This is a genomic window from Alteromonas sp. G4i13, from assembly GCF_054960505.1.
The window spans coordinates 57,672-115,342 of the sequence record NZ_JBHNYX010000005.1 but is presented as its reverse complement, the minus strand read 5'-3'; the positions used below and the strand labels follow the sequence as shown (position 1 = coordinate 115,342).

The following is a 57,671-nucleotide window of genomic DNA, read 5'->3' as shown; positions in this document are numbered from 1 at the left end:
TGTGCTGCTGAATAGGACCGCCCGTATTTTCAAAGAAGACGTCTATTTTATTTGGTGTTAGTTCGGCTAACTTTTCTTCTAAATTGTCGGTTTTGTAGTTTATAGCGCCATCAAACCCAAGCTCGTTAACAATCCAATCGGCTTTGTCTTCGCTTCCTACTACGCCAATTACACGCAGCCCGTCTGCTTTAGCAAGCTGACCTACAATTGAGCCTACAGAACCTGCTGCACCCGTAACAATAAGTGTCTCACCTTCTTTGGGCTGGCCAAAATTATATAAACCTGTTGTGGCCGTTAGGCCTGGTAGTGCAAAAACACAAAGGGCCATTTCCTCAGTAATGCCAGGCTGAAGTTTGTTAAAACCAGAACCGTCACTGAGCACATATTCACTCCAGCCAGTCATTCCCATAACTTTGTCGCCTACCGAAAAATTAGGGTTGTTAGACTCAACCACTTCGCCCACACCGCTTGAGCGCATTACATCGCCAAGCTCCACAGGTGGAATATAACTCTCTCTGTCTTCACTCATCCAACCTAACATCGCAGGGTCTAAAGACATGTGAGTTTGCTTTATCAAAATTTGACCGTCTTTAGGCGTGGGAATTTCGAGCTCTTTGCTTTCAAATAAATGTGGCCCAATTTTTCTGTCATGGGGGCGATTAACGAGTGTAATTGCTTTGTATGTTGACATGGTGTCCTCCTGTTACAAGCACAAATGGTCGACGTCTTATCGAATGTAAAAGCGCATCGCTAAACACGGTTACATCTGCGCTGTTTAAAATAGGGTGGGGGTTATAGACATAAACACAACCTATAACACAGCTTGTTTATAAATTTGAGTGAAACCTTTTTGCATTTCCAATAGGTGTTAGTGATAGTTAATTAAAATGGCGTTAACAAGATTGAGATCTTTTGTTAACTTCGTTTTATCAAAGTTGTTTATAAATGCGTCGAAGTTGTAGCTATAATTGTAAAAAATGCGATAAAAGTGCGTAAATGGCGTTTACTTGCATTGAACAAAAGTACTCAGATCCGTAGAATGCCCGATGCAATTTTCCCCTTTTACAATGAGTATCTTATGAAGCAACAGTTTTCTTTACGTGCCTCAGTTTGCTTAGCGCTTGCTACCTTAGCCTCTTCTTCTGCGCTGGCAGCTGGTTTCCAAGTTAATGAACACAGTGCAAACGGTCTAGGCCGTGCCATGGCTGGTCAAGCAGCTAAGCCAGAGAATGCCTCCATTTTAGCAACTAACCCTGCAGCGATTGGTGTATTTAAAGAAGCTGAGTTCAGTGCATCAGTAAGCTTTATCGATCCGAACGTAGATATCGATGGTGATGTTAGCTATGCGTTAGGCGAAGCCCCAGTTGGCCAACCTATGCCAGCAGCAGAAGACAACATTGCAGATACTGCTTTTGTTCCAGGATTCTTTTATGTAAGCCCAATTAATGAAAAGCTATCTGCTGGTGTAGGTGTATTCACAACCTACGGTCTTCGTTCAGATTACTCTGATGATTTTGGTGCGCTGCATTTTGCTGACACAGCTGAAGTAAAAACGGTAACCCTAAACCCTGCTGTATCTTATAAAGTAAATAAGCAGCTTATGGTAGGTTTTGGTTTAAACATCACTTACGCTGAAGCTGAAATTGGTTCTGGTGTATCAAACACGCTAGCGGGCACTGTTGCAGGCCTAGCACCAACAGCAGAAGCATTAGGTATTACATTGCCTACGCTTACTCCTGGCAATTCACTGTTTAGCATGGAAGGTGACGATTGGGGCTATGGTTGGAACGCCGGTATTTTCTGGCAACCAACTGATATGACTAATGTTGCGCTTTCATACCGTGCAGAAACGAAACTAGAACTAGAAGGCGCGGTATCTTCAGAGACGCCAGTGTTTCCTATCAACTTAAACCAGCCTGGTAGTCTAGATTTGAACCTTGCTGCGATTACAGAGCTAGCGATTGATCAAAAAATTGACAATCAGTGGTCTGTACAAGCAAGTGTTACTTTCACTGACTGGAGTACGTTTGAGAAGCTTGAAGCTAACCTAGAAGACGGCATCGATTTCCTAATTAAAGAAGAGAATTTCGACGACTCATGGCGTGCAGCGCTTGGTGTAACTTACATCCTAAACGATGAAATTACCCTTCGTGCTGGCTATGCTTATGATGATGGTGTGGTATCGGTAGAAAATCGCTCACTAAGTATCCCAGATACAGACCGTCATTGGTTCTCTGGTGGTATGACTTACACGGTTAGCGAAGATACATCAATAGACGTGGCTTACGTATTCATTGATGGCCGTGAAGCGAATATCGACAAAGATAGAACGATTCTAAGCAATGTTCTTCCTGGTACTGACTTTACCACTAACTTCTCTGGTACACAGTCAGCTACTGCGCACATTCTAAGTGTTCAAATGAACACTCGCTTCTAATTTCAAAGAAGCCAAGTCAAATAAGAAAGGCAGCGTATTTACGCTGCCTTTTTGGTAATGACCTTTGCACACTGGTATAACGTCGCATTTTTTATGTGCGATGGGGTTCTTGTGCGCTGTTTAACGACTAAATTTGCGCAAATAAATCTTGAAGACATGTAATTGCTGCGCCGATTTTTGCAGGCATTAGCTCCCTTTTCGGTGTAACCGCATAAACCGTATAATCTGGTAACTCCCAGTCAGTGAAGAGCTGCTTCATTTCACCAGACTTTAATAGATGTCTCACTTCTGGTTCGGGAAGAACCGCATAGCCAACACTATCTTGAGTAAGTTTAATCAATGTCTGCATTGAGTTGACATCAATGCGTTGTGTATCCAATTCATACTCGCCTTCGCTTTCGTGCTTCATGACGTATTCTTCAATATGTCTGTGAGCAATGTATGTATGCGCGTTAAGCGCTTCAGGCGAAGTCAGAGTTTCGTTTGCAAGTGGATGGTCTGCAGAGACACATAAAATGCGCTTCCAGGTCGCGAGTACCAAACTGCTGAAATTTGTATCTGAGACTGGGGCGAAGCAAAGAACAAGATCGGCACTGGAAGCGATAATGTCTTTAGGCTCGTCAGTTACGGTTAAAGAAATAGTTATTTTAGGAAATTCTTCACAAAGCTTTTTCAGTGGCTCGCTTAACAGTCCTCCGCCAAAACCCTCCGGCGCGATGATGTTTATTTTACCTGTGGGATCATCCTGCAGACTTTCAATTTTTTGCTGGGCAAGTTCTGCGGTTTGCAGCATTTGCTTACTGGTTTCGTAATAGACGCGCCCTGCTTCCGTTAGGCTCAAGCTTCGGGTATTTCGGTTAAAAAGGCTAAGGCCGATATCGTGTTCTAGCTTTCTTAACTGCTGACTAATAGCAGAGACAGTCATGTGCAGCTCTCTAGCAGCTACACTCATGCTACCGCTATCTGTTACTGCAACAAAAACCTGAAGAGAGCGAAGTAATTTAGTATTCATGGCGCTTAGTTAATCCTTTTTATTGGCCGCAGTATCTTGACTGTTCATTTGTAGCAAATTAACGACGGAAATAGTCGAATTCTACCGTATTTTAACGTTGATGAACGCTTTTGAAGCAGGTCTTTACGCAATGCTTACATTGGAAAGTTATGCATTCTCTTCGCATTTGTAGCCAAAAGTAATTTTGGAGCTCACCTTGTTTTAAAGATGTTTTCTTTATGTTTTTAAATGGTAAATTATTGAAATCCAGCGTTTCTTTGCCCGATTAAAGTGCTAGTTTAACTATTCACTAACTATGCAGCTGAGAATCGCGAATGAAACAGTTTACTTTGATGATTATTGTTCTGCTCTCCACCTCGTGGATGGGCGGTTGTACTTCTACTAAAACGTCCGATGGCGCTTCATACGGGCCCGCCGCGTTCTCACAGCCTGCGTTTACTGCTGTTACCGTAGCCTACGCACCCGAAATGCAGGGTATCCTTAATCGTATTGAGCAAGATCCCAATGCATCCATTCACACAACCACAACCATCAAAGGCGTTACGTATCGCATAGGTACCTATCACGACGAGCCAATATTAATATTCGCTACGGGAATGAGCATTGCAAACGCTGCTATGACTATGCAGATGGCGTTGGATTACTTTCCGGTTAAGCAAGTGGTTTACATGGGGATTGCGGGAGCGGTTAACCCAAAATGGCAACCGGGTGACGTCATTGTTCCGGCGCGTTGGTACTACCATGATGAGAGTGTGTACACCAATGAAGATCCGAATGCTCCGGGGGAATACATACTGCCTGAATATTATGCAAGGTTCATTGAAGAGCAAGATGAACGCCGCGCTAAAGATCCTCACACACCAAAATATAAGCCCTTTCACTTCATTCATCCTGACGAAGTGCTTATTGTGAAAGAGGGGATGGATAAACCACAAGATACCGCCTATTTCAGCGCGACACCGCGTCTTTTAACTGCGGCGAAACAAGCTATGAGCACTATGCCAACGCAGCGCGTGCTTGGTGAGCGGGATGCCGAGCTCTTTGTAGGCGGAAATGGTATTACCGGGTCTGTCTTTATGGATAACCGCGAGTATCGAAAGTGGACAAGAGACGTGTTCAATGCCGAAGTAACTGAGATGGAGTCAGCCGCAATAGGTCAAGTATGTACCGTTAACGACGTTGACTGGATTATTGTTCGAGCTATTAGTGATTTGGCTGGCGGTCAAGAAGGCGTTAACGTAGAGAACAAGTACGACCAAGAAGTGTCGCGAATTGGCGCTAACGTTCTGTTTTCTGTATTAGATACACTCGCTGAGGACGAGTAGTCGATAGTATGGCAAACATTGAGGCAACGTTGCTTCTTTGCATATGAATGTTAGTTTCAAAACTAAGCCAATCGCGACACCCTAAAAATAAGTAGGCGGATAGAGAAGGTAAACATTACGCTCTATCCGCCTTTTTGGTGTGTCGCTGATGGGATCAATTGAACGCCAGCGAGCAAGCCGTTGTCGATACGTGGTTAGCGGATGGTTCTGACCATATTTATGGTATTTGTCGCAAGTTTTACTTCAACCAGAAAAACAATGAGCGCACTGATTAGAAACATCATAGCCAGTATGAATAGTACGATGACTGGTGTTTTTAAATCGACAACCCATAGAGACCCAGAAAACAGCGCCATAATGACGGTACACACCATCAGTCCAGCGGCGACACACAGCCCTATCGCCCAGTTAATCACTTTTACTCTGCGCCATAGCACCTTAATTTCTTTTTTTGAGCGATCGACAATATGCGGGTCTGATAGAGTATGAATCTGTCTTTCCGCCACCCTCACCCTGTCTGATATTCGGCCCAGCCGAGACGACATAACATTGAGGAAGCCCGCAATACCGGTAAGTAAAAATACGGGGGCAACAGCGAATTCGATAAGCTGTGAAAGACTAGGAATAAGTGTGTCCAATGGTTCCTCCAGCGAACAAAGTTTGGTGTTCTTACTTCAGGCAAAGAGTGATTAACCCATTGCTGCAATCTACTAACGTACTGCCAGTCTATATGCGTTAGATACACGTAAATTAGTATTAATGTATAAAACTAAGACTTGTGTTGTGACAGTTAAGTCTGCGAACTGCAAAGTCTACGCCAACGCTTAACTCAGAGATATGACGTAATTGTCAAAATGCCGCAACAGTTTAGCGAGTTTTAACCCATTTTTGCCTAAATTAACGATACACTAGCATCAGTTGCTAAAAAAACATTTTGTCATCATAAGGATAGATAATGCGCTTTGCCCCAAGCTTTCCTCTATCGTTGTTAGCTGTGTCTCTGCTATCGCATTCAGCCATCGCTCAACAAACCAATGAAATAGAAAGAATTGAAACCACGTCTTCTCGTATACAGGGAAATATGAATGCTTCCGGTTATGCAGTGTCGTCTATTTCAGAAGAAACGCTTTCGCTGCTTTCATTTCAACATATCCAAGAGTCGCTGAATTACATTGCGGGTGCAGGCGTACAGCGGGGCAATGGGCAAGAGTATTTACCAGCCCTTCGTTCGCCAGTGTTAACCGGCGCTGGCGCGTGCGGCGGAATTTTAGCAGCAGAAGACGGTATTGCGTTGCGCGCAGCAGGTTTTTGCAATATTAACGAGCTGTTTGAAGCACACGGTGAAATTGCACAGCGTATTGACGTGATAAAAGGCCCTGCGTCAGCGCTTTATGGCTCTAATGCGATACATGGTGTGATTAATGTGATTACCCCTGACACAACCCAAGGCGACGGAGAGGTTAGCGTTGATTACGGGTCTTATGGGTTTCATCGCGTAAAGCTTAAAGAAGGGAAATACTTTGGTCGCAGCGGCGTGGGTATTGCTGCCAGTGTTACCAGAGATACAGGATATCGAAATGAAGAGGGCGTTGACCAAGAGAAAGTCTCGCTTCGCCACAGGCTAGAGTGGGATAACTCGGTTATCACGAGCGGCCTTACCTATACCCATCTGGACCAAGAAACTGCCGGCTACATCGAAGGGTTTGAAAGCTACAAAAATACACAAATAGCCAAAAGCAACCCAAACCCCGAAGCGTTTCGAAAAGCAGAAAGTTTTAGGCTATGGAGCAAGTTCGATACAAGCTTTAGCGGTGGTCATGCACTGTCGATTACACCTTACGTACGCAACCAGAACATGCGTTTTAGAATGCATTTTCTTCCAGGCAAACCCCTTGAAACGAATGCCCAAAAAGGCGTGGGTGTGCTTTCTCAGTTCCATTACGTCATTAATGACAGCCTAAGTGCAGATATAGGATTAGACGTAGAATACACAGAAGGTGAATTAACCCAGTCACAAGACAGCGCCACAGAAGGGTCAGCCTTTTTGGTTGAAACCATTCCTGCAGGTAAACACTATGATTATGATGTAGATGCCACGCTATTTGCGCCTTTCTTTACCTTTAATTGGCAAGCTGAGCGTTGGGCTATTTCTGTCGGCGGGCGCTTTGAGTCTATGCAATACGACTACACCAACAATATGAATGTTGGTCGTGTACGCGAAGATGGCACACAGTGCGGTTTTGGCGGCTGCAGATATTCCAGACCAGCAGACAGCGAAAATGATTTTGATAACTTTAGTCCGAAGCTTTCACTTCGTTATCAACTTAATCCTCAAACACAGTTATTTGGCGGCATCGCAAGAGGCTATCGCGCGCCTCAGGCAACAGAGCTGTATCGTTTGCAGCGTGCACAGACTGTTACTGATCTTGACTCGGTAACGGCCGATAATATCGAGATGGGCGTTACAGGTACACTATTTGACGGCAGCTATACGCTTAGCCTTTACAGCCTACAAAAAGATAATGTGATTTACCGCGACAGCGACTTTTTCAACGTAAGCAACGGCGAAACGTGGCATAGAGGCGTAGAGCTTACTTTTGACCAACCGTTAAGCGATATACTGCGCTTAGATTTTGCTGGTACATACGCAAGGCATACCTACGAGCACAGTCAGCTCTCAGGTGAACAAGACATTAAAGGTAATGATATTGATACTGCGCCAAAGCTTCAGTTTAACGCTCGTTTAAGCTTTGAGATGTCGAGCAAGGTACAAACGCAGCTAGAGTGGCAGCATGTTTCGAGCTATTTCACCGACGCTGAAAATCTCAACGAGTACGAGGGGCATGACTTGGTACATGCGCGTGTACGCTACAGCGTGAACGAAGACGTTACATTGTATGTGCGGGTTAACAACGTATTTGATACGGAATACGCTGAACGCGCCGATTTTACTAGCTTCACAGGCCCTCGATATTTTCCTGGGCGGCCTCGAAACTTCATGATAACGGCATCGTTCACGTTATAGATTCAAATAAGCAACCGTAATAGATAATTATTAATCTTGAAAATACAGACTATTGCCGTGATTTGCTTGTACCCCAGCGGCATCAGGCGTAGTCTGTAGGCATCAGCATGGGTCTCAGTCACGCCATGTATAGCGCTTGGAAAGGTCAGGCGACATACGTGGAATGATTGTTAATAGGTATACCCATGCAAAAAATAGTAATTGTTGGTGGCGGTGCTGGTGGTCTTGAATTAGCCAGTCGCTTAAGCCGCACCCTCGGGAGAAAGAAACAAGCCGAAATTACCCTCGTCGACCGCAGTCGAACCCATATCTGGAAGCCGCTATTACACGAAGTGGCCGCCGGTGTAATTGATAAGCATTCAGACGGTGTGGACTACGCCATCCACGCTGCAGCTCACCACTACCGCTTTCAATTAGGTGAAATGTGCTCGCTTAACGCGCAAGCGCAAACCATAACTTTGTCGCCTTTAATTGACGAAGAAGGGACTCAGGTTTTGCCTGAACGCGAGATTCATTATGACCAGTTAGTGCTGGCGGTTGGCAGCGTGAGTAACGACTTTGGCACACCTGGCGTTGCTGAGCATTGCTACTTTCTTGACTCGTTAAAGCAAGCTGAACGTTTTCACAGAGCGCTTCTTAATCAACTAATCCGCATCAATCAGCAAGAAGATAAAGACGCCAGAATTGATGTCGCTATTGTCGGGGCAGGAGCAACAGGTACTGAGCTAGCCGCTCAACTTCACCATGTGGCGAATTTGTCCAAGGCGTACGGAATGCCAGACATGTCAGCTTCTCGTCTTAAGATTACGATCGTAGAAGCGGGAGAGCGTATATTGCCTGCGCTACCTGAGCGTATAGCAAACTCTGCAAGAAAAGCGCTGCATAAGTTGGGCGTAGATATTAAAGAGCAAACCATGGTGGCAGAAGCCGACGCGAAAGGGCTGATCACAAAAGACGGTGGTCGGATTGACGCTGATTTAATGGTGTGGGCTGCGGGGGTGAAAGCACCGGACTTCATAACAAAGCTTGCGCTTTTTGAAACGAACAGAGCCAATCAAATTCTTGTTGATAAGCAGCTTCGCAGTTCATCTCATAAGAATATTTGGGTGCTAGGCGATTGCTGCGGTTTCCAGCAGGAAAATGGGAAGTGGGTGCCGCCTCGAGCGCAGTCTGCCCACCAAATGGCGGATATTGTTGCGCATAATATAACGTCGTTATTTAATCAAAAAGACACGAAAGATTTTACTTACAAGGACTATGGATCCTTGGTTCACTTAAGTAAATACAGCACTGTTGGAAGCTTAATGGGCTCACTGTCAAACAGCAGTATGTTCATTGAAGGGCGTCTAGCTAAGTTGGTTTACGTTTCTTTGTATAATATGCACCAGTTTGCAGTACACGGAAAAATTAAAGGTGCTCTAAAGCTCCTTGTGAAGAAGTTAAGTCAGGCCATCAGCCCTAAGCTGAAGCTTCACTAACCACATGTAAAAAAGCCCCATGTTTGGGGCTTTCTTAAATCATAAATTTAGTTCGCTGGGACTAAATGTAAATAGCTATTGTTTCACGCCTTCAACGTGAAGCTCTAATTCTACCGTTTGCGACGCTGGGCCTAAATCATAGTCGATGCCATAATCTTTAAGTGCAATCGTCGTTGTGCCCATAAAGCCTGCACGATAGCCGCCCCATGGGTCTTTGCCTTCGCCAATCTTTTTGGCTTCAATTGTAATAGGCTTTGTTACACCATGAAGCGTGAAGTCACCCATTACATCCATCATGCCATTGCCTTTATCGACAATTTTTGTGCTGACAAACTTCGCCTCTGGAAAGTCGTCAACGTTTAAGAAATCGTCGCTCTTAAGGTGCTTGTCACGCTCTGCGTGGTTTGAGTCGATACTGTCGGTATCGATAGTCACCATAATTTTTGCTGCACTAGGTGCTGCGTCGTCGTAACTAAAAGTACCTTTAAAATCGTTGAAGCGACCAGTAAGCCACGAGTAGCCCAAGTGTTGAATTTTAAAGTTGATAGACGCGTGGGCGCCTTTGCTATCAATCACATAATCTGCGGCGTTAGCGGTGCTTAAAGACAGCGCAGCGGCCAAGGCAAGTGTTAACTTCTTCATCATTTCTCCTTTTTCCTCAATATCATCGAAGCCGTAACATCTGCTTCAGTGTGTCATCGTTACTAATAAAGTGGTGTTTCAGCGCAGCCAGCGCGTGAATGATCGCCAATACAATCACTGACCACGCAATATAAAAATGGGCCTCTCCTGCAATGTCTTCTTGATTTTCAAAGAATTCGCCCATTGCAGGTACAGAAAACCAATTAAATACGTCGATGCTTCTTCCATCGGCCGTTGAAATTAAATAGCCGCTCGCGAATAGCATGATAATCAAGGTGTACAGAAGCCCATGACCTATGCGACTTAACCTTTTTTCTAACGGGGTGCCATGTGACGGCGGCCGTGAAGTAACAACGCGCGTGACTAAGCGAATAACAGTGATGGCAAGCAAAATTAATCCAACACTCTTGTACCAATGCGGTGCCGTCTTATACCAGTCGCTGTAATATGTGAGGTCGACCATCCACAGCCCTGAAGCAAACATGCCGACAATGGCAATGGCAGATATCCAATGCAAAATAACTATAGGTCTGGACCATCTTGATTTCATATCACTTCCGTTATTACTTACTTGCAATCAGGTTGTTTAGACCTTCAGTTAATGCGTTATCTCAAACGCTAAATGACCGCTGAAAAAACACCTCATGCATCAATTGAATCTAGTGTATTTCTAATTACGTTGGCTAAACATCACATTTAATGGGAGTGTTCGTTCTTGTTTTTAGAACGAATGTACAGCAAACAACCCACCAAACCTGAGTCGCGACACGATTAGTTTTCGAAGACGCGTCGTTTAATGGTCGATAAAATGCGCTAAACACCTCTATTAAACGCGCTAAATACTCTTATAGTTTAAATAGGCAGTAACAAAAGTGGCTGCTTTGCTTCAATGTTGTTTAGTTCAGTAGAGGTTGTACGCTTTGCGCGTTTCGTACGTTTTGTTGGCCGTTATTCTGCCAGCGTTATTTTCATCACTAGTATCCGTCTCCGTATTGGGAGAGGGAAGAAGTGTGCAAAATATTGCGGGGCAGTCGAACAGTGCAAATACGCTCTCAACCCTCATTAGCGAATGGGAAAGCTCCGCTTTTGAAGTATCTGACGACGACATTGATGATGGCATTTCGTTTGTCGACATCACCAGCGGCTTGGAAAAATACCGGTTTTCGGCTGGAAAAACGATTGATGCAAAAGCCTTTACTAGGCAGCGCGATAACATCATTCGAGGGCCACCTTCTTTCACTTAATCATTAAAAAACTGAATTTTTTATTTTTGATTAGGAGAAAGGTATGCACGCCTTAAATCTATATAAAACCGAAGCTATCGATACATTGGCATGGCCGGTTGTTGAAAACACTATTACTGTAAAATCATCTGCTATGGCGGTCTTCACTGACTTTAAGCAGCACTTACCACACGTTATTGATGCTCGAACTCCAGCGACGAAAATAGAGTCGATTATGCGTCAGTCTCATGTGCGTATGATGCTGGTGGTAAACAGTGAGAACCGTTTTATTGGTATTGTGACCAGTCACGATGTCGGTGAACAGCAAATCATTCAGCGTGTGAGCGAGCTTAAGATTAAGCGAGAAGAGCTCACTGTTCATGATTTCATGCGTCCTAAAACCTCGCTCATGTCGTTTGATTTCAGTGAGCTAATACGTTCATCAGTGGGCGACGTGATAGAAACACTCAAAGACTACGGGCAGCACCATTGCCTTGTCATGGACAGAGACAGCCATGAAATTCGTGGCGTAATCAGCGTGAGTGACATTGCTAGAGAGCTGCGTTTGCCGCTTGATATACAGGGCCGCCCTACGTTTGCTGAGCTGATCAACATTCTTGCCGCTTAATTTTCAATTTTCTCAATACTGAACCATACTTTGACTACGTGTTGTTTCAAAACAACTCGTAGTCAAAGGCATATATCGCCTTAACGGTATTTGCTAGCTTAATATTTTATCGAAGTAGTTAGGTGGTTATATGCAGTATGCTCATGGTGAATTTATTATTACACGCTGTGGTGATGCGGTGCTAACGCAAGCTTATGGGCCGTGGAACAGAGAGTGTGTAAATAGCTTTGCCAGTGAGTATCGCACGCTTTCCGAGTGCTTACATGGGAAAGCTTGGTGCGATATTGTTAGTGTTGTTGGCGAATCACTACTCATTCCTGATGCTGAAGCGCTGCTTCACGAACGTGTGGCTTCGGTAAATCCCATAGGGCTCACTCATGTGGCATTAGTGATGGGAGAGTCAAGCGTTCGAGCAACCACGCAGGCGCAACTTAAACGCGTGTATCGCGATACCAATATTGATTATATTTTTGTGGATTCCATAGAAGATGCTGTTGATTGGTTGTCTTCAAAAGGATTTTCCGTCGATAAAGATGGCATCGATTTGCATCGTGAGAAAGTAGCAATGAAGCTGTAGATAAAACTTGGTACGCATTTCGCAACGTTTCATAACATCTGTATAACATTGTTCGATGAAACGAGGCGATATTATGAATAGATCACTATTTCCTACCAGCGTTGTTACGAAAGCCTTCACTTGGGCATACCAGGAACTCGGTTTAAATATCAAGCAAGCTTCTGAAATATTGGGTATTTCTCCATCTTCTTTGGCGCAGACTACGCTACTTGGGTTTGAGAGTGGCACATCAGAGTACAGAAAGCAGCTCGCTTTTATTCGTATGTATCATTTACTCATTTCATTGTCAGATGGGGACAGTGAGCAAATGAAGGCGTGGTTTAGCAGTTACAATATAACGCTGGGCGCGACCCCTTTTGAAATGTGCAAAGCGTATGACGGCATTGAGAGAGTCGCCGATCAGCTTCGCAAACTGAAGCAGTCGACTTGTGGTCGAGAGCGCACACTCGCCGTTGTTGAGTTTTCTCATAAAGAGCACGTTGAAAAGACAGGTGCAAGGCTTCACTAAGCCACTTACTTAAGCGCTTTCGTCAATCGATATTATAAAGTCTGCGCACGCTTGCACCTGAGTAACGGGGATCATGTGGCCAGCGCCAGAAATAATTTTGTGTACCGCACTTCCTATTGCCTTTGTTACCGCGGTGATGTGCTCGTCGGGCCTCAAGATAGTATCTTTTTCACCATACAATACCCCAACAGGGCATTGAATATCTTCATAACGAGTTTGCTGACGGTGCAGACTGCCCTGCGCAGATACTGTATCTCTGCTACCTTCATAAAAGCTTCGAGAGTGAAGCGCTAATAAACCACCGCCTTCAGTTGAAAAGGACGGGGGGACAGGTTCGGGGTGAAAAATTTGTGCGACTTGTTTTCGACCTAACTTTGCACGCAGTGGACTGGCAATGGTTTTTGCAACACTGCTGCGTACCCATTCATTGGGTATGTAAAGCACCGAAAGAGGCCCGGCACCACCTTTTAGTGGTGTAGTTAACGGGCATAGAAGCGAAACCGATTTTATTTTGTCAGGTGCATCGATTGCCATCCTCAGTGCAATTCCTCCTCCCATTGAATGCCCAGCGATGCTCGCACTACCTATTCCCTCTTTTTGCATCCACTCGAGTATCATTTTACTTTGCTGTTCGAAGCTGGCGGATGTGCTTTTATAGCGGCTCGAAAATCCGCTGCCTGGACGATCAATGGTATAGACCGTGTAGCGGGAAGCGAGGGTTTTTGCTAATTCGCTAAAATTGTTACTATTGCCAAGTAAACCATGAATCAGCACAAGCGCCGGACCGTTTCCTTGCTTTTGCCAGTGAATAATTCCACCATCAACAGGCGTAAGTTTTCCTGATGGTGTGAATGAAGCTTCGATATTGCTGTCCATTTTGGCGGTAAACCAAATAAGCGCTACAACGATACAAATAATGATGAGCAATGCGATGATCATGTTTTATGTCCAAAATAAGGATAAAAAACAACCTATCGGTTAACGCAAAAATGGTCAAGTAAGCAGTAGTGATAGTGACCTATAGATGTAGAGCCGCTAGTGCTGCAACGTTAACGTGGTTACGCCATGACGTATTAGGATTTGAGATGGAATTAATAATAACCCCTTCTATCGCGATAGATGAAAGCGAAGCTGAATTGCAAGCTATTCGAGCACAAGGTAGCGGTGGGCAGAATGTGAACAAAGTAAGTAGCGCCATACATTTACGCTTCGACATAAATGGATCATCGCTGCCTGAAAAGCTGAAAGAAAAGCTACTTCAGCTTAAAGATAGTCGCGTAACCAACGACGGTGTTTTTGTGCTTAAAGCGCAAAATTATCGAACGCAAGAACAAAACAGAGAAGATGCGCTAGCGCGACTTGTTGCGTGGATAAAGGCTGCGACAATTGAACAAAAACCGCGCATAAAAACAAAGGTGAGCCGTGCGGCAAAAGCACGTCGTGTAGATGTAAAAAAACAACAAGGTGCTAAAAAATCTATGCGTAAGAAAGTGGAATTTTAAACAAAACTAATCTAAAGTATAAAGCCTTATAGATGTCATTTCGCAAGACAACGGAAAATTCTTACAATAATAAATGAATGTGTCTTGTGCTTATGCTAATTATTGGAACTTAGGGAAGCATACAAAGTGACGCGTTCGAACGTTATTCCTATGGTGTTATTTGCAGCCATAGTGGTTTCGCTTGGGATTAATACACCGCAAGCCGCAAACGAGATTATTGCTCGTTTGTTCAACAAATCTATTTCTAATACTGAACTACAGCCTTCACAGGCTGATGTTGACCGTTTTCAGTCTATTTTAACTGACAAGTCTGAGAAAGAAGTACGAGCTATTTTAGCTCAGCGTGCACTTGGTAATAAAATTACCGAGTCTGTTCTTTCAGATTTTGCCGATAAAAATGCGATAGAGCCAAATGAAAGCGAAATTCAATCTGCGTATTCTGTAATAAAATTATGGACCGTTGATTTGGACAGCGATGGCGCCTATCAAGATGAAGAGCTAGAGCGTTATCGTTTGGCAATGGCGGAAGGCATGGCAAAAAGCTGGAAAGTATCGAAAGCCCTTTACGAAGCGTACGGCGGAGATGTGGTTTTTCAACAGGATAACCCGTTAACACCAGTAGGAGCTTATCAAAAACTGTTTGAACAGTATCGCGAAAAGGGTGAGTTTGTTATTTACGACCCTGCTTTCAAAGCTGCGTTTTGGAGTTCAGTTAAAATGAAATATGCCAAAACTTACGACCCAGATAATATAGATTTTTCACTTCCCTGGTGGGAAAAGAGCATGACTGCTTCAGAAAAATAGTTCGAAAAGCCCTGTTTTTACAGGGCTTTTTTAATTCTTTTAAAAAAATCAAACTCAGTGCGGAATAAAAACTTTTCTTCAATCGTTATCTCAGTGTCCTTTATGAAAAACGGAGATAAACGGATGAAAAAGTTAAATACTGCAATTGCACTGGCTTTAGGTATCGCGTCAACGTCTGTGTTGGCTCAAGAAACCACGTTCTCTGCTAACACATCAGCTAATGCGTCGACTTCTACATCACTTTCACTAACAAGCGGTGCAACTACACAGTCTGCAAATCAGGTTAATACGCAGACTTCTGCCGAAGGCGAAGCATCTACGCAGAGCCAAATGTCCACCGAGAGCTCAGCCGATACCGGTTTACAATTATCCGCAAACCAAACAAGCAACGATCTATCTGCCGATCAGGGAGTGAGTCAAGTTTCTGCAACATCAGATATGGCGAACTCGATAACTTCGCCAGTGGCAGGCGCACTGACAAGTAGTGTATCTGGGTCATTATCTGTACTGTCATCAGCGTCTGGAAATGCAGAACAAGTCGATGGAGCAGAAAGTGAAGCAGAAAGTACAGCGCAGACAGCGCCAAGCTTGGCATTGAACCAAATCGGTTCACTAGCAAACAATGGCGCGGAAAATACCGCAGGAGGTTCGCTAGCTGGCAGTGTAAGTGGTGCACTAAACAATACTGCAGAAACAGCAGCAGGTAGTACCTTATCGAACACGGCTGCAGGCACCATCGAAAGTGCGGTAAACGGCGGCGTAGCCAATACAGCAGCCAGCACCGTAGCAAGCTCAGTGACCAGTTCTGTAACCGGAATGGTTGGCACCGCTGTCGAAGGAACAATTATTGACACGGTAGGAAATACGGTAGAAGGCACGGTAGAAAGCACGGTAGCAAGTACGGTGGATAGCTCTGTAGAAGGCGCAGTTTCAAATACAGTCGAGCAAACTGTGTCAGCAACAGTCGCAAATACGGTAGGAAATACGGTAGGAAATACGGTAGAAGGTACGGTAGAAGGCACGGTAGCAAATACGGTGGATAGCACCGTAGCAAGCACCGTAAATAATACCGTGGCGAGTTCGGTTGAAAGCGCCGTAACAAGCACTGTAAACGACAACGTAGCTTCAAGTATTTCAGGTGCGCTTGGCCTTTAATATAAAGGCCTAAACCATTAGGTGGGCGTAGAGCAATCTTGAGCTAGCACGTTAAATAGCCACCTTAAAGTCTGAGTGCGGCTTGTCTAAATAGAAAGGCAAGCCGCTATTTAAGGTCTAGGCTGCAGGTGCGAATACACTGCCTCGCTATCGTGCATTCCTTAAAGCGAGCACCTCAAGTCAAATCTCACGTCTCTCCTTAAAAACAGCAATCGCTAAGTTTCACTTTCTCTGTGGTAGGTAACAACAATGAATACGCAAATACTTCAACACTCATCAACAACAAACAACCTTATTCGTGGCGGCCGCAAATGCCTATTGCCGTCCGTGGCAGCTGTTTTACTCGGTAGTAGCGCTGCTAATGCGGGCTCTGACAGTCACTCGCACAATGATGAAGATGCGAATCATACAAACGCAAAACACCAAACGATTTCATTCTCAGGGTCTGGCTATTTAGGGTACCGCTCTGATAGCAATGTGAGCGTTAGCGAGCTCGATACGAATTCAGATGTGGCCGACGACGCGGTACAGTCAGAAGCTCAGCTAAAGGTGCTGGTGAAGCCCACAGCGAAATGGGAAAATGTACTGTCGGTAAGTCAGGCGAATACCAACTATCAAACGCTAAGCGAGTTCGATCTTGGCCTTACCACACTGTCCGCTAGCACCAGCTATGCGTTTGACTTCGCCAAACTAGGAGCGCACTACTATCACGCTAGCGCTGAGCTAGACGGGCGTGACTTCCTCACCTATCAACAGTCTGGATTATCTGTCGGAAAATTGTTGGGGCAGCGCACTTACTTGCGTGTTAGTAGCGACCTTATCGATAAACAATTCGAGAACACGCCTGAAGGTGCGCCAATTCGAGATAGTGAAGCAGCTGCTGTGCGCAGTGACCTATTTTACTTCTTCGAAGGGGAAGACTTCTTCCAAATCGCACTTAAGTATCAAAATGAAGATGCCCAAAATAATGTGTTCGATTACACCAGTATTGGGATGGATCTAGCGTACACCTATCCTCTAGCGGTGTTTAGTAAACCCTTGAAGCTTACGGTTGCCTATCAATTAGATGTAAGAGATTACGCCTCAGAACAAGATGGAGGTATAGGCAGGGAAGACGACAGACACGTTGTTGAGATGAGTGCCGATTACGCCATTCACAACAATGTTGATATTAAACTGTCTACGCAATATGGAGACTTTGCTTCTAGTGTCGATGGCGCAAATTATCAAGAAACCATTGCTGAGTTAGGCATTAACGTTCATTTTTAGTGGGCGTTAATATAAATTCTATAATGAACAGCACGCTTAATTTAAGGCAGCACACCAAAACCGAATACGCTGTCTCGTCCGGGAGCCCCTGCATCTAAAGCTAGCTGCTGAAGTTTCAACAAGGCAGCGTTCCTTTCTTGTTTTTCGCGCAAAAAGCATGCATACAAAGCGGTGGCGCGCGGTGAAGCCATAGAGGTTCCCGTTTGCCTGATCGTTTTTCCATTAGGATGTGCGGCATTTACCGACACGCCAAACGCAGCAAAATCAACGTAATCCCCTTGGTTTGCCCACCGGTAAATTACATTAGATTTATCAACGGCCGTAATGCCCAATGTTTCTGTATAAGCCGCGGGGTACAAGGGTAAAGAGGCTGGCCCCTCGTTGCCCACCGCAGCAATGATTTGAATACCGCTCTTATCCAATTGATTTATAACCCGCGCTAAAATAGGGTTGTCGGGACCTGCAAGACTCATGTTTATGGCGTCTACCTGCTGTGATGCAAGATAGTTTAAACCTTCAATTAACGACATCAGCGTAGCGCCTTGGCTAACACTATTACGCGAATAAAACACACTGGCGTTAAACACCTGGCTAGACTTTGGCAACGACGCCGCCAATAGGCTGGCTACTGCGGTACCGTGGTCTGACGAAAAGGCAACGTCAGTTTCGCTGCCCGCATTGCCATCTTGCTCCTGATTCCTATCTTGATTATGACCAACAATAAAAGACGCTTGCGTTAGATTAACGTGTGAGAGCAGTGGGTGATTGGACGCTACATGAGTATCAACCATTCCAATGCGCAGTGGGGTTGGACAGGTTTCCAGCTTTTCACTGCTTATCTCTTGAAAAGACCCGTTCGAAGTGGGCTTGGTCTGTGATAAATAAATATGATTTCGACCAATTTGAGACTGCAAATTATGGGGCAAACTGTTGCGAATAGACGACACATCATCCTCATCTCCTGTGACTTTAACTTTAAAAAGCCACTGAGAGAGCGCGGGCAAAAACTGAGCTTTTTGTATTTCAATATTGGCACCTTGAAAGTGTACTTTGTCGGCTTCTTCTCCTAGGAATAGCCACTCTTTTTCGACAGCCAGAAAGCCACTTTCAACCGCTACTTCATTAACAACTACCTGGCCTGAAGTCGATAAAATAGTGGTTGCTGCAGGAGCGATAAATTGGGGGGCAGGAATGTCGCTTAGTACGCCCGACGCCACTGTTGATAAGTCTCTGGTGCCTTCGATAGATGATTGTGCTTTTCGTCTTGCTTCCTCGCGAATGGCCTTTAGGTCGGAGGAGGTTCTATCAATTATCGGACGCACAGGAGACACCACTTGATTCAATGTTCCTGCTAGTTGGGCTTGTGATATTGGTGCCGCAATCAAACTCAAAATCGCCACAATGAGTGTGTACTTCATTTTACTACCTTTACGTTAACGTTGGGGCAGATCGGTGCCTAAAGAAGGAATGGCATAAATTGTGCCATAGCCTCTATTAGAAGCCTGTGGTTCATTGTGCACAAACGTTGTTCTAAATGTGCGTTAAGGGCGAACAGGCATTTACCACTACCTTACAGTGTAGTGACGATTAGACAGAAGAAAAATTCCAATGCGACCCTTTAGACTGTTAAACATTCGCCTTGTCTAGATGGCTCATAGACCGGTGCAATACAGTGCAGCAAAAAAATAGGTCGTAGTACGTGGAATAAAAACAAAAGTGGCTCGTTAACAGGGTAGAGATAACGGGAAACCTCACAAAGGTACATGAAAATGAAAGATGAGTTGACTGAACTCGTCCCGTCATTGCGAAAGTTTGCATATTCGTTGACGGGTAACATGCATGATGCTGATGATTTACTTCAGAACACGCTTGAACGGCTATTGAGTAAACCGCTTCCTGAGCAAGTTACATTAATGGCTTGGGCATTTAGAGTGTGCCGCAACTGTTGGATAGACGATTACAGAGCGAAGAAAGTTAGAACCAATGCGACTGATGCCCTTTCCTATGAAGCGCAATCGGCGAATAGCTGCAATGACATAGATGACGCTATAACGCAGACAATTACGCTTAAACAAGTCTCAAGCGCTATGGATGAGTTACCCTGTGAGCAAAGAGAAACCCTTTCTTTGGTTGCTGTACAAGGGATGAGTTACGCGGATGCTTCTGAAGTGTTGCAGGTACCGACGGGCACTATTATGAGCCGTCTTGCCAGAGCGAGAGCAAAAATATCAAACTTACTAAATGGTCAAAACGAGGTGCTATCGTGATCTTAACTGACGAAAAACTCTCAGCATTTTTAGATGGAGAGTTAGATACCGCTGAGATGGATCTGGTTCGTGAAGCGATAGCGCACGATGTTACCGTTTCTGACCGACTCGCCGCACTTGCAGAAGTGGATAGAGTTGTGAAGGTGGCTGCAGAAAAAGCGACAGCAGTGGCGCTGCCTAAAGAAATCGTGGCACTTTTGAGTGATGAAAAACCGTTAAGCCAGGCAAACGGCGTACAGGCATCTGATGCAAGCTTAGCCAGCGCAAGCGCTGCAAATCAAAGCTCCGTAAATCAAAGCTCTGCGGAAAACGTTAAGCCGTTTCCAAAGAAAGCGAATTCAACTAATAGTGCGCCACATAAACAAACGAAGTGGAAGGGGCCTTTTGCAATAGCTGCGAGTGTGGCGGTATTAGCGGGCTTAGTGTTCTTTAATCAACAGGGCGCTGAAACAACGCAGCCTTCTCATTGGGCGAGAGTATCATCGGTACTCGACAGTAACCTAACTGGCGAAGCAACAACCTTTGATTCAGGCGTGACGGTTACGCCACAGTTGTCTTTCGTAAATACGGAGTTTAACTACTGTAGACAGGCTGAAGTCGCATCGAAAGATGAACTAAATGTAATGATTGCTTGTAAAGATAAGCAAGGTGCGTGGCAGCTTGCCGCTAGCAAATTGGACGAGCTAGGTGAGAATGCAGGTCAATATCAAACCGCCACTAGCGCTAAAGTAATGGAAGAAGAGTTAGACAAGATGATGGCGTCTGCGCCATTAAACCGAGAGCAAGAGAAAAACGCAATTGAAGCAACTTGGCTAGCTGATAAGGCCGAAGGAGTAAATGATGAAAACTAAAATTATGTTAGTACTTGCGGTATTAATTATGGCGGGCTGCGCCAGTCAACCCGATTATAGACAGGCCAAAAAAGGCGGCTTTGGCTACACGGAAAGTAAGTTGAGTGATACCCAATATCGCGTGCATTTCAAAGCGAAGGGGTCTGATAAAGGCAAGGCGATGGATTACGCCATGCTCCGTGCTGCCGAGCTTACGTTATTAGAAGGTTACGACTGGTTTGTAGTGACTGGCCGAGAGACCTTAGTAGATAAAGAGACCGTGCAAACCACACCTACCGCAGGCTTTAGCCAGCGATATGCACGGGTTACCGAATGCGGTGTGCTCACTTGCAGAACGTCCTACCACCCTACTACCCAATTCGAAACGGGTGTATTTGTAGGGGGCTCTCAGCAAAGTGAGATCGAAAGTATCTTGAGCATTGAGATAGGCAAAGGTACGCGTCCAACGTCGGCAACGAGCTTTGACGCAAGGGAAGTTCGCGATAACTTACAGCCTAAGACGGAAGAGTGATAAAAAATCAAAGGGCATAACCTCCCTTGACTTTGACACAAATAAAAAGGGCCGCTGCATTATGCAGCGGCCCTTTTAGTTGCAGTAAAGATTAACAATACAGTGATACCAGATTGTTATACTGCCAGTGTCTTAATTCATATATTGAAGACGGCGATTAATTAAAATAACCATCGACCTCTTTTTCAGCTTCGTCACGGCTTTTGCCATAAGCTTGTTGAATCTTACCTACTAGTTCTTCACGTCGACCGTCAATTACATCTAGGTCGTCATCGGTAAGTTTGCCCCACTTTTGCTGCACCTTACCTTTCATTTCTTTCCAATTACCTTCAATACGATCACTGTTCATAACTTGCTCTCCTTATCCAAACAATTGGTTGAAAAAACTGGCGGAATAATTGGCCAGTTATTTTCTTAGCAGCAAATGCTGTTCCATTTTGTAGGTGTATGAAAGTATTGAATTTATTGTTTATGAAAATTCTACCGTACAGTTGGTTTTTATGCAGAATTTACAAGTTCTTGCAAAGCCTACAGGAAGCATAATCATCAACTAAGCCAATGTTTTAGCATACGCTTCACTGTCCTGCCTTTTTTCTATTTTATGTTGATCTTCGCTGCGGCCTTTCTTCCAGTAGCTACTAATATAAATATTCTCGTGCGCCACGGATTTTTCGTCCTTGAGCCATGCCCGAATCGCCCGCATATCAGAAAATTCACACGCCACCCAAACTGTGGGGGTTCCGTCGAGCCAAGTTAACTGGTCAAGGCGGGAAGGTAAAGATTGCTCATGTTCCCATATCACCGTTACTCCTTCGGGCTTCTTAAGTGTAACCGCATCCTTTTCGTCTTCAATTTTAATCACGGCGTAGCCTTTGGTTTGCACAGGAAGCTCGGCGAGGTGATTTCTAATACTAGGAAGCGCTGTCATGTCGCCAGCCAACAGTATCCAATCATATTGCTCGCTGAGTCCCTTACTAGAACCGGGCCCTGCGAGCGTGATGATGTCGCCAGGCTTTGTACTTGTCGCCCATGCCGACGCAGGGCCAGTTTTACCACCATCGGCATGGATAACCATATCCAGAATCATTTCAGGCTTCTCTGCGTCAAAGTGCGCAACCGTATAGGTGCGCATTGCCACTTGGCTCGTATCTGTGGGGCGTTTCAGCGGGTTTCCTTCTAGGTCGAACATAAGTTTGATGTACGCACCTGCAGTAACCGAGGGAAAGGTAAGAAGGTCTTCCCCACTAAGGTGTACACGCTGCATATTTGGGGTAATTCGGACTGATTGGGTGACAATAGCTCTGCGAGGTTGCGGTTTAGACATTAGCTTACTCCTGTGATCTTGAGTAGTCATTCTATTTGGAAATAATTCTCATTTCTATTTCTAAAGGTGAAATGATCAGGATTGTTTAGTTCTATTTTTTAGATTAACTGACCGGTCTTGAGAGAAACTAATACAAATAAAATAGATAGGTGTACGTTGGATTAGTACTATAACAATAAGCGAGGAATACGCACTGGAAAAGGAAAGATTAGAGCAAAAGAAAAGGGGCTAAAAAGCCCCTTAAAAAACCACAACATAACTTGGAAAACACATTTACACACCACAAAGACGCACACTCAACGACTTCATGTATAAGTTAAGATAGCCTAATTATAGAAAGGTTCCGCTTTTTTAAAAATAAAAGGTAAAAAAATAGATACCTTTGAAATAGGCGTATTCCTGTCACCTGTCAGGCTGACATTAATTCGCTAAGGCCTGTTTAGCTTTGATGACGAATTGGGCCAAATGTATAGCAACGGTTAACAGGCCCTAGCCAACGTGTCTAATTCTTTTCAATGTTATGTAGACGACGCACGTGGTTGCTGCGATTAGCACTGACGCTATAGCGAACGGAAGCGCGATATCCAGTTGGTAAATGAAAGCTGCCAGTGGCGGACCTATTACGTAGCCCATGGCAGTAGTCGCTGTAATTAACCCAGTGATAGTGGCTTGTTGAGAGGGGGCGCAGTAGGTCGTTGCTGCAGCTGCCAAAGATGGGTAGGCCATTCCCATACCTAAACCCATTAATGTCATGGCCGCATAAAGCATAAATAACGAATGTTGAAGAAAGAGCAGCAAGTAGGCTAAGCCCAATAGCGGAAGCGCGATAGTGATCATCGCTTCTTTGCTTATTCGGCCTTTTTGTACCCACCCAAATTGGGCTGTAAGAGACGCGGCAGCACTGACCATCATCGCGAAACCCACTTGCCGAGCAGCGTCTACGGGTGAATAGTCGTAAAAATCGATAAAAAAGAAACCCAGTGATTGCTGCATCATAGCCATTGCGCAAAATACACAAATACATGCAGCGACGAATACATAAGGTACTTTGCTAGGCGCTTGGTTATTGTCGCTAGTCTGCTGAGCGTTTTTTTGCTGAGACATAGGCGGCAGAACAGGTAGCTTAAAATATACCAATGTAAGCGCCAGCAAGGTTAGCAAAACGATGCTGTACAACGGTGCTAATAAGCCAAAACCGACTAAAAGCCCAGCGTAGGCGGGCCCCACAATTTGCCCTACGTTGCTTGCAGAGGTGACTTTGCTGATTGCACTTACTCGACTTTGGGGCGTACTGATGGCGACGGCGTAACCTACCGCAGAAGGCGGAGTTGCAGACATAATGGTTGATTGCAGACTTCGGCTTATCAACAATGCCAAAAACAAATTGGTGCCGCTTATAATGCCAGAAAATCCTGCCATCCATGCACTAGCGAAGGCAAATGTGCCCAAGCTATAACCCGACAGACCAACCATTAAAATACGTTTAAAGCCCGCACGCTTAGCGACTTTGCTCCACACATTCGTACCGAACGCAAAGATAAGTGCAGAGCTAGACATAATAGTGGCAATGTGGAATTCAGAAAGGTTCGCCTGTCGCCCCATAGAAGGGAGTGTGGTAAGCATTACGCTTTGGCCAACAGACGTAGCGAGCAACGCACAAAAAAGAACTCTAAAAACGATAGTAGATGCAGACGGCGAAAGCACGCAGGTAGCCCTTTTGTTAGGCGATAAAGAATCAACGCAATTTTATCACAAATGAAGATAAAAAAATGCCCGCCAAAGGCGGGCCAAAATCAGAGGTATGTAAAGGCCGGGATGGGCCTTTGAGGGGAGAGGGTAGTCGTCGGATGACAACTCACTAATAACATCGACGACATTACCAGTGTCCTCACTATGGTCTCGCTGAAGCAACACACACGTACATTCAACGAATCCAAATTGGGTCAACAATCCCTTGCTGCACGAGACATCACTGTCGGTGCTTGCGATGTAGGTACTCAGAGCTTGTTTGCAATCCTTATGAAACAAGTGCCTTGCATCCTGCGAGTTTAATTAGGTTGTCTTTTACCTAACCTCATCATCGACCAGCAATTTAACGAATCTTCTACAGGCATCCATTAGCTACAATACTGACACATCCGTTTTTCCTTGGTGACACACTCCATGCACTTCCCATGTCGTCACCTTCAGTATTTGTCATCTACGCAATTTGGCCTCTCCGTCGCTAAAGCTATCCTAGCTACAAACTGCGTTCTGTATTTATCCGTTAGTCTAATGTATGCGTGATCTGTGCCAAACCTTAAATTCAATTTAGAATAATTTTAACTTACTGATTTTTAAAGATTATTTTTATTTTTGGACAGCGGGTAGCTCGTATTTGAAAAACTAAGGTTGAGTAGGTATGTAGTTTTTTCTCGGTGGTGTGTAGCGTTTTACAAACACTTTTCTTTTCTCTGTGTTACTCGTCGCATTGCTCTTGATCTTTTCTAAAAATACATTAGATTATTTATATATTAGAGTAATCTAATTTAATACTGTGTCCCATAAACGCTGTGGCCCATAAATGTACCCATTGTTTTTGCTAACGCAGGTAGGCGTTGTGAAATGTTCTGCAGATCAAAGGTCATGGTTTGTGAAAGTGGAGCGCCACTCAACACGCCAAGGAAACACAGTGGATGGAGTTAACCCAGTCGTATCACGATTAGAGGGAATCAATGTATTTCCTAGTAGGAGTTCATAGCTATGTTCACGGCAGTTATTGAAAAATTACTGTTCCTCTCTACCCGGAAAGGTAAGTGGGTTTATGCCGCTTTACTGTTGGCTGTTGTCTTTTGCGCTTATCAAATGCGGCTAATTACGATAGACACCGACCCAGAGAATATGCTTGAAGCCAATCATCCTGCCCGCGTCTTTCATAACGATGTGAAGCATACTTTTGCTATGCACGACGCGATAGTGGTGGGGGTTATAGCATCACCAGCCAATGACACAGCCACTCATAATGCTGCTTTAAGTACCAATAAAGGCATCTACACACCAAACAACCTGCAAGCAATAGACGGTGTTACCCAGCAAATATTAAACACTGAGGGGGTTATTGCTAGAGATGTCATGTCGTTCTCAACAGTGGACAATATTACTCAAGGTGACGACGGTGAGCTCAAGTTCTCTTGGATGATGTCACAAGCCCCATCATCGCAAGAGGAAGCAGATTACATTGCCAATGCTATTGCACGCCTTCCAATGTTACAGGGGAGCCTGGCTTCCTCATCACACAATGCTGCGGCTATCTATGTGCCCATTAAAGATAAAAATGAGAGCTTCCGTATTGCGGAAGACATTCGTGCCTATATTGGCGCGAATACAACAAACGAAACATTGCAGTGGCACATAACAGGACTCCCTGTTGCTGAAGATCAATTCGGCGTTGAAATGTTTATTCAAATGGCAATTTCAGCGCCAGCTGCGGGACTAATGATTTTTATCCTCCTCTTTGTCTTTTTCCGCAATTTTACGCTGATTACCGCCCCGATGGTGGTGGCAATGGCAACGGTAATTATCACAATGGGGGCGCTAATCGGCTTAGGTTTCACTGTGCACATCATGTCATCCATGATTGCCATATTTTTGATGCCTATCGCTGTTGTTGACTCGGTGCATATATTGTCTGAGTTTTCAGACCGCTATAAACCAGGTCAAAAGGCCGATCAAGTGATTACCACAGTGGTTGAACACCTATTTCAGCCGATGCTGTTTACGTCGCTGACCTCTGCGGCAGGGTTCTATTCACTTATGCTAACTCCCATTCCACCCGTACAGATTTTCGGTGCTTTCATTGGCTCAGGTATTCTGTTGGCTTTCGCTATTACGCTTACCTTTATACCTGCTTATATATCAAGAATGTCGCCAGAGGCGCTCGCAAAATTGCAGTCTGCACTGCACGCCGATGCCAATACCTCATCAATGAAAACAACATACTTACAGCGATTTGTGTACGGTATTCGCACCTTGGCGCTAAATTATAAAGGGGCATTACTCGTTGCGTTTATGGTGATTTCAGCGGTATCAGTGTGGGGTATTTTCCAAATACAAATTAACGATAATCCTGTGCGCTGGTTTAAAGAAAATCATGAAATTCGTGTAGCCGATAATGCGCTTAATAGGGAGTTTGCGGGTACGTATAACGCGTACATTGTTATTGAAGATACCCGCAAGCTGAAAAGTGCAGGTGAAATACTGCTAAGTGCAGAGTTGCCCCCTTCATTAGATGAATGGCGTGAAACAACCCTCGATACACTAAACAATGAAAATGCCGGCAATAATTTTGAGACTCTCGCATTTGCCGTCGATGATGCATTATTTGGTGATCTTGAGAGCGACGAATATGACGCTTTAAATCGATTGCTTTCAAGCATTGATGAAATTAAAGGCACAAGCAAAACGTTTCAACAGCCCGATAATGTAGCGCTGCTTTCAGACCTGCAAAATTACCTAAGCACTCAAACGCTGGTGGGTAAAACTCAGTCCCTCAGTGATGTGATTAAAGTGGTTAACCGAGAGCTGCATTCGGGCAATGACAGCGACTACGAGTTACCTAATACTCAGCCGGCGATAGCACAGACGCTCTTGCAATATCAGTCCTCTCATAGGCCTCAAGACTTGTGGCATTTCGTGACACCAGACTATCGTAAAACCTTGGTGTGGCTACAACTATCCAGTGGTGACAACCAAGATATGACCGAGGTAATTGAGTTAGTCGATAACTACTTCGCTCAACACACACTGCCTGATGGCCTGACATATCAATGGGCAGGTAAGGCATACCTAAATGTGGTGTGGCAGGACAACATGGTTGCAGGCATGTTAGACAGCTTACTTAGCGCCTTCATTATTGTTTTTGTGATGATGGTATTGCTGCTGCGCTCACTGATATTCGGTGTATTAGCCATGCTGCCCCTTACCATAACTATCACCTTTATTTACGGTGCTATTGGCATTGTAGGTAAAGATTACGATATGCCTATTGCCGTGCTTTCAGCCCTGACATTGGGTTTGTCGGTAGACTTTGCCATTCACTTTCTGGCTAGAGCCAAAGAGATTTACAAGCAAACGGGTAGCGTGAGTAAAACGTTTGATGCCATGTTTGAAGAGCCTGCTAGCGCTATTACTCGTAATGCGCTGGTCATCGCGCTTGGCTTTACGCCGCTGCTTTTAGCACCACTTGTGCCTTACATCACCGTGGGCATTTTTCTGGCAAGTATTATGTTTATTTCAGCACTCGTTACGCTGCTGGTGTTGCCAGCTGCTATGACGTTGCTTAAACGTTGGGTTTTCAAGGAGGCCTAAAATGCGTATTTCCATATTATCAGTGTTCATGTGGCGTCGACCAAAAATACGAAACCTTCGAAGCATGTTCAGGGGCCTTGTTGCGCTATTACTTATATCGGGTAATGGATTCGCTCAAGCCTTGGCAAACCAAAACGGTAGTAATATAGATGTTGCCGAAATCGTCAATAAGGCCGAGCAAGCAGCGTATTACGCAGGCAATGACGGGCGTTCAATGGCGAGAATGCTGATTGTAGATGAGCAAGGTCGAAAGCAAATGCGTCAGTTTACTATTCTGCGCAAAGATGTGCTGAATGATGCAGGCGCCGACACCGGCGATCAACGAATGCTGGTTTTCTTTAGCCGTCCTACTGAAGTTGAAGGTACGGTATTTCGCGTTGAAAAGCATGCGGCGCTTAATTCTGATGACGACCGTTGGTTATATTTGCCGGCTTTAGATTTAGTAAAGCGAATCGCCGCAGGCGATAAACGTACATCGTTTGTTGGTTCTCATTTCTTCTATGAAGATGTTTCAGGCCGCGCAACGGCGCAAGACAGTTTTGAGCTGCTTGAACAAACCCAAACTCATTATCGCTTAAAAGCGACGCCTAAGGACACAGCGCTCGTAGAGTTCAGCCACTATGTAGTAGAGATAGACAAAGACACTTATTTGCCCACCTTAATTAACTTTTATAAGGGTGACAATAACTACCGCCGCGTTGAAGCTGTGACCATTGAGACTATACAGGGCAATCCTACTGTGGTGAGGAGTAAGGTGACGGACCTTGCATCAGGTGGCTATACCCTTATGGAATTCAGAGGGATTGAATACGACATAGGTCTTCCAGATAGCATATTTAGTGAGCGTAGCCTACGTGTGCCACCGCAACGCTATATTAAATAACACAATCTTGAAAAAGGAATTTAGCACGGTGCGCTTGCCTAAATTACTAGCTCCATCCATATGGATAACGCTGCCTAGCCAAGCCTATGGTCTTTCTGAGTGGGTTAAAAAGCAATGGAGGGCGCACGCTTTGCTCGCGCCGATTATTTTCATTTTTGCATTAATGGCAGTAGTAAGTTTACCGTTAAGCGCTCAGACGTTAAATGTTGAAAGCCAGAACCCAAAAGACCCGTTAAAAATCGGCACACAAGAGTACAAAGCTAACGCAAACGACGAGTGGGACAGCGTGTGGCCTGGGGACGACAATGTCGAATCAGGTGATGATTGGAATGACGAGTGGGATGACGAATGGGGCACTGAGAGCAAAAGTAAACTTCGTATTTCTGGCTTTGCCGAGCTCGCCGTTGGAAACCGTTTTTTCCGTGACATGGCTACCGCGTTTGGCAGTCAGAATTCACAAATGAACGAGAGTTTCCAAGCAGCTAACGCGCCATCCGTGTTAAATAACAGCACATTGCGCGACGCCAGAGTTCAACTTCGCGCAGACTATGCATTAGATAGTTCCTCCATTTCCAGTAAAGCAGACGTTTGGTATGACGGCGTAACGTCGTCGTGGGGATCACAACTTCGCGAACTGGCATGGCAAGGTAGCTTAAGCAGTATTCTACCCAGCGCTTTAGTCGGCACGGGGGACTGGGCAAATGCATTTGACATTAAAGTCGGTAAGCAAGTGCTGACCTGGGGGACAGGGGATTACTTGTTCTTAAATGATCTCTTCCCTAAAGATTATCAGTCGTTCTTTGCAGGAAGAGAAGACGAATACCTTAAAGCGCCGAGTAATGCATTAAAGGTGTCGGGCTACACGGATTTTGCCAATGTAGATTTAGTCGTCACACCTGAATTTGAGCCTGATATTGGTATTACAGGCGAAATATTTTCTTTTTACAGCCCGCAATTGGATGAAAACATTGCCCCTTCGTTTTCTGTTGAACGTGATAATCGCCCACGAGGAAGTGAGCTTGCCTTAAGGGTGTATAAATCTGTTAAGGGGATGGAGATTGCAGGCTATGGTTACACCGGTTATACAAGGCAGCCCACCGCGACAGATTCTCTTGGAAGACCGCGCTACAGTAAAATGAATGCCTATGGCGCAAGTGTTGTCGCGCCTCTGGGGCGGGGGATAGCAAATGCGGAATATGTTTTCTACAACAGCCTTGAAGACATAGATGGAAGTAACGGGCAAATAGCGAATGATCAAAGTCGTTTCTTACTAGGCTATAGCCAAGAAATTGCCGCAAATCTTACCGGTAGTTTCCAGTGGTACACCGAGTACTTACACAATGCGGATGGCCTAGATAGAACAGTCTCGTCTTCTGAGCGAGTTCAAGAAAAATACCGCCATTGGGTGACGACCCGTTTAACGTGGTTAGCACTTCGTCAAACACTGACGTTAAATACTTTTCTGTTTTATTCACCCAGCGATAGCGACGGATACCTAAAGACTACAGTGGCTTATTCGCCCACCGACAAGTGGCAAGTGCGAGCGGGGGTGAATGTCTTTTCAGGTAAGGATAACTATACGTTTTGGGGGCAGTTTGAAGACGCAAGTAATGCGTTTATTGCCTATCGATTTTATTTTTAATCTCTTCCAATATCTAAGGATTACGTTATGTCTCAGGAAAAAGCATTAACCGCCTTCGCAGGGCTCATGGTGTTGTTGTCTGTATTACTAACCCATTTTGTTCATGCAAACTTTATGTGGTTTACCGTGTTTATTGGCGCAAACTTGTTCCAACAGAGCTTCACTGGCTTTTGCCCAGCAACGCTATTTTTTAAACACGTGCTTGGGCTTAAAAGTGAACGGGAGCTAGCGTAATTAACTGATGCTTCACAAATGCGCTAGCAAAGCATTTTCTATTGAGTAATTGGCGCTAAGTAACATTTTGCAAAGATAAACGCTTATTGCAATTTACTACGTTGTGATATGTTATAACGTGATTGTTAAATAGTATGTTAGGTCATCTTTGTGAAATTTTCTGTCACGCTTTCTAGCGTTAAATTCGGTTTAATTGCGGCACTATTGGTTTTATTTAGCACGTTAAACCCAACCCAAGCCGCCAATTACGAGGAAATTGACTGGGTAGCTCTTATGCCCGAGGACGATTTGAGCGCGCTTTTAAATAGGCCTGAGTTTTTAAACGATATTGCCGATGGCTCTGCCGCCGACTCTGTCGATGATTTTGCTTCAAAGCAGCTAGAAGATGAACAAGCACAGCGATACCAACAAGCGTTAGTGTCGACGCGAGTGATAGAGGCATTTGACGGGAAGGCTATCCGCATCCCTGGATTTATTGTGCCTTTAGAGCAAAACGATGAGCAAAAAGCGACGGCTTTTTTCGTCGTTCCTTATTTTGGGGCTTGCTTGCACATGCCACCACCGCCGCCAAATCAAATTTTGTATGTTGAATACAAAGAAGGCATTGCAGTTGAGAACTTGTACGACCCTTATTGGTTTGAAGGCACGGTAAAAATAGACAACCACGAAAGCGCACTAGGTACATCTGCTTATTCGTTAGTGCTAGACAGCTTCGCGCTTTACGAGGAGTAACTGATATGAAAAAAACAGTCGTTGCAGCTACCGTTTTATCAAGTCTTATAGCATTTCATAGTACTGCGTGTGAACTACACGCAGGTATGGGAAACATGCAGTTTGGCTTTCAGCACCCCATGATGCAACAGCATTTAGCGGCAGCTAAGGAGCCGCTCATTTCGCTCAATATCGACAGAAAGCGAGAAGTGGCTAAGCTTGAGGCGTCAGCCGTTCCGCTGCGATTTACCATTCCTTCGAACTACAAAGAAGTTAGCGTAGATGTGATGGCAAGTGATGGCGTAACGCTACTGTCGCCGCAGCGCTTTTCTCTGCCGTCTACAAAGGGCGAACAAGCCATTAGCTTTCAGGCACAAGAAGAAGGCACGCACGAACTTGTTCTAAAAGTCTATGCGCTTAAAAAGAATGTGCCGGTAACTTACACCCGCAAAGTCAAAATTTTAGCAAGTTAAAAGCTAGGATAATGTATGAAGCGCGCCACGTACGTTTTACTGGCTTCTCTTATTGCTTTGATTGCATTGGGCGCGCTGGTGGGGCTCGGCCTGAGGGGTAAGCTTGATAGCGTAATTGAGCGCTTTTTCGAGAATAACACGGCGATTTATCAAGACAGCCACAGGTTAACTACCGTTCAACAGTTCCAACCCTTATCGTGGGACGCGCTGTTACCTGACGCCGAAAAGGCGCTGTTGGGCAAGACCCGATCGACTCAAAATCCTCAGCAGAATTTACCCCTTCACGAACAGGTATTTCAGTCTATTCAACGCACGTTTGACGATGAATACCAGCAAGCGCTTATCTCAGTGAATACGGTTGACACATTTAACGGCAAGTACGTCGAACTCAGCGGGTTTATTGTGCCTGTAGAGGCCAATGCACAGCGAGAAATAACGGCGTTCTTCATTGTGCCTTATTTCGGCGCGTGTATTCATTACCCACCACCGCCACCGAATCAAATTGTGTTTGTTTCGTTGAATAATACCCACGAGCAAGGCGGAATTAGAGGAATAGACATCCAGCAGGCGTACACGTTCTCGGGTGAGTTTTCTACCGGGTTGTACGAAGACCCTCAGGGCACATCCGCTTACTTACTGGATGTGGTAGAAATAAAGCCCTATTCAGGGCTGGGAAATGGCATTAACGATGACAACGCTAATCTAACGAACGGCGCTTTCCATATAGAAAGCGACATTCGTTGATTTTACTTTATCAATGGTCTACCAAGAACCATACATGGGGTTTGGCAGAATAAAAATCTCTGTGCCCACTCGTGGCATGAGCAACTCAACGTTGGCAGATTCTTGGGTTACGCCGCCCACATCTTCAATGTTGTCGCCAATTTGCATGATAATAGTGTGAGGCACAGCCCACGTAGACGTCGCGTCTTTAGACGTATTCGAACATGCGATCTTGCCTTGGGTAAGCTGCATTCTGCGCAAGTCTTTGTCATTAACCATACCTTCTTGGCCTACCGCTTCTTTGTCTTCAGCAGTGCGGCCAACAACACAGGTATTACTCGTGGTAAGCGGCAAACCTTGCGCCAAAAGGTTATTCCAGGTGTGACTATCAAGCGCTTTATTGCGATTCGTAATAAGCGCCACCTTGCCATTTCGTGCAACAACTTCATCGATGAAAGCGGCTACACCAGGCACAAGTGTGGCTTCTTCACGTTTTACCCATTCGGCCCAGCTTTGTGAAGAATATCCCAAGCCAGCACTTTCCCGTTCTTTTTGATAGGTGCTATTGTCTAGCACGGTTTCATCAACATCCATCACCACAACATCGCCATTAGCAAAACGCGTAGGTAGCGCTGAAATAGCTTGGCCATACACAAAACTTGAAAGAACAGGGTACTCTTTGCTGCTGGTTTGGTATATCACAGCATTTGACAGAGTGTGTGATTTTACACCAGCAAGCGGGGTTGAGGGCGCAGACGAGCACGCCGCAATAGCTGATACTGCAGCGCCTATGCACGCTGCTTTGCTGATGTAAGAGAGCTTGTTAAGAGATAACAATGTTATTTTCCTTTTATTATTTCTTCTGCCTACCGGTTTCAACGCCCAAATTATGTCTGAATTTATCGATGAACAGGGCCTGATAATTCAGCAATGGCGTCGTGTGCATGCAGACTTTCTTGATGTTCTACTTTTACACGAAAATAGGTAGCTTGGTAATACGTACTTAACGCTTCATGCAGTCGCCTTACCGAATCTTCTACAAACATTAGGTTTTCAGCATTACGCTTGGCAAACGCCTGTTCATCTTCACGCTTAACTGCGGTTTGAAGCGGTGTGCCTAACGCGTTTTCTATCAGGTCAATAATACCAATAAAATCGGGGATCTCGTTGTCGCTTAAATCTAGGGTTATATCGGCAAAAGAACGCTGTGCATGCGCCGTGGCGATGCTTGCTTGTTTAGAAGCGAGCCAAGCGCCCATTTCTTCTACGGATAAACCTTTTCCTTCGAACTGCTGCACAAATACTTCTGATAACGCCTTGCGAGAGAGGGAGGCCGAACAAGGACAAGTACTAGAGTACGGTACTCTTAACTTAAGCTGTGCCTCATAACGTTCAGGTGATCGTCTTACGCAAAGTGAAGCAGGGTACGATTGATATCCTGACATCCTACTTATGAGCGCCGGACGCGACACGGTGAGGTCAAAGTGTAGATTAAGCTGGGCGCTGTTGCTCAGCTCATCTTGAGACTCGATAAGCGCGTTCATTAACGACACAAGTGCCGACTTATGTAAGTCTTGGTTGCTCAAATATCGCTGCAGCAAGCTGTACAATCGAGACATGTGAATGCCTTTAGCATTGGGATGATCTAAACTTACTGTTACATCAACCGTAGCCTTACTGGCTAAGCGCTCACCGCGTTTACCTAGCACGTGCAGAGGGATAGCAATGCCCTGCATGCCTACACTATCAATAACAGGAAGTTGCGCAGTGGAATGCTCTGTAGTGACATCGGGAAGTACCGTGTCGGAATGATTGAAACTAGACAAAATAACCTCTGAATGAGACCTCAAAAACGGCTTACATCGAGCGTCGCTCGATAAGAATTACCCGCTTTTGAGGTTATGATGAAACTAATAGGGTTGTGATTGGGTGGTCTCGCGCTCTTCGCAAATAGGCACTTGCACGGTCGACCTAAGCCGATAGTTAATCAGGTGCGCACCAACGATAATAAACGACGCGATTACCGTGATTGTTACTTCACCATATTCACCTAGTACTTCGTGTCCTAAGCCTATCCACTCAACGAGCAGTGGACTACTTAAAAGTGTTAGGCCAAAAACACCAGCAAATACTACCCACTTATTTTTGTGATGTAGGTAGCCTAGTGAGAGCGCAAAAACACCGATGGGCAGCACAAAGAACAGCAATATTTGATGGAAGGTTTCATCATTGAGAATTGACACACCTGCCAATGCAGGTATGGAAATCAATAAAATAGGCGTTAATAAACAATGTACTACGCAAAGGGATGAAAGGAGCATAGCGAGCCTGTCTGAAATAAACTGCATTTTTGGCATTGCGCTGCTTCCTTGAGATATCGAATTCATAGTATGTCCGAAAATTGCTATGGCGCACGCATAATGGGTGAAGCTTGCGCCTGAGAGAGTAAAAAATCTAACTAGCTGCTTATCAGTAAGGTTGGCTGACTTGGCGTTATCTCTAGTGCGCCTTGTCCTTTGTTGGTTACCCAAATTGCATTAACGTGCTGCAGGCTTGGCCAATGGGGAAACCCTGTCATCTCAATACGCTTTACGGGGCCTTGGCAACTAAGCAAATATGCGACACGAAAATCAGAATGCGTGTTGCGATGGGCATGGTCTTCGTGTTCACTTTCATGCTCGTCATGCTCGTCATGCTCGTCATGCTCGTCATGCTCGTCATGCTCGTCATGCTCGTCATGCTCGTTATGCTCGTTATGTTCGTTATGCTCGTTAGCTACCTCCCATGGGCTTTCAAGTGTGGTATCGAGTAATTCACACGTATTGCTCAGGGTAAAAATATCGTCAAAGCGCTGAAAAACCTTTTGCGTTTCTTTATAACGTTTTTTCTCGCTAGTCGTGGATGGCGCGTATTCAAACCCCAGAACATCAGCAGCAGGCAGCTGCAGCACAAACTGCCACTCACTTCCCGCTTGTAGGATTTGTAGTTTGCCTTCGCCGTGAGTATGAGGCGCAGCATGAACAGCGTTGATACCCATCCCAGCCAAATTCAATCCGACAAAAGTACCTACCTTAAGAAAAGTTGAAGAGGCGCGTAGCGCTTTTTGTGAATTCTTCCACGTAATAGAAATAGTTTTCATTTTTACCTCTTGCGTAAACGTTACAATATAACATACCATAAAAATAAATATGATACATTATCACATTACACAAATTCAGAGGTTAGAATAATGAAACTGTCTCGATTGGCGTTAGGCTTATCGCTTTTAGCGCCTGCGTTGCTATTAGCATCTCCGTCAGCGCTGGCACAAACACTTTCTGGCACGGTAACTAATGCAGCCGGAAAGCCGCTCGCCAATGCCACTGTTGAAATTGAGGCGCTAAAGCGCGTTACCAGCACTAACGAGCTGGGCGAGTTTACTTTCTCTAACGTAAAGGAAGGCGACTATACGCTTCACATATTCGCCTCTGGCTTCGCTCACTTACATGAGCATACGCAAGTTCAATCTGACAACGCAGAAGGCGCTAACTTTGTCTTGGCGCGCAGTGCTATCGAAGTGATTGACGTGCACGCCACGCCTATGCATTTATCGGTGATGGAATCGGCCACACCAGTGAGCGTGTTATCTGGCGAAACCTTACGTCGGCAACAAGCGGCCACGCTGGGCGATACGCTAGAAAAATTACCCGGCGTACAGTCTAACTTCCATGGCAATGTTGCGAGCACGCCAATTATTCGTGGCCTTAGCGGACCACGGGTACTGATTACTCAAAATGGCTTGGATGTGAGCGACGTTTCCCGTGTTGGCCCCGACCACGCAGTAGCAAGTGAAGCCTCAACCGCTAAACAAATTGAAGTGCTGCGTGGGCCAGCAACCCTGTTCTTCGGAAGCGGTGCGATAGGCGGTGTGGTGAACGTAGTTGACCAACGTGTGCCCACGTCCACTGAAACGCGCGGTGAATTTGTATTAGAAACGCAAACCGTTAACGACCAGAAACTTGGAACGTTTAACGTGACTACTGGGGTGGACAACATAGCCTTTTACGCTGACGGTTTTTATCGCGATTCAAATGATTATGAAACACCTGTTGCCCCTGACATTGATGACCCAGATGGCGCCCATGTGGTTGAAAACAGTAACGAAGAATCGAATGGGTTTACGTTAGGGACCAGCTATTTATTCGACCAAGGCTATGTTGGCGTAGCGGTAGAGCGATTTGAGCGAGAGTATGGCGTGCCTGGGCACAGCCATGGCGGAGATACTTCGGTATTCGCTGATCTTGAGCAAACTAAGTATCAGCTTTTAAGTGAGTACAACTTTACCAATGACTTTTTGCAAAGTGTTCACTTTAGAGCGGGCTATACCGATTATGAACATGCTGAAGTTGAGGGCGGTTTAGTAGGTACCACTTTTAGTAATGAAACCGAAGAACTTCGCGTAGAGTTATTGCATAAACCCATGGCTGGCTGGCGCGGTGGTATCAGCCTTCATTACAAAGGGAGCGATGTATTTGCTCAAGGCGAAGAAGCCTTTACACCGCCTTCAGAAATGGAGATGTTTGCTGTAGCACTCATGGAAGAGCGTCACTTTGGTGATTTTCTGGTTCAATTAGGGGCGCGAGCGGAAAGCGTAACATTAGACGCATCAAGTGTGCTGTTGCCTGAGCTTGACGCTCACGAGCACGACGATGAACATGATCATGATGAGCATGCTCACGACGAACATGAAGGCAGCGAGTTCGTACGACAGTTCGCGGTAGATCAAGAGTTTACACCTATATCGCTATCAGCGGGTGTAGTTTATACCATTAATGAAAGCTATAACGTGGGCGTTTCACTTTCCCGTTCAGAGCGCGCCCCTTCTGCCTCTGAGCTTCTTTCTTTTGGCCCGCATATTGGCACCCGTACCTATGAAATTGGCGCCCTGTTTGATTTGTCAGAGGAAGGCGAATTTGTGCTTTCTCAAACGGCAATCGATCTTGAGACAGCAAATAACATCGACCTAACGTTCAGAAAAACACAGGGTGACGTTGGCTTTGTATTTAATGCTTTTTATAACCAAGTAGATAACTACTACTTCCAAGAAGAAACCGGCTTATTCGCTGAAAGTGGTCATGACCACGATCATGGCGAAGAGGGGCACGGTGAAGAAGAGCATAGCGAAGATGAACACAGCGATGAACTACCTGTTTATCTGTTTGGTTCAGCTGACGCCATCCTTCATGGTTTTGAGTTACAAGTTGCCTGGCAAACCACTGACAACCTAAAACTCGATTTCTTCGCCGACTACGTTAAAGCCCGCCTTAAAGATGGTGGCGCACTGCCTCGCACTTCGCCCATGCGAGTGGGCTCACACGTTGCCTACACGTTAGATAACATTCGCGCCGACTTAGACATTACCCATTTTGCGAAACAAGATGATATCTCGACGTTCGAGACTGAAACGGACGGCTACACCCTTGTTGATGCTTCAATCACGTACGACATTCCTTTGGGAGATATTGATTTATCGGTTTACCTGAGCGGTGAAAACCTAACCGACGAAGAAGCGCGCGTTCACACCTCATTTCTGAAAGATATTGCACCACGTCCGGGTAGAAACTTTGCTTTCGGCGTACGCGGTTATTTCTAAGATCAGCTTATAAAAAAGAATTATTGATAGGGATACACACATGAAAAATAGACTAGTACTAAGCGCCATAGCCAGCGCACTTTTGCTCGCAGGCTGTGGTGATGCAGAAACCAATATTGTAGAGCTGGATCCTATTGAGGTGCCAGAGGATGATCACGACCACTAATTAGATGTAGTGCTCTGCAAAATGCTAACAAGCATTTAGATCGTAGATGAAGACTAGGGGCATAGCAATATGCCCCTATTTAAGAAATCGTCTGACCCAACTTACCTACTTCCGCTTTTGACTCTGATCTTGTGGATAAAAGAGAATCACGCAAAATCTAACAAATCAGTACCGAAGAAGTTATCGATGACACAGCGCCATTCTCCACTTGCATCCCTTTGCAGAACATAAACGGCGCGCTTACCCTCGCAGGGTAAGGCGTTGGGTGTTGCTTTGGGAACAAGGTAAAGCTTCGCGACGACTAGCGCTACGTCACCGGCTTGTATAACCCGTTCATCTCCGGTTGTAACAAAATGATCGGGCATGAATTTCTTTTGAAATTTAAGCAGGGCATCAACGCAGTCGCGCTGCGTGGCATGTTCTTCAGCGGCTTGGTTTTGCGTTGAGCTGGACATAGGGGTCGCGACCACTGTTGCATCGCTAGCATAACATTGGGATAAGGCGTCTTGATCGCCGCGGTTTACTGCGTCATGCAACTGTTGTAACACGTGAGATATTGGATTGTTCATGGCTGTCGTTCCGTTATTTTTACCGCAAGACGAGCCAATAAAAAACCCGCCTTTGCGGCGGGTTTAGTGAATTCTATTTACGCACTAGCTAACCCGCCCATTCCTTAGAATAGCGAGAATAATAATCAGCGCAGACGCTGAGTAAGCAGTATGTGTATTCGTGTTTTTAGGCATAGTATTTAAAAACAGTGCGCTGCTAGTGAGTATTTAATGACCCGAGTATCCTGTGCATAATGAAGAAAGTCAATGGGTTTTTAGGTGTAGAAATTAGACCCATGCGAGTGGGTGGGCAAGCGGTAAGTGTAAGGTATAAGATGTAAGGTGTAACGCTACCCTAGGCTTCAAATATGGTAATGCGAATAATCGAGCCCTGCTTTAAACAATTATAAATATCTCTATCAGTGAACCCGCTATTGCGGAGAAGTTGCCTGGCAACTAGCTTAGCGCCTTTTGTACACTGCTTGTCACGTATTACTCGAAGTGCTTTGTTTAAATAACTTATAGAAGGCATGATAAATAACCTTACGCGCTAGGCGTGAATTTTGTATGATATTTGAACGATATGTTTTGGTGTAATGATCACACAAACCATACAAACTGTGTTACGAATTAAGGTGGAATTTGACCCTTGGAGTTACTTTATAGCTGGTTAACGGCCAATGATGCGATGTCGATGTCATCATCAGTAGTACTTGTTGTTACCTCCTTCTTTACGTCGATGATGACAGCAACGCTGGGTATTGGTGGCGGGGTCTTATTACTGGCAGTAATGGCCGGTACTATGCCAGTCAGTGCGCTGATCCCGGTTCACGGTTTAGTACAGCTTGGTTCAAACGGCAACCGTGCACTGATGACGGCAAGGCATATCGACTGGAATATGCTGAAGTATTTTTCTTTAGGCGCAATCGTTGGCGCTTTTTTGGCCTCGTTTGTTGTGGTTCAGCTGCCGTTGGTTATTATTCAATTTGCGGTTGCCGCATTTATTTTATTTCTGGTGTGGGGGAGTAAACCCAAAGCACAAGAAATGAACCCCGCGGGTAGAACATTGGCAGGGTTGGTAACCACGCTGGTTTCAATGTTTGTAGGTGCCACAGGGCCTCTGGTGGCGGCATTTGTACACAGAAATAATTACAGCAAAATGCAGGTTACCGGCACGTTTGCCAGCTGTATGACACTGCAACACGGCCTTAAAGCGTTTGTTTTTACCTTTGTAGGGTTTTCTTTTGCCCAGTGGGCCGGGCTAATCATTATTATGATCGCCAGTGGTGCGCTCGGCACATTCATCGGCTTGAAAGTATTAAAGCGTGTCCCAGCTGAAAAATTTATGCTGGCGTTCAAGATAGTGGTGACACTGTTGGCCCTGCGGCTCTTGTGGCAGGCATTCTCAACCTTATTTCCCGCTGTAATCTGACACAGTTCTTTACCTTCAAAATACTTACGTTAGTGCGCAAGTTTTCATTTCTAGCGTTTAAAACGGCATGTGTATCAGACATTACGAGTAGATAAACCAGCGAAGGAGAATCACTGGTTTATCTTTATGCCTTTTGGAGTTTGAGTTTTAAACGGTTAGAACCTGTAGCTCAGCGATAAATGCCACTCTCGTCCCGCAGCGGGTACTCGCTCACCTACTGCAACATCAGTATTCATCACGCGGTTAATTCCTGCTGTGTGTGGGGCGTAGTGTTTATCAAACAGGTTATGAACGGTTGCCGTTACCTGAAGGTTTGACTGTGCATTATCTATAAGGGTGAAAAGCCCCGTAATATGCACCAATCCATATCCAGCGGTAGTGTTTTCACTTTGTAGCGCTGAAACGTGGTTTTGTGCTCCTGCCAATTCTGACGTTAATTGGAGTGCCATTGGCGTATCAAGCAGCTGTGTGTCCCATTGAATGGTGGTGATCAGCTGTTCGGGGGCAATACGAAACAACGCATCGTCGATATCGTCGCGATTACCGTGCTGAACACTTGCTACTGCGTTAAGCTTCACGTTATCAAACACATTACCCGAAACAGTCAGATCTGCCCCTTTGATTACGGCGTCTGTATTAGTCCACTGAAATGGTGTTGTGCCTGCCATCATGGTGGAGACCATATTGGCAGCCATATTCGTGCTGGGAGAACCAGTAATATAGTCTTCAATATCTTGATAAAAGAGGCGAGGAGAAACTGACCAGTTTTTGAAACGGTAATCAATACCCACATCTATTTGGCGTGCAGTTTCGTTGTCTAGAGCCAAGTTACCAATGTAGTTAAATCCGTCTGCCATTCCCCCAGAAATACCAAGAGGTAGCCACGTATAGCGCTCGAAGTAAGTAGGGGCACGGTTTTTCTGCGATACGCCAAGGACAACATCGACATTGTCGCTGGCGTGATATCGCGTGCTAGCGGCAATATCTAACATGTTATAGCTCTTACTGCGTTCTGCCGCGTTGAAATCATCAACGAGTGAAGCAATGGCTGGGTTCATCATAACCATATTAGAACCGGCTAGCCCGGCATCCATGTCAACACGTGTATATCGGGTACCAATTGTTGTTGAAAAAGATGCTTTATCTCGCTGCCATTCTGCGTATACGCTGGCTGTGTCTTTTTCTACGTTGGTAAAGTTATCAACGAAGAACATGCCGTTATTAGGGTTGGTGATGGTCGAGTTATTCCTGCTGTGGTGCAGATAGGCACCCAGTTTGAGGTCACCTTCATAAAATGGCATTACATAGGTGGCATCTACACCTTGAGCAATAGCATCAGCGTTATTCTCTCTCGCCATGTCGGCAGACATCACCATGCGCTGTGAGAAGTTGTCCATGGCATGTTGGTTGCTGTTGCCAAACCAGCTTAACGTGAAGAACTCCCTATCGTTTGCGTTATAGCGATAGCCCAGTCGATACCAAGCGGCATCAATAAAACCAATGTCCATGGCTAAAGCAGGCGTGCCGCTTTCGTTAGTATTAAGTTGCTGATAACTCACATCGATTTGGTGATTGCCCCACTCGACGCCCGCCCTAAACTTACCGCCATTTCTTTGGTAATGGCTGTTTGGTATAACGCTGTTATCTCCCGACTTTTGTTCGTCGCGCTGCTGATGAGTGAAGGCGCCGCTAACAAAAGCCTGCTCACTCTTATAAAACAGATTGCCTTGGTATTGCTGACCGCTTCCCGGAGATATTGCGCTGGCACTTACGCTACCGCTAAAGCCTGTATTCAAGTCAAAAAGTGCTGAGGCATCAGAGTGAATGCGAAGCTTTCCGCCTAGCGTCTGCACACCTGCACTTACTGGCACAATCCCCCGGTAAAGGGTGGCAGTCAGTCCTGGTTCTGGCAGCACATGAGAAAGGGGCGAGTCCATGGCGTTTGGTCCTGCTCCAGCAATATCAACGCCATCAATGCTTACGCCAACTCTGTCACCATAAAGTCCTCTATACTGAATAAGCCCGGTGACTGGGCCGTTTCGAGATATCGACACGCCAGGTAATGTGGCAAGCTGATCGCCGAAGTCAGCGTCAATATTGCTGGTAGCACTAACAGACTCTTGCTCGATATTTTGCGTGCTAAGGGAAAGCGGTGTGCCAATAACGGTGACCACTTCTGTCGAAGTGTTATCGGCCAAGTCGATGGTGTTTGCGTAAATGTGTACGGGCGCGCACGCAGTGAATACGGCAAGCGCAATGATAGATTGCTTCATAACAATTCCATTTTAAAAAACGAGTGTTGTGCATGGTGAAGGCATGCATGCTCAGTGTGTTTTGGAGGTTGTTATGCGTGTGGTGGGGCGCGGCTTAGCGGCGCCGCGTAAGCAAAATCTGTAAAGGGCTTAGCCGCTAAACGCGCGACTAAGGCGCGATAGCGAACCAGCGATAGTAAAGGTAATGTGGCATGTAGTGGCTCGTCAACCTGAGGTAAGTCGGCTAGCGTGCCATTGGTACAGTCAACGTGCTCGGCGGGTGCTTTGAGCAGTTCGGGGCTAACAAAAACGAACTCACCTTCAAACTCAGTGGCGCTAATTGAAATGTAGCGCATGGTCTTGCCAGTACAAATAAGTTCAATATCTTCACCTACAAACGCACGTGCTTGCTGCATAGTATGGGCAGCAAGGCCAAGTGCTAATGCATTCTGCAAAAGCATACAAAGGCAAAGTGTTAGTGTAAGTAGGCGTCTTAAAGTCATTTTTCTTTATCTGGTTAGCGCCTTTTTATCATAGCCTGCGTTTTGGTAATTTTTCTACCTATTATTTTTAAGTATCTCCAACCCCCGCTTTTTTCAGCTTTCTGTAAAGTGTACGGGTACTCACTCCCAGCGCTTGTGCAAGTTGCTGGGTATCGCCTTCAAAAGACGTGTGAACCTGACGTAAGTATTGGCTTTCCATTTCGTCTAAGGTTACAACGTTACCGTGAAATGACGAGGCATCATTGATAGCATCAGAGCTTATGTTATCGAGCTCGGGTAAGTCTGTATCGTAAATAACGGTTTCATCAGCCAGTAAAATAGCTTGGTCTACAATGTTTTTAAGTTCGCGAATGTTTCCCGGAAACGGATAGTTGGCTAGTTTTTCTAGCGCGTTTTTATGAAACCGTTTTTTCTCTTTAGACATTGCCAAAAAGTGAGCGGCTATCAGTGCTATATCTGATTTTCGTTGTCTTAAAGAAGGGAGGTTGATAGGAAAACCGGCAATGCGGTAGTAGAGGTCTTGTCTGAATTCGCCCGTTTCCACCATGTGCTTTAAATTTTTGTGTGATGCACACACCAAACGAAAATCAGCCTTTTTAGAAACAGTGCTTCCTACAGGTCGATAAGTTTGAGACTCGAACAGCCGCAGAAGCTTTACTTGTGTGGAAAGTGGGATATCGCCGACTTCATCAAAAAACAATGTGCCGCCTTCCGCTGCTTCTACGAGCCCTTTCTTATTTGTGGTTGCGCCCGTAAATGCCCCTTTTTCATAACCGAATAGTTCGCTTTCAAGCAGCGTGTCAGACATGCCGGTACACTCGATGACAACAAATGGTTTGCCAGCACGGTGACTACTCGAGTGAAGTGCTTGGGACACCAGCTCTTTACCCGTGCCGGTTTCGCCAAACAGTAGTACTGAAATATCTGAGTTAGCGGCGCGATTTATTTTGTTTAGCATTGCTGTAAATGCCTCTGATTCGCCGACCATCTTTCCTGCTGAAGGTCGGTTTGAAGCAAACGAAAGCTTATCAAGTATTTCCAAGAAACCTAATAGTTCTCCGCTACCGTCGAAGATCGGGCGCATGAGGATGTCGCAGTAGCTTTGACCCTCACTGGTGGTATGAACGTGTACTACGCTAGCCGCTCGTCCTGTGGCTTTACTCTCTTGCATGGGGCAATGCTCGCCGCACTTATCGCAAGGTTTGCTGTTGCGGTGAGAGACTTGATAGCAGGTACTAAAGCCAAGCTTTATATCCACAGGGTAGGTGTCTCTGTAGGGCTGGTTGACAGCTTCAATAACGTAGCTTGGGTTAATGAAGATTGCGGGTTTATCTACCGCATCTATCATCGCTTGTACTATGGATATATTCATGGGTGGCTGAATATTAGTTTGTTCTAATTTGATTTTGGCAATTTATCATATTGGCATAGAGCTTGTTCACTGTTTGAGACAAACGGCAATACTTCGGTAGCAACTCATTCAATTCCAAGGAGAGTTTTATAATGAAAAATGGCGTAATGCTGGTGGCGATAAGCTTATTGGCAAGTAGTGCTCATTCATTGGCAGATACAGTGACTGCCAATGAGAAAAAAAGTGAAAACAGTGTACAGGAAAAAGTCAAAGAAGCGCGATTACACGCAAAAGCACTGGGAGGCGCGCTAAAGTCACGACTACAGCAAGCTATTCAATCCGGAGGGCTAGAGGCTGGCGTTAACGAATGCCAGATTGCAGCGGCTCCTATTGCTCTGGCGCTTAGTCAAAACGGGTGGGAGGTTGGGCGTACCGCGCTGAAAGTAAGGAACCCAAACAATGCGGCAGATCAATGGGAGCGTGAGCAGTTAGCGTGGTTTTCACAATTACTGACCAAAGCTAAGCAAGACAATTTGGCCCCTAAAAGACCTATTGAAACTTATCAATACGATAGCGAAAGCGGTGAGTTTAGGTACATGATGGCGATTGAGCAAGGTCAGGTGTGCATGGCATGCCACGGAGCTAATGTGGCGCCTTCAGTAAAACAATCCATTCTAAAGCACTATCCCAACGATCAAGCTACAGGGTTCGAATTGGGAGAATTACGAGGCGCGTTCACACTCTCATATACCCCTTAACTTTTCCTTATACTCCACTTTTTGACAATCTGCTAAGCAGCCTTTCTCTTGTGCCATATTTGTCACCTAAATGACAAATATGGCGAATGCATCGCCATCAATTGTTGCGTTGGATCAATAAGCCACACGCTCGGTCGTGGAATAATTTATCTGCACAGTACGAAAATACCGCCGTTTATCGGTAATTGCGCTTAAGCAGCCAAATTACTGATGTATGGCATAAACCGTGCTCTTGCCATGCGGCATATTCACGTGTTCATCACTGAATTTTAAACCACTTTTCTGCTAAGCGTTTAACGCGCAAACGAAATACAAGGGAGATAACCCATGAGCGATACGTTAATAGAACTATCGCGGTGGCAATTTGCATTAACTGCAATGTTCCACTTTATATTTGTACCCTTAACTTTGGGGCTTAGTTTCCTACTTGCCATTATGGAATCGGTATACGTAATGACGGGTAAAGAAATTTATAAGCAGATGACCCAATTCTGGGGAAAGCTGTTTGGAATTAACTTTGCCATTGGTGTAGCCACAGGCTTAACCATGGAATTCCAGTTCGGAATGAATTGGTCTTACTATTCTCACTATGTAGGCGATATCTTCGGTGCGCCACTTGCCATCGAAGGCCTAATGGCCTTTTTCCTAGAATCTACCTTCGTGGGGTTGTTCTTTTTTGGCTGGGACAAAATGTCAAAGGTGAAGCATCTGATGGCGACTTGGCTGGTGGCCATTGGTTCAAACTTCTCTGCACTGTGGATCTTGATTGCTAACGGCTGGATGCAATACCCGGTAGGCGCTGAATTTAATTTTGAAGCCATGCGTATGGAAATGACCAGCTTTGCTGAGGTTATTTTTAACCCCGTAGCACAGGTCAAATTTGTTCACACTGTATCAGCAGGTTACGTGACCGGCGCAATGTTTGTGTTGGCAATTTCAAGTTACTACCTGCTTAATCATAAGCATATCGCCTTTGCGCGCCGTTCGTTCGCCATAGCTGCTAGCTTTGGCCTGGCCTCAACGCTTTCTGTGATCGTGCTAGGTGATGAAAGTGGTTATGAGCTTGGTGATGTACAAAAAGTGAAGCTGGCAGCAGTTGAAGCTGAGTATGAAACCCATCCTGCACCTGCGCCGTTTACTGTGTTTGGTATTCCAAACGACGAAAAGCAGGAAACCGAGTACGCCCTTCAAATTCCTTGGGCAATGGGCATTATTGCTACCCGTTCGTTAACCGAAGAAGTAAAAGGTATTAAGGATCTTAAAGAAGAGAATCGCGAGCGTATTCTAAGCGGAATTAAAGCCTATGAAGTACTTGATGATGTAAGAAACGGCACCGCGACAGCTGAGCAACGTACTGCCTTCGACCAAAATAAAGACAGTTTGGGCTACGCTATGTTGCTAGAGCCTTTCACTGAGAACGTTTCAAATCCTTCTGATGCCGCGCTTCAACAGGCAGTAGATTACAGCATTCCGCCGGTTGCCCCATTGTTTTGGAGTTTCCGCCTTATGGTTGTGGCTGGCTTTATTATGCTTGCGCTATTTGTGTGCGCCTTTTACTACAGTACTAAACACAAGATTACTAAGCCACGTTGGCTATTAAAAAGCGCGCTCTACGGTTTGCCGCTTCCTTGGATTGCCTGTGAGGCTGGCTGGTTTGTCGCTGAATATGGCCGCCAACCATGGTCAATTGCAGAGGTGCTTCCGGTGCATACGTCGGTATCTAATCTCGCCGTAAGCGACGTGGTAATAACCCTTGTAGCCTACAGTGCTTTCTACACCGGCATGTTCATTATTGGTTTTTACCTAATGAAGAAGTTTGCCAAAAAAGGGCCAGTTCCACCTGAAGATAAGCAGCCTGACACTGAATTTTATCTTATTGACCTTGATGAGCAAGGAGCAAAAGCATGATTGATTATGAACTACTGAGAGTCATTTGGTGGTGCTTGGTTGGCGTTCTGCTAATTGGCTTCGCGGTTACCGATGGCTTCGATTTGGGCGTTGGAGCACTGCTCACGCTTATTGGTAAAAATGACAAAGAGCGCCGCGTAATGATAAATACAGTAGGGCCGCACTGGGATGGCAACCAAGTTTGGTTTATCACCGCAGGCGGTGCTATTTTCGCCGCGTGGCCTATGATTTACGCCACTGCGTTTTCTGGTTTTTACCTTGCGCTGGCCCTCACCTTAATTGCCCTTTGGATGCGCCCGATAGGCTTTGATTACCGCAGTAAATTGCCTAACCCGCAGTGGCGGAAAGCGTGGGATTGGGCGCTATTTGCTGGCGGTATTATCCCAGCCCTTATCTTTGGTGTGGCTTTTGGTAACCTGCTGTTGGGCGTACCGTTTGAAATGGATAGTACGCTTAAGTCAACCTACACAGGCTCGTTCTTTGGCCTTTTAACACCGTTTGCGCTGGTGGCAGGACTGCTATCTGTGGCTATGTTGCTGAATCACGGTGCAACCTGGCTACAAATGAAAACCGATGGCTTTATTGAAGTTCGCGCACGTGCAGTATCGGTTGTGTTAAGCCTGGCTGGTGTCACGCTATTTGTACTTGCAGGTGTTTGGGTAGCATTTGGATTAGATGGCTTCGTGATTACGTCGGCAGTCGATACCATTGCTACGTCAAATCCACTTAAGAAAGAGGTTGCCATTGAAGCTGGAGCTTGGGTGAGCAACTACAGCAAATACCCCCTTATGATGGCAGCACCTGTGCTGGGTATTATTGCTGGTTTGGCCTGTGCGCTTTTCTCTAAGAAAGGTAATGCAGGCATGGCGTTTGTATCAAGTGCGCTATTTATAGCAGGCGTTATCTTAACAGCTGGCTTTTCAATGTTCCCATTCCTAATGCCAAGCATCACTATGCCAGAGGCGAGCTTAACCGTATGGGACGCTACGTCTAGCCATATGACGCTAAACGTAATGTTTATCGTTGCCTGTATCTTTGTGCCTATTGTACTTAGCTACACGGCCTATAGCTTTTACGTAATGCGCGGGCGTATTAAAAATGAAGACCTTGACCAGTCTCACACCATTTATTAAGGAGAACGCTATGTGGTATTTCGCTTGGATTTTAGGAGTTTTGCTGGCGTGCTCTTTTGGCATTATCAACGCCATGTGGTTGGAGTCGACGGAAAATATGGATAGACCCGAAGACTAGGTGTTTTAAATAGCGCGGAGTTCATCCGTTTTCAAACACGCCGTAAACCCATCCATGGGGGCTCTTCAGCAGCGTCCCTGCTGCTGAAGGTTTGAAAACGGATGAACACCGCGCTATCAGTTTAATTGGCAGGTTCTTGCAGCCAGCCCACCACCACTTGGAAAAGAATGAAAAAGAAATGCGAGATTTGCTCTCGTTACTAAGTAACGCAAAAGAAGAGTCAAAACCACAGTGATCAAAGAAAAAGTTCCCAACCGGCAAACGCTTAATGCGTGGTGCAATGAGATGGATAAGGCGCAGTCGCTTGGCTTGCGCACTTCGCTTATGGCGCAAGTAGTGGTTAAGTGTTTGTCGCTTTTTTCTTTGATTATTGGGTTCTATTATTTTTCTCATATTGCTCATGACTGGGTAGTAAACCAGTCTCCTGCAACAGCGAGTGATGTCACAGGACTTGCCGTTTCTCTGGGGCTTAGCTGGCTGCTACAAGGCGCATTCAATGCCTTATCTAGTAGTGCAAGAATGCAGGTATTAAACAAGCTCGAACAGCACCTACAACACGTATTCATTGAGCGTCAATATGCGCTTATTCGACAGCACTCGGTTTACTATTGGCAAACGGTGTGGCTGCAGCACTTACAGGCTTTTGCTGACTGGGCACTTGAATATCGAGTGCAGCAAATGATTGCAGTTGTTGTCCCCTTGTTTGCTTTAGCCGTTATCTTTTATGTGAACCCCGTTATAGGAATTGGCCTATTACTAACATTGCCGGTTGTGCCGCTTTTTATGATCATTGTGGGCAAGGGAGCCGCTGCCCTACATCGAAAGCATTTTATCGCCCTTGAACGTTTGGGAAGTTTATTTACTGATAGGTTAGCCGCGCTGCCGATGCTGGCAAATTATCAGGCGCATCAAAAACAAACAGTCCTGCTTAAAGATGCCAGTGAAAATTTGAATGCGCGTACTATGAAAGTAGTGAGCGTAGCGTTTTTGTCCAACAGCGTGCTCGACTTCTTCGCAACACTCGCGGTTGCACTTACGGCAGTATTTATTGGTTTTTCACTGTTAGGTGAATTGAGTATTGGGCCGGAAATAACGCTCCAGCAAGGCTTATGGATATTGCTGACTGTGCCATTGTTACTCAGTGAAATGAAAAAGTTGGGGCAGGTATACCATCAGAAGGCGCAAGCAGAAGCCGCCAAAACTGAACTTGCTCCCTTATTCTCGCGCTTTACACAAAATCTTGATGGTAGTGCAGTGAACCCGGTCAACGCTGACACAACTCACCATTATTCATCAGAACACGAGGTATTGCTTACGGCTAACAACCTTAAGGTTTTTGACATTAACGCCGGGCAAACTCACTCGCAAAGCTCTCACGCTACAACGGATGTTGATGAGCCGTCTGTGCTTTTGCACGCTGAATCTCTAGAAGTATCAAAGGGCGATAAAATACTCATTAGCGGGCGCTCTGGTTCAGGTAAAACACTATTATTAGAAGCCTTAGGCGGTCAAAGACCTAGCACACATACATTCAGTGAACCGGTAATTTGGATAACCCAGCACCCCGTGATCACGCCAGGTACCGTGCGTGAGAACTTGTGTTTAAACGACAGCTATACAGACGACGCGCTTATTAAAGCGCTAGAAGCAGTAGAGCTTGACGCGTGGCTGTCGTTGTTGCCTTTGGGGCTTGATACGGTAATGACTGATTATCCGCTGCTTTCAGGTGGAGAAGCGCAAAGGCTGTCGCTAGCGAGAGCGCTGTTGCGCAAAGACAATATATGGTTGCTCGATGAACCCACGGCCCATTTACCTGATGCTCAGCACACAAGATTGGCACAGCTAATTGAACGTTTGGGTAAAGATAAAACACTAATTTGGGCTTCTCACAAAGCACTCCCTGCAAACTGGTTTAACCGCTTTTGGACGGTATCGCGAAGCACGCCTGAACAAGACGTTCTCTTAAAGCCAAAGGCAGGACTTAAAAGCAAGCTGGGCGCAAAACATGAAGGGCACCAACAAGGTTGTAGTAGCGTTGTAGAAACAAGTTTCAAGACGAATGCCAATCAAAAGGAGCGTAGCCTTGATGAAAAGTAAACCGGCTTACCTCACGCTGCTGCTTGCTCTTTTACACGGTGTGGCAGGAATAACCATTCTCGTTATTTCTTCGTGGTTCATCGCTATCAGCGCTATTGCACCTGTAGGTTTTAATTACGTTATTCCGGCGGTGGTCATTCGCGCGCTAGCACTACTTCGCATAGCATCTGGGTATGCCAGTATGTGGGTGGGGCACAACGATTTACTTGCGCGTATCGCAGGGGGGCGACTACGTGTTTTTAGGCAACTTGAAAACAGTAAAATTACCGACAAAGCCTTCACCACAGAAGCGTTAGCACAGCATACCGAAGAGCTTGCCAGCCGTTGGATTGCATGGATAGCTCCGCTTTCTAACATCACATTTATATTCACAAATCTTTGCGTTGTTGCAGTATGGTTTAATCTTCCTGGCACCTCGTTTTTAATTACGCTTTTTGCTATTTGGCTCTTCATCGTTGTGCTGCAAGGCTTTATTGGTTTAAACGTTGCGGAAAAAGCGACAAAGGAAAATAAAGTGTTTCGCCAAGAGTCAGCCGACTTCCTTAACTGCAGCGCTTTATGGCACTTAAATAAAACAATGACAGATAAGCCGCAGGAAGAGGGTGAGCATGTGATCAATAGTGTGCCGAGTGCTGACAGGGTGTGGCGACAACAAACTACGCAGAAAGACAAAGCGCAACGCGCGAGCTGGTGGTTTCAAGGCGCGGCATTTTTCGCGGTAGTGTTAGTTATGTCGGGCGCAGTAAGTCCAATATCTGACTTTTCGTATATGCCTATTGCTATTGTTGTGCCCATGATATTGATGGCTGCGCCTGATTGGGCTGGTGCAGCTTTTCACAGCATTACAAAGTTTGCACAGCACAAACAAAGCGCGAAAGCCCTTAAGAAGCTCAAAACCTCACCCATTAAAGTACTTGAACGCACCGAACTGCACCATTCACTTACGTTATCTGATTATACTGCCAAAAATAGACGCTTACCTTTGGTCAATGCTACATTCCCAGCCACTGGCATCGTATGTATATCCGGGCCGTCAGGCTGTGGTAAGTCATCTTTGCTTCAGTCAATTGCGGGGGTAGTGCCTTCTACTGGACTTAAAGAAGTGGATGGCATGCGTATTGCCGATGGCTTAATTAAAAACTGGTGCTATGTGGAACAAGAGCCAATAGTGCTTTCTGGCAGTGTCTCTTCAAATTTAGACCCTGCCGGAATGGGTATTCCCCTTGATGACATGACTAACCTGTTAGCTCAATTAGGGCTAGAGGCACTGTTGCCGTTGTCTATGTGGGTTGGCAAGGCGGGTAGGACGCTTTCTGGGGGAGAGCGCAAGCGACTAGCCTTAGCGCGCGCTATTTTATCTCACGCAAAAGTGTTGCTTGTTGATGAACCCTTCGAGGGCTTGGATGTGACTACTCAGCATAAAGTGTGTGAGGTATTAAATCGCTACGCTGCCAACCATCTCATCCTAGTTGCTTCTCACGTTACGCCAAGCGCGTTAAATGTATCATCAACACTACTATTAGAAGAGGCGAGAATGGATAACCTTTGTGCAGGTCAGCATGCTATCAGGTTGCCTTAATATACAGGATTGACCTCAGCTAAGCGCAACGCTCAAATTCTTCCGTGATTTCTTCCAACGTTCTTCCTTTTGTTTCTGGGAAGAACTTAGCAACTAATATCAGACTGACTAAGGCGAACCCGCCGTAAATTGCAAACGTGGCCGCGGCTCCCAAGTTGGCCAACTCCCAAGGGAAAACAACTTGAACTAGAAAACTGGTGAGTGAATTCACCATGCCCACTAATGAAATAGCCAAAGCGCGGGTTTGATTCGGAAAAATTTCAGCAAGCATTGCCCACATCACTGGGCCAAGAGACATCGCGAACGAAGCAACAAACGCAATAATGCCAAACAACACTAAAGGTGCATTCATATTAATACTGCTAGTTAGCAATGGTTGCTGATACGCATCGTATTCGTCGCTGGTAAGTGTGGTCTTTAGCGTGCGCTTAAACTCAACGTCTGAATAGTAAATATCGTTGGTTAGTGGAGTTAGCTTTATTGCCACACTCGGCGCATCTTGCTGTATTTCGTTTATGGCCGTTTGCTGTACTTGATATGTCGCCTGTTTAAAGCCATAGGTACAAATAGACATGCTGATCACTACGCCAGTTAAGCCAATCAGCAGCAGCGGTTTTCTTCCCCATTTATCAATAGTTAGCATAGCAACCACGGTAAATGCTACGTTAACCAAGCCAATCCATACAGCCTGCATAAATGCCGCATTGGTACCTACACCGCTTTGTTCAAAAATCGTGGGCGCGTAAAAAAAGATAACGTTAATGCCGGTAATTTGCTGAGCAATGGCAATAATAATGCCCACCATTAACGGAAATCGCATGGCCTTCGCCTTTAGAAAGCCTAGGCGTTCACGAAAAGGCCACGACTTTTCTTTAAGTGAAGACGCTATATCTTCAACAAGAGCGCCGGCTTGGGCTTTGTCGAATAAGCGGTTTATAACCTGTTCGGCTTCCTCGTGTTGGCCTTTGAGTACCAGCCACCTGGGGCTACGCGGAATAGTAAACAGTAAACCAAACCATAGTGCTGCGGGGATTACCTCCAAGCCCAGCATGTAGCGCCATAAATGTGTATCTAAACCCCATTCAGCAACCCAAGCTGCACCGCTGTTACTCAGCTGTAGCAGGTAATAGTTGGTGAAATAGGAAAGGGCGAAGCCAAATACAATATTTAGCTGGTTCACCGACACCATTTTGCCTCGGTTTTCTGGAGCGCTTATTTCCGAAATATACAGCGGGGCAATGATCAGCGAACAAAACGCAATGCCGCCAATAAAGCGAGAAAGCACTAATAGTTCGAAATTAGGGGCTAAGGCTGAGCCGACAGAAGAAAGCAGGTAAAGGAAAGCGACAAGAATGAGTGCTTTGCGCCTGCCAATAGCGTCGCTAACGCCGCCGGCAAATAGCATGGCAATTAGCGCGCCTAGTGTTGGTGAGCTTACGACGAAGCCTTGCTGCCAATCGCTTAGGTTAAATTCGGCATCGATAAAGCCATTGGCTCCTGCTATTACACTGGCATCGAAGCCAAAAATAAACCCTCCAAGAGAGACAATGAGTGTGTAATACAGCGACGGAGACAGGGCTTTATTCATTTTATAATTTGCCTAATGTGTCCCTATTTACTACTTCGGGTTCAAATAAGTGCTCAATAGGAATAGGGCTTTTTATGCCATAAACATGTTGCAGCACCCAATAAGCAGCCATTTCTCCCATAGCGTGAATAGGGTTATTAATTGTAGTGAGTTTTGGATAAAGGTAGCGCGAAAACAGTACGTTATCGAAGCCAATGATAGAAAGCTGTGACGGTATATCAAATCCCGCTTCTCTTGCGGCGGTCATTGCACCAGAGGCCATTTCGTCGTTCGCGCATACCAATGCGGTAAAGTCAGAGAATGTTTTCTGAAGATGTTGCATGCCTTCTTGGCCTGATGACTCGTGGAAGTCGCCTTCAAAAACACTGTTTTCACGAAAGGTAATCCCTGCTTCTTGAAGGGCTCTTTTGTGACCTGCCAGACGATCGCTCGCATCCTTTTTAAATAGCGGGCCGCTAATGTACGCAATCTTTTTGTGGCCTGCATCAATAGCAGCTTTCGTTGCCATGTAACCGCCTCTTTCGTTGTCCACAACAAAGCAGTTCTCGTCGAGAGCGTCCACTTTTCGGTTTATCACAACAACGGGGATCTTACTGTCTACTAGTGTTTTTAAGTAGTCATCGGAGACGGCTTCAGCGTGAAGAATCAAGGCATCGCAACGGCGGCTTTTTAGAAACTCAATCGCTTCGTGCTCGCGCTTTTCATCCACATGACCGGCGGTAATAATAACGTGCTTACCGTTTTGTTTTAGCACATGTTCTACCGTACTCATCAGATCGCCAAAGTATGAGCCGTGTAGTTCAGATACGAGCAAACCGACGCTGTTAGTGCGGTTTGACGCAAGAGATTGAGCGATGGCATTGGGTTGATATCCCAACGATGCCATAGCATCCTCTACTTTTTTGCGGGTGCGCTCGCTTACCTTCGCGTTGCCATTCATAACGCGAGAAACGGTAGCTAACGAAACACCTGCGGCCTCTGATACTTGGTAAATTGTTGCCATACGGTTTGGTACTTGTCCTTATTTGATACCGCTAATGTACCCATTTATCCGGCTCTTAACCAGTTTTGAATAAGCCAAAGCGCTTTGTTTTGGCGTACGTTTTTGGGTTTCGTAGTCGACATAAACTATGCCGAAACGCTTTGAATAGCCCAGCGCCCACTCAAAGTTGTCCATTAGACTCCATGCAAAATATCCGCGTATGTCTACGCCTTTTTCTATTGCCTCATTTACCGCATTTAAATGGGTGTGGAAGTAGGCGGTACGCCCATTGTCCAACACTTCCCCATCTATGAGCTCATCATCCATTGCTGCTCCGTTTTCAGTGATATAGATAGGCGGTAAGTCGTAGCGTTGGTGCAAATCAACAAGCAGCTCGGTAAAGGCATCAGGAGTGATTTCCCAGCCCATTGCGGTTAATTCGGTTGTGGCTGGAGGCACAATTTCAAACCAACCATTGCCATCACTTTGATACACAGTGCGGGTGTAATAATTAATGCCTAAGTAATCGATTGGTTGGCAAATAATAGCCATATCACCTTCCGCAATGTCGGGCTTAACGTCGGGAGCGAGCTTATCGATAATGTCTGGATATTTGCCTTCAATAATAGGTTTTAAATACCATTGGTTTTGGTAATCATCGGCGAGTTTGGCGGCGTGTATGTCTTCGGGTGAATCACTTTTTGTATGGCAATTGCTAAAGTTAAGTACGATACCGTTTTGGCTTTTTGGGCAAACTCGGTTAAGCACCTTCAACGCTAAACCGTGAGCAAGCAATAAGTGATGCGCTGCCTTTCGACCATTTGCCATGCCTGTCTTTCCAGGTGCATGAGTGCCTGCCTCATAACCCAAATAGGCTGAACAAAATGGCTCATTTAATGTCGCGTAGGAGTGGACTTTTTCGCCCAACGCGTTTGCTACGGCTTCAGCATATTTTTCGAATGCATAGGCTGTATTGCGATTAAGCCAGCCACCGTTGTCTTCAAGGTGTTGCGGTAAATCCCAGTGATAAAGCGTTACGAACACTTTCATGCCGCGCTTGATAACTTCATTGACTAAGTTTACGTAAAAGCGCATGCCCACTTCGTTTACGCTACCGTCCTGTTTCATCACTCGCGGCCACGAGATAGACAGCCTATAAGCATCAACACCAAGAGAATCAATTAGCTCTACATCTTGTTTCCACAAATCTATGTGGTTACAGGCAATGTCACCATTAGTGGCATCAGTAATGGCATTTTTCTTTTCGCAGAACGTGTCCCAAATACAATCTAATCTTCCTTTTCTGTCTCCCTCTATTTGGAAACTTGATGTAGCCACACCAAACAAAAAGTCTTTCGACAACATCATTGAATTGGATGGAAGGTTAATTTCTTGCATCGTGGGTATGTCCTGACTATAACAATTTTTTCATATTAACCCTGCGCTAGACAGGGCAAATAACATCATATTTACATTGAATTCGATTACGCTTCGTGTAATTATCTCTTCAATGTAAGCGCTTACAAAATCATTTGTAGTTAGATGTAAGCGCTTTCAAATGTAAATTTATCATTAAATAGAAAAATAGCAACAGAGGTTATTCGTGGACACACCAGTGCAGCCTAATATTTCAAGCGCCCAAGAGGCAGAGGCAAACGGTGGATACCGTTTTGCGCTTATCTCACTCACCACGCTGTTCTTCATGTGGGGTTTTATTACCTGTTTGAATGACATCCTTATTCCTTACTTAAAAGGTGCATTCAACCTTAGCTTCACACAAGCAATGCTGATTCAGTTTTGCTTTTTTAGTGCCTATTTCATTGTGTCACTGCCTGCAGGCATGGTGGTGTCGCGCATTGGTTACCAGAAAGGTATTGTACTTGGGCTCGCTATAGCCTGCGTGGGGTGCTTGCTGTTCTTCCCCGCTGCATCAAGTCAAATATACGGTATTTTTCTGTTAGCTCTTTTTGTATTAGCGTCTGGTATAACCGTACTCCAGGTGTCTGCCAACCCTTATGTAACGGCACTCGGCGACCCTAAAACTGCCTCGTCACGACTCACCATGACCCAAGCATTTAACGCTTTTGGTACAACCGTGGCTCCCTTCTTCGGTTCTTATCTTATCTACGGCGCTACAGGAGAGCACGGAGGCGGTACGCCAAGCGCTTCAGACGTGCAAGTGCCTTACCTAATTCTTGCTGCATCACTGCTTCTTCTGGCTCTTATTTTCATGTATTTAAAGCTGCCGAAGCTAAATCACACCAGCGCAAGCACTGGAGTATTTAAAGGAGGTGCATGGCATCACAAGCACCTTGTTTTAGGCGCTGTCGGCATTTTTATGTATGTTGGCGCGGAAGTGGCTATTGGCAGCATGCTAGTGAATTATCTAGCGAGTCCGGCGGTTGGCGGATTAAGTGAGGCAGGGGCGGCCAAGCTGCTTGCTTACTACTGGGGAGGCGCGATGGTAGGGCGCTTTATCGGTGCTGTGGTCATGCAAAAAATCTCGGGTGGCTACGTGCTGGCGTTCAACGCTTGTGTGGCTATTGCGCTTATTTTGCTATCACTTTCAAGCACAGGAGACATAGCGCTGTGGAGCATTTTGGGAGTAGGTTTGTTTAACTCAATCATGTTCCCTACCATTTTTAGTCTTGCACTTCACCAGCTAGGAAAAGACACCCCACAAGGTTCAGGCATTCTTTGTTTAGCCATAGTTGGCGGTGCCATTATTCCACTGCTTCAAGGCATGCTTGCAGACACCGTCGGCGTTACGCTGTCATTTTTACTACCCGCTTCTTGCTACCTTTACATTGCCTACTATGGCCTTGTAGGAAGTCGCGTATCTCACATTAATACCACTGAAAAGTAACGAGGATAAATAATGCGAAAAAGTATAATCGCGAAAGTTGTTACCGGTGCATTGGTTGGCGTTTTAGTTAGTGCATGTTCAGCTGAAAAAAATACGTCTTCAGTCGATGACGTTGAGCCACAGCCAAACAAAGCGGGCGAGGTATGGCCTAAACTAGATATTGAAGTTAAAACAAACGCTACTGTCGAAACTAAGGTAGAAGAAATTC

General features: G+C 45.5%; 54 protein-coding genes (2 of these 54 cut by a window edge). 33 read left to right on the top strand and 21 right to left on the bottom strand.

Annotation, left to right across the window (positions count from 1 at the left end; translation table 11 throughout):
* A protein-coding gene (locus ACFI6J_RS03765) for an NADP-dependent oxidoreductase (RefSeq protein ID WP_061096130.1) crosses the window boundary here: on the bottom strand, nt 1–691 show its 5' portion. Its footprint begins 308 nt before the window's first position; only the first 691 of its 999 coding nucleotides appear in the window; it begins with the start codon at nt 689–691; its stop codon lies beyond the left edge, outside the window.
* 387 nt (nt 692–1,078) lie between these two features.
* Between ACFI6J_RS03765 and ACFI6J_RS03760 the strand changes: the two genes are divergently transcribed.
* A complete protein-coding gene (locus ACFI6J_RS03760) occupies nt 1,079–2,437 on the top strand; it encodes an OmpP1/FadL family transporter (protein WP_014951198.1) in 1,359 nt (452 codons plus the stop codon).
* Nucleotides 2,438–2,564: 127 nt separating this feature from the next.
* Here ACFI6J_RS03760 and ACFI6J_RS03755 read toward each other — a convergent pair whose 3' ends face one another.
* Complete coding sequence (locus ACFI6J_RS03755; protein WP_156087186.1) at nt 2,565–3,449, bottom strand: LysR family transcriptional regulator; 885 nt, start codon at nt 3,447–3,449, stop codon at nt 2,565–2,567.
* 314 nt (nt 3,450–3,763) lie between these two features.
* On the opposite strand from ACFI6J_RS03755, the gene ACFI6J_RS03750 reads away from it, so the two are divergent.
* Nucleotides 3,764–4,774, top strand: a complete 1,011-nt coding sequence (locus ACFI6J_RS03750; RefSeq protein WP_156087184.1) for a 5'-methylthioadenosine/S-adenosylhomocysteine nucleosidase family protein — start codon at nt 3,764–3,766, stop codon at nt 4,772–4,774.
* 194 nt (nt 4,775–4,968) lie between these two features.
* Here ACFI6J_RS03750 and ACFI6J_RS03745 read toward each other — a convergent pair whose 3' ends face one another.
* The gene (locus ACFI6J_RS03745; RefSeq protein WP_014951195.1) at nt 4,969–5,412 is read right to left on the bottom strand and encodes a DUF2721 domain-containing protein; all 444 of its coding nucleotides are present in this window, start codon (nt 5,410–5,412) and stop codon (nt 4,969–4,971) included.
* Between the two features lie 317 nt (nt 5,413–5,729).
* Between ACFI6J_RS03745 and ACFI6J_RS03740 the strand changes: the two genes are divergently transcribed.
* On the top strand, nt 5,730–7,799 hold the full coding sequence (locus ACFI6J_RS03740; protein WP_156087181.1) for a TonB-dependent receptor: 2,070 nt from the start codon (nt 5,730–5,732) through the stop codon (nt 7,797–7,799).
* A gap of 185 nt (nt 7,800–7,984) precedes the next feature.
* Nucleotides 7,985–9,277 (top strand): NAD(P)/FAD-dependent oxidoreductase, encoded by a 1,293-nt coding sequence (locus tag ACFI6J_RS03735; protein WP_014951193.1) that lies wholly within the window; start codon nt 7,985–7,987, stop codon nt 9,275–9,277.
* Between the two features lie 75 nt (nt 9,278–9,352).
* Here ACFI6J_RS03735 and ACFI6J_RS03730 read toward each other — a convergent pair whose 3' ends face one another.
* Together ACFI6J_RS03730 and ACFI6J_RS03725 are read right to left on the bottom strand one after the other, a co-directional pair.
* Nucleotides 9,353–9,919, bottom strand: a complete 567-nt coding sequence (locus ACFI6J_RS03730; protein WP_014951192.1) for a YceI family protein — start codon at nt 9,917–9,919, stop codon at nt 9,353–9,355.
* Between the two features lie 22 nt (nt 9,920–9,941).
* On the bottom strand, nt 9,942–10,469 hold the full coding sequence (locus ACFI6J_RS03725; RefSeq protein WP_156087179.1) for a cytochrome b: 528 nt from the start codon (nt 10,467–10,469) through the stop codon (nt 9,942–9,944).
* A 460-nt stretch (nt 10,470–10,929) separates the two neighbouring features.
* Here ACFI6J_RS03725 and ACFI6J_RS03720 point away from each other — a divergent pair, with 460 nt between their 5' ends.
* From ACFI6J_RS03720 to ACFI6J_RS03705, 4 genes are all read left to right on the top strand, one after another.
* Nucleotides 10,930–11,163: a hypothetical protein gene (locus ACFI6J_RS03720; protein ID WP_014977718.1), complete on the top strand. Its 234-nt coding sequence runs from the start codon at nt 10,930–10,932 to the stop codon at nt 11,161–11,163.
* A gap of 43 nt (nt 11,164–11,206) precedes the next feature.
* Nucleotides 11,207–11,770: a CBS domain-containing protein gene (locus tag ACFI6J_RS03715; protein WP_014951189.1), complete on the top strand. Its 564-nt coding sequence runs from the start codon at nt 11,207–11,209 to the stop codon at nt 11,768–11,770.
* Nucleotides 11,771–11,900: 130 nt separating this feature from the next.
* Nucleotides 11,901–12,347 carry a hypothetical protein gene (locus ACFI6J_RS03710; RefSeq protein ID WP_014951188.1) on the top strand — a complete coding sequence of 149 codons (447 nt, stop codon included), beginning with the start codon at nt 11,901–11,903 and terminating at the stop codon, nt 12,345–12,347.
* Between the two features lie 73 nt (nt 12,348–12,420).
* Nucleotides 12,421–12,855, top strand: a complete 435-nt coding sequence (locus ACFI6J_RS03705) for a hypothetical protein (RefSeq protein ID WP_061096125.1) — start codon at nt 12,421–12,423, stop codon at nt 12,853–12,855.
* Between the two features lie 9 nt (nt 12,856–12,864).
* On the opposite strand, the gene ACFI6J_RS03700 is transcribed toward ACFI6J_RS03705, so the two are convergent.
* Complete coding sequence (locus ACFI6J_RS03700) at nt 12,865–13,794, bottom strand: alpha/beta fold hydrolase (RefSeq protein WP_061096124.1); 930 nt, start codon at nt 13,792–13,794, stop codon at nt 12,865–12,867.
* A gap of 146 nt (nt 13,795–13,940) precedes the next feature.
* Here ACFI6J_RS03700 and arfB point away from each other — a divergent pair, with 146 nt between their 5' ends.
* The 4 genes from arfB to ACFI6J_RS03680 all read left to right on the top strand — a co-directional run bounded on the left by arfB (nt 13,941) and on the right by ACFI6J_RS03680 (nt 17,585).
* Entirely contained in the window at nt 13,941–14,357 is a 417-nt protein-coding gene (gene arfB, locus ACFI6J_RS03695) for an alternative ribosome rescue aminoacyl-tRNA hydrolase ArfB (protein ID WP_014951185.1), read from the top strand.
* A 126-nt stretch (nt 14,358–14,483) separates the two neighbouring features.
* Nucleotides 14,484–15,161: a hypothetical protein gene (locus tag ACFI6J_RS03690; RefSeq protein WP_039229119.1), complete on the top strand. Its 678-nt coding sequence runs from the start codon at nt 14,484–14,486 to the stop codon at nt 15,159–15,161.
* Nucleotides 15,162–15,284: 123 nt separating this feature from the next.
* Nucleotides 15,285–16,316: a hypothetical protein gene (locus ACFI6J_RS03685; protein ID WP_342317657.1), complete on the top strand. Its 1,032-nt coding sequence runs from the start codon at nt 15,285–15,287 to the stop codon at nt 16,314–16,316.
* 249 nt (nt 16,317–16,565) lie between these two features.
* A complete protein-coding gene (locus ACFI6J_RS03680) occupies nt 16,566–17,585 on the top strand; it encodes an outer membrane beta-barrel protein (protein ID WP_156087173.1) in 1,020 nt (339 codons plus the stop codon).
* 41 nt (nt 17,586–17,626) lie between these two features.
* On the opposite strand, the gene ACFI6J_RS03675 is transcribed toward ACFI6J_RS03680, so the two are convergent.
* Nucleotides 17,627–19,003, bottom strand: a complete 1,377-nt coding sequence (locus ACFI6J_RS03675; RefSeq protein ID WP_156087171.1) for a S8 family serine peptidase — start codon at nt 19,001–19,003, stop codon at nt 17,627–17,629.
* Nucleotides 19,004–19,354: 351 nt separating this feature from the next.
* Between ACFI6J_RS03675 and ACFI6J_RS03670 the strand changes: the two genes are divergently transcribed.
* Genes ACFI6J_RS03670 through ACFI6J_RS03660 form a run of 3 tightly spaced genes read left to right on the top strand, consistent with a single transcriptional unit; the run spans nt 19,355 to nt 21,214 of the window.
* Nucleotides 19,355–19,852: an RNA polymerase sigma factor gene (locus tag ACFI6J_RS03670; RefSeq protein ID WP_156087169.1), complete on the top strand. Its 498-nt coding sequence runs from the start codon at nt 19,355–19,357 to the stop codon at nt 19,850–19,852.
* A complete protein-coding gene (locus ACFI6J_RS03665; protein WP_156087167.1) occupies nt 19,849–20,703 on the top strand; it encodes a DVU3141 family protein in 855 nt (284 codons plus the stop codon). The genes ACFI6J_RS03670 and ACFI6J_RS03665 overlap by 4 nt, the downstream gene beginning before the upstream one ends.
* The gene (locus tag ACFI6J_RS03660; protein ID WP_156087165.1) at nt 20,693–21,214 is read left to right on the top strand and encodes a CC0125/CC1285 family lipoprotein; all 522 of its coding nucleotides are present in this window, start codon (nt 20,693–20,695) and stop codon (nt 21,212–21,214) included. Before ACFI6J_RS03665 ends, ACFI6J_RS03660 begins: the two co-directional genes overlap by 11 nt.
* A gap of 157 nt (nt 21,215–21,371) precedes the next feature.
* On the opposite strand, the gene ACFI6J_RS03655 is transcribed toward ACFI6J_RS03660, so the two are convergent.
* From ACFI6J_RS03655 to ACFI6J_RS03645, 3 genes are all read right to left on the bottom strand, one after another.
* Nucleotides 21,372–21,563 carry a CsbD family protein gene (locus ACFI6J_RS03655; RefSeq protein WP_014951177.1) on the bottom strand — a complete coding sequence of 64 codons (192 nt, stop codon included), beginning with the start codon at nt 21,561–21,563 and terminating at the stop codon, nt 21,372–21,374.
* 201 nt (nt 21,564–21,764) lie between these two features.
* On the bottom strand, nt 21,765–22,538 hold the full coding sequence (locus tag ACFI6J_RS03650) for a siderophore-interacting protein (RefSeq protein WP_156087163.1): 774 nt from the start codon (nt 22,536–22,538) through the stop codon (nt 21,765–21,767).
* Between the two features lie 489 nt (nt 22,539–23,027).
* Nucleotides 23,028–24,191 carry an MFS transporter gene (locus ACFI6J_RS03645; protein ID WP_377956570.1) on the bottom strand — a complete coding sequence of 388 codons (1,164 nt, stop codon included), beginning with the start codon at nt 24,189–24,191 and terminating at the stop codon, nt 23,028–23,030.
* Between the two features lie 1,089 nt (nt 24,192–25,280).
* Here ACFI6J_RS03645 and ACFI6J_RS03640 point away from each other — a divergent pair.
* The 7 genes from ACFI6J_RS03640 to ACFI6J_RS03610 all read left to right on the top strand — a co-directional run bounded on the left by ACFI6J_RS03640 (nt 25,281) and on the right by ACFI6J_RS03610 (nt 32,571).
* Nucleotides 25,281–27,884: an efflux RND transporter permease subunit gene (locus tag ACFI6J_RS03640; protein ID WP_156087160.1), complete on the top strand. Its 2,604-nt coding sequence runs from the start codon at nt 25,281–25,283 to the stop codon at nt 27,882–27,884.
* 1 nt (nt 27,885) lies between these two features.
* On the top strand, nt 27,886–28,767 hold the full coding sequence (locus ACFI6J_RS03635; RefSeq protein WP_168532804.1) for an outer membrane lipoprotein-sorting protein: 882 nt from the start codon (nt 27,886–27,888) through the stop codon (nt 28,765–28,767).
* A 28-nt stretch (nt 28,768–28,795) separates the two neighbouring features.
* Entirely contained in the window at nt 28,796–30,409 is a 1,614-nt protein-coding gene (locus ACFI6J_RS03630) for a hypothetical protein (RefSeq protein WP_278346027.1), read from the top strand.
* Nucleotides 30,410–30,436: 27 nt separating this feature from the next.
* Nucleotides 30,437–30,643: a YgaP family membrane protein gene (locus ACFI6J_RS03625; protein WP_110288880.1), complete on the top strand. Its 207-nt coding sequence runs from the start codon at nt 30,437–30,439 to the stop codon at nt 30,641–30,643.
* Nucleotides 30,644–30,793: 150 nt separating this feature from the next.
* The gene (locus ACFI6J_RS03620; RefSeq protein ID WP_014951170.1) at nt 30,794–31,375 is read left to right on the top strand and encodes a DUF3299 domain-containing protein; all 582 of its coding nucleotides are present in this window, start codon (nt 30,794–30,796) and stop codon (nt 31,373–31,375) included.
* 5 nt (nt 31,376–31,380) lie between these two features.
* Complete coding sequence (locus ACFI6J_RS03615; RefSeq protein WP_014951169.1) at nt 31,381–31,827, top strand: hypothetical protein; 447 nt, start codon at nt 31,381–31,383, stop codon at nt 31,825–31,827.
* 15 nt (nt 31,828–31,842) lie between these two features.
* Nucleotides 31,843–32,571, top strand: coding sequence for a DUF3299 domain-containing protein (locus tag ACFI6J_RS03610; protein ID WP_168532798.1), 729 nt, complete (start codon nt 31,843–31,845; stop codon nt 32,569–32,571).
* 18 nt (nt 32,572–32,589) lie between these two features.
* On the opposite strand, the gene ACFI6J_RS03605 is transcribed toward ACFI6J_RS03610, so the two are convergent.
* From ACFI6J_RS03605 to ACFI6J_RS03590, 4 genes are all read right to left on the bottom strand, one after another.
* The gene (locus ACFI6J_RS03605) at nt 32,590–33,387 is read right to left on the bottom strand and encodes a 5'-nucleotidase, lipoprotein e(P4) family (RefSeq protein ID WP_061486764.1); all 798 of its coding nucleotides are present in this window, start codon (nt 33,385–33,387) and stop codon (nt 32,590–32,592) included.
* Between the two features lie 62 nt (nt 33,388–33,449).
* Nucleotides 33,450–34,376, bottom strand: a complete 927-nt coding sequence (gene folE2 / locus ACFI6J_RS03600; RefSeq protein WP_278346026.1) for a GTP cyclohydrolase FolE2 — start codon at nt 34,374–34,376, stop codon at nt 33,450–33,452.
* An 84-nt stretch (nt 34,377–34,460) separates the two neighbouring features.
* Nucleotides 34,461–34,937, bottom strand: coding sequence for a MerC domain-containing protein (locus ACFI6J_RS03595; protein WP_278346025.1), 477 nt, complete (start codon nt 34,935–34,937; stop codon nt 34,461–34,463).
* A 71-nt stretch (nt 34,938–35,008) separates the two neighbouring features.
* Nucleotides 35,009–35,689, bottom strand: coding sequence for a ZrgA family zinc uptake protein (locus ACFI6J_RS03590; protein ID WP_462585708.1), 681 nt, complete (start codon nt 35,687–35,689; stop codon nt 35,009–35,011).
* 90 nt (nt 35,690–35,779) lie between these two features.
* Here ACFI6J_RS03590 and ACFI6J_RS03585 point away from each other — a divergent pair, with 90 nt between their 5' ends.
* The gene (locus ACFI6J_RS03585; RefSeq protein ID WP_458733687.1) at nt 35,780–38,182 is read left to right on the top strand and encodes a TonB-dependent receptor; all 2,403 of its coding nucleotides are present in this window, start codon (nt 35,780–35,782) and stop codon (nt 38,180–38,182) included.
* 40 nt (nt 38,183–38,222) lie between these two features.
* Nucleotides 38,223–38,348 (top strand): hypothetical protein, encoded by a 126-nt coding sequence (locus tag ACFI6J_RS03580; protein WP_275446412.1) that lies wholly within the window; start codon nt 38,223–38,225, stop codon nt 38,346–38,348.
* A 146-nt stretch (nt 38,349–38,494) separates the two neighbouring features.
* On the opposite strand, the gene ACFI6J_RS03575 is transcribed toward ACFI6J_RS03580, so the two are convergent.
* Nucleotides 38,495–38,917, bottom strand: coding sequence for a YybH family protein (locus ACFI6J_RS03575; protein ID WP_014951158.1), 423 nt, complete (start codon nt 38,915–38,917; stop codon nt 38,495–38,497).
* A gap of 628 nt (nt 38,918–39,545) precedes the next feature.
* Here ACFI6J_RS03575 and ACFI6J_RS03570 point away from each other — a divergent pair.
* Entirely contained in the window at nt 39,546–40,328 is a 783-nt protein-coding gene (locus ACFI6J_RS03570) for a sulfite exporter TauE/SafE family protein (protein WP_348670374.1), read from the top strand.
* A gap of 155 nt (nt 40,329–40,483) precedes the next feature.
* Here the strand turns inward: ACFI6J_RS03570 and ACFI6J_RS03565 are convergent, their stop codons facing one another.
* The 3 genes from ACFI6J_RS03565 to ACFI6J_RS03555 form a co-directional block, all read right to left on the bottom strand.
* A complete protein-coding gene (locus ACFI6J_RS03565; RefSeq protein WP_156087143.1) occupies nt 40,484–42,601 on the bottom strand; it encodes a TonB-dependent receptor plug domain-containing protein in 2,118 nt (705 codons plus the stop codon).
* A 71-nt stretch (nt 42,602–42,672) separates the two neighbouring features.
* Nucleotides 42,673–43,041 (bottom strand): hypothetical protein, encoded by a 369-nt coding sequence (locus ACFI6J_RS03560; protein ID WP_232379095.1) that lies wholly within the window; start codon nt 43,039–43,041, stop codon nt 42,673–42,675.
* Nucleotides 43,042–43,150: 109 nt separating this feature from the next.
* Nucleotides 43,151–44,431 carry a sigma 54-interacting transcriptional regulator gene (locus ACFI6J_RS03555; RefSeq protein WP_348670376.1) on the bottom strand — a complete coding sequence of 427 codons (1,281 nt, stop codon included), beginning with the start codon at nt 44,429–44,431 and terminating at the stop codon, nt 43,151–43,153.
* A gap of 155 nt (nt 44,432–44,586) precedes the next feature.
* On the opposite strand from ACFI6J_RS03555, the gene ACFI6J_RS03550 reads away from it, so the two are divergent.
* From ACFI6J_RS03550 to ACFI6J_RS03525, 6 genes are all read left to right on the top strand, one after another.
* A complete protein-coding gene (locus tag ACFI6J_RS03550) occupies nt 44,587–45,192 on the top strand; it encodes a Tll0287-like domain-containing protein (RefSeq protein WP_462555541.1) in 606 nt (201 codons plus the stop codon).
* A 327-nt stretch (nt 45,193–45,519) separates the two neighbouring features.
* Nucleotides 45,520–47,100, top strand: a complete 1,581-nt coding sequence (locus ACFI6J_RS03545) for a cytochrome ubiquinol oxidase subunit I (RefSeq protein ID WP_462555543.1) — start codon at nt 45,520–45,522, stop codon at nt 47,098–47,100.
* Nucleotides 47,097–48,233, top strand: a complete 1,137-nt coding sequence (cydB, locus tag ACFI6J_RS03540; RefSeq protein WP_462555545.1) for a cytochrome d ubiquinol oxidase subunit II — start codon at nt 47,097–47,099, stop codon at nt 48,231–48,233. The genes ACFI6J_RS03545 and cydB overlap by 4 nt, the downstream gene beginning before the upstream one ends.
* 10 nt (nt 48,234–48,243) lie before the next feature.
* Nucleotides 48,244–48,351 carry a cytochrome bd-I oxidase subunit CydX gene (gene cydX, locus ACFI6J_RS03535; protein ID WP_061096111.1) on the top strand — a complete coding sequence of 36 codons (108 nt, stop codon included), beginning with the start codon at nt 48,244–48,246 and terminating at the stop codon, nt 48,349–48,351.
* A gap of 285 nt (nt 48,352–48,636) precedes the next feature.
* Nucleotides 48,637–50,448, top strand: a complete 1,812-nt coding sequence (locus ACFI6J_RS03530; RefSeq protein WP_462555668.1) for an ATP-binding cassette domain-containing protein — start codon at nt 48,637–48,639, stop codon at nt 50,446–50,448.
* On the top strand, nt 50,438–52,027 hold the full coding sequence (locus tag ACFI6J_RS03525; RefSeq protein ID WP_462585707.1) for an ATP-binding cassette domain-containing protein: 1,590 nt from the start codon (nt 50,438–50,440) through the stop codon (nt 52,025–52,027). Before ACFI6J_RS03530 ends, ACFI6J_RS03525 begins: the two co-directional genes overlap by 11 nt.
* 19 nt (nt 52,028–52,046) lie before the next feature.
* Here ACFI6J_RS03525 and ACFI6J_RS03520 read toward each other — a convergent pair whose 3' ends face one another.
* From ACFI6J_RS03520 to ACFI6J_RS03510, 3 genes are read right to left on the bottom strand one after another with little or no spacing between them, the layout of a single operon-like run.
* Nucleotides 52,047–53,615 (bottom strand): sugar porter family MFS transporter, encoded by a 1,569-nt coding sequence (locus ACFI6J_RS03520; RefSeq protein WP_462555550.1) that lies wholly within the window; start codon nt 53,613–53,615, stop codon nt 52,047–52,049.
* Between the two features lies 1 nt (nt 53,616).
* Nucleotides 53,617–54,618: a LacI family DNA-binding transcriptional regulator gene (locus ACFI6J_RS03515; RefSeq protein ID WP_348670369.1), complete on the bottom strand. Its 1,002-nt coding sequence runs from the start codon at nt 54,616–54,618 to the stop codon at nt 53,617–53,619.
* 18 nt (nt 54,619–54,636) lie between these two features.
* Nucleotides 54,637–55,995: a GH1 family beta-glucosidase gene (locus ACFI6J_RS03510; RefSeq protein ID WP_348670368.1), complete on the bottom strand. Its 1,359-nt coding sequence runs from the start codon at nt 55,993–55,995 to the stop codon at nt 54,637–54,639.
* 205 nt (nt 55,996–56,200) lie between these two features.
* Here ACFI6J_RS03510 and ACFI6J_RS03505 point away from each other — a divergent pair, with 205 nt between their 5' ends.
* Nucleotides 56,201–57,463 carry a sugar MFS transporter gene (locus tag ACFI6J_RS03505; RefSeq protein ID WP_075177264.1) on the top strand — a complete coding sequence of 421 codons (1,263 nt, stop codon included), beginning with the start codon at nt 56,201–56,203 and terminating at the stop codon, nt 57,461–57,463.
* A 12-nt stretch (nt 57,464–57,475) separates the two neighbouring features.
* Nucleotides 57,476–57,671, top strand: partial view of a glycoside hydrolase family 3 protein gene (locus ACFI6J_RS03500; RefSeq protein ID WP_156087125.1) — the start only. Its footprint extends 2,357 nt past the window's final position; the window shows 196 of its 2,553 coding nt (coding positions 1–196); its start codon is at nt 57,476–57,478; the stop codon falls past the right edge of the window.

Coding starts and splice junctions, on each gene's coding strand:
- ACFI6J_RS03760 (WP_014951198.1), top strand. CDS start 1,079: ATGAAGCAACAGTTTTCTTTACGTGCCTCAGTTTGCTTAGCGCTTGCT.
- ACFI6J_RS03755 (WP_156087186.1), bottom strand. CDS start 3,449: ATGAATACTAAATTACTTCGCTCTCTTCAGGTTTTTGTTGCAGTAACA.
- ACFI6J_RS03750 (WP_156087184.1), top strand. CDS start 3,764: ATGAAACAGTTTACTTTGATGATTATTGTTCTGCTCTCCACCTCGTGG.
- ACFI6J_RS03740 (WP_156087181.1), top strand. CDS start 5,730: ATGCGCTTTGCCCCAAGCTTTCCTCTATCGTTGTTAGCTGTGTCTCTG.
- ACFI6J_RS03735 (WP_014951193.1), top strand. CDS start 7,985: ATGCAAAAAATAGTAATTGTTGGTGGCGGTGCTGGTGGTCTTGAATTA.
- ACFI6J_RS03730 (WP_014951192.1), bottom strand. CDS start 9,919: ATGAAGAAGTTAACACTTGCCTTGGCCGCTGCGCTGTCTTTAAGCACC.
- ACFI6J_RS03725 (WP_156087179.1), bottom strand. CDS start 10,469: ATGAAATCAAGATGGTCCAGACCTATAGTTATTTTGCATTGGATATCT.
- ACFI6J_RS03715 (WP_014951189.1), top strand. CDS start 11,207: ATGCACGCCTTAAATCTATATAAAACCGAAGCTATCGATACATTGGCA.
- ACFI6J_RS03710 (WP_014951188.1), top strand. CDS start 11,901: ATGCAGTATGCTCATGGTGAATTTATTATTACACGCTGTGGTGATGCG.
- ACFI6J_RS03705 (WP_061096125.1), top strand. CDS start 12,421: ATGAATAGATCACTATTTCCTACCAGCGTTGTTACGAAAGCCTTCACT.
- ACFI6J_RS03700 (WP_061096124.1), bottom strand. CDS start 13,794: ATGATCATCGCATTGCTCATCATTATTTGTATCGTTGTAGCGCTTATT.
- arfB (WP_014951185.1), top strand. CDS start 13,941: ATGGAATTAATAATAACCCCTTCTATCGCGATAGATGAAAGCGAAGCT.
- ACFI6J_RS03685 (WP_342317657.1), top strand. CDS start 15,285: ATGAAAAAGTTAAATACTGCAATTGCACTGGCTTTAGGTATCGCGTCA.
- ACFI6J_RS03680 (WP_156087173.1), top strand. CDS start 16,566: ATGAATACGCAAATACTTCAACACTCATCAACAACAAACAACCTTATT.
- ACFI6J_RS03675 (WP_156087171.1), bottom strand. CDS start 19,003: ATGAAGTACACACTCATTGTGGCGATTTTGAGTTTGATTGCGGCACCA.
- ACFI6J_RS03670 (WP_156087169.1), top strand. CDS start 19,355: ATGAAAGATGAGTTGACTGAACTCGTCCCGTCATTGCGAAAGTTTGCA.
- ACFI6J_RS03660 (WP_156087165.1), top strand. CDS start 20,693: ATGAAAACTAAAATTATGTTAGTACTTGCGGTATTAATTATGGCGGGC.
- ACFI6J_RS03655 (WP_014951177.1), bottom strand. CDS start 21,563: ATGAACAGTGATCGTATTGAAGGTAATTGGAAAGAAATGAAAGGTAAG.
- ACFI6J_RS03650 (WP_156087163.1), bottom strand. CDS start 22,538: ATGTCTAAACCGCAACCTCGCAGAGCTATTGTCACCCAATCAGTCCGA.
- ACFI6J_RS03640 (WP_156087160.1), top strand. CDS start 25,281: ATGTTCACGGCAGTTATTGAAAAATTACTGTTCCTCTCTACCCGGAAA.
- ACFI6J_RS03635 (WP_168532804.1), top strand. CDS start 27,886: ATGCGTATTTCCATATTATCAGTGTTCATGTGGCGTCGACCAAAAATA.
- ACFI6J_RS03625 (WP_110288880.1), top strand. CDS start 30,437: ATGTCTCAGGAAAAAGCATTAACCGCCTTCGCAGGGCTCATGGTGTTG.
- ACFI6J_RS03615 (WP_014951169.1), top strand. CDS start 31,381: ATGAAAAAAACAGTCGTTGCAGCTACCGTTTTATCAAGTCTTATAGCA.
- ACFI6J_RS03610 (WP_168532798.1), top strand. CDS start 31,843: ATGAAGCGCGCCACGTACGTTTTACTGGCTTCTCTTATTGCTTTGATT.
- ACFI6J_RS03595 (WP_278346025.1), bottom strand. CDS start 34,937: ATGAATTCGATATCTCAAGGAAGCAGCGCAATGCCAAAAATGCAGTTT.
- ACFI6J_RS03590 (WP_462585708.1), bottom strand. CDS start 35,689: ATGAAAACTATTTCTATTACGTGGAAGAATTCACAAAAAGCGCTACGC.
- ACFI6J_RS03585 (WP_458733687.1), top strand. CDS start 35,780: ATGAAACTGTCTCGATTGGCGTTAGGCTTATCGCTTTTAGCGCCTGCG.
- ACFI6J_RS03580 (WP_275446412.1), top strand. CDS start 38,223: ATGAAAAATAGACTAGTACTAAGCGCCATAGCCAGCGCACTTTTGCTC.
- ACFI6J_RS03575 (WP_014951158.1), bottom strand. CDS start 38,917: ATGAACAATCCAATATCTCACGTGTTACAACAGTTGCATGACGCAGTA.
- ACFI6J_RS03565 (WP_156087143.1), bottom strand. CDS start 42,601: ATGAAGCAATCTATCATTGCGCTTGCCGTATTCACTGCGTGCGCGCCC.
- ACFI6J_RS03560 (WP_232379095.1), bottom strand. CDS start 43,041: ATGCTTTTGCAGAATGCATTAGCACTTGGCCTTGCTGCCCATACTATG.
- ACFI6J_RS03555 (WP_348670376.1), bottom strand. CDS start 44,431: ATGATAGATGCGGTAGATAAACCCGCAATCTTCATTAACCCAAGCTAC.
- ACFI6J_RS03550 (WP_462555541.1), top strand. CDS start 44,587: ATGAAAAATGGCGTAATGCTGGTGGCGATAAGCTTATTGGCAAGTAGT.
- ACFI6J_RS03545 (WP_462555543.1), top strand. CDS start 45,520: ATGAGCGATACGTTAATAGAACTATCGCGGTGGCAATTTGCATTAACT.
- cydB (WP_462555545.1), top strand. CDS start 47,097: ATGATTGATTATGAACTACTGAGAGTCATTTGGTGGTGCTTGGTTGGC.
- cydX (WP_061096111.1), top strand. CDS start 48,244: ATGTGGTATTTCGCTTGGATTTTAGGAGTTTTGCTGGCGTGCTCTTTT.
- ACFI6J_RS03530 (WP_462555668.1), top strand. CDS start 48,637: ATGGATAAGGCGCAGTCGCTTGGCTTGCGCACTTCGCTTATGGCGCAA.
- ACFI6J_RS03525 (WP_462585707.1), top strand. CDS start 50,438: ATGAAAAGTAAACCGGCTTACCTCACGCTGCTGCTTGCTCTTTTACAC.
- ACFI6J_RS03520 (WP_462555550.1), bottom strand. CDS start 53,615: ATGAATAAAGCCCTGTCTCCGTCGCTGTATTACACACTCATTGTCTCT.
- ACFI6J_RS03515 (WP_348670369.1), bottom strand. CDS start 54,618: ATGGCAACAATTTACCAAGTATCAGAGGCCGCAGGTGTTTCGTTAGCT.
- ACFI6J_RS03510 (WP_348670368.1), bottom strand. CDS start 55,995: ATGCAAGAAATTAACCTTCCATCCAATTCAATGATGTTGTCGAAAGAC.